Below are 57,671 nucleotides of genomic sequence, written 5' to 3'. Positions count from 1 at the left end.
ACTTATGGCTTGGTTCATTAGTGCGACTTGGGTGCCAAATCATACACATATCGAGGTCTTCCAACTCAAATGGTAAAGGCAGTGTTTTAACCGCGTACTTTTCAGAAAAACAACGCACTGATGAAATAGGTAACACCCCGATATAATCAGACCCTTCAATAACAGGTAGCATCTCGACAACACCCGCAGCACGATAGACTATTCTACGTTTTTCTAGGTCACTGTAGTGTTCAGAGCTCAATAAGCTTTTACGTGCATGCCAACGAGATACAACCACATGCTCAAGTGCTAAAAACTGTTCCATATCAATCGTATCGCCAATCATAGGGTGGTCTTTGCGGCACACCACCACCAACTCTTCTCGAGAAATCACCTCATGCTTAAGCATGGTTCTTCCTTTTGGCGTCATATCGACAATAACATCGTGTCTTTGGAGCCTTAAATCAGACTCGTAGTCTTCCGTAAATAAAGGATGAACCTCTAGTGCGATACCAGGAGCAACTTGGCTGATTAACTGCATAACTCTTGGCATCATTTCGTAGCTCGCCGCCGAGACGCAGGCAATTGAAAACACGCGGCCTGAAGTTTTAGGGTCGAAGTCTCTTGATGCGGATAAGGTAGAAGTAAAGTTTTTAAGCGCAGCGGCCATTGCAGGATAGATATCAATAGCAAATGTGGTCGGCTCTACGCCAGAAGTGGTTCGGTGAAACAGTGGCTCATCATAGATATCTCTCAACCTTGCAAGCGCTTTACTCACAGCCGGTTGGCTTATATCCATGCGATTAGCAGCTCTTGATAAGTTCTGCTCTTCATAAATAGCGACAAATATAGGAATTAGATTTAGCTCGGTACTTTTCATACAGTTCCATATTAAAGAGGCAGGTTCCCTATAGTAGAGAACCTGCCGATTATGTTCGATGCGAATGACTAAAGTTTGCTACTTAGTTCTATCTTTTAAGTCTGGCAAGGCTTTCGGGATTTTCAAGCGGTCGAAAATTGAACGTGAATTACTCGAGTTTGATGTGTCAGCGGGTAAGTTACGTAAGCCTTTCCATAAACGAGTAAATACGTTTTTGTCTTCGCGCCCTTGTTGAAGGGCTTCGCTATCCTCTAGCCAACGCTTTTGTCCATTCACTTTACCAAGTTGCACTTTATCCAGTTCTAATTGAGAGGTTTCGTTTCGTAATTGACGATAAATAAAGGTTCTTAATTCAGCCCAATTACCTTGCTTAAGTAAACGACGTAATACCAGCCAACTCGGTGTTGGACGGTTTGTGTAATAACGTTTAACAGCAACAACTAACGCAATGCAGACTAACAGAGCCAAACCAGCAGAAATAAACACTGACATGTAAGCCTTGATAAAGGATCGGAGCGTGTGTTTTGCTTCAAACACCTCACCTTTTACGACAACACTTTCAAGACGTTGATTCTTGCTGTTCCACCACTGGAATGAGAAGTCTGGCAAGGTAAATTCGCCACCTTGTTGAATCACATAAACCGTTTCTTCAACTCGGCTAGAACGATAATCACCACGTTCTTGTGTATCGTCTAAACGATTTGGCTGTGGGTAAGCTTGATATTGCTGAGTCGATTCATTGTTTAACACATCTGGCAGTAACACAGACAAGCTGTCTTTGGCTTCGATCGTCACGGTGCGAGTAACCGCATCGCCAACTTTCAAGTTTTCATTCGAACGTTGCCATTGCTGTTCAACATCCACATCTGTTGCAGAAAACCAAGGCGATTCATCACTTAATAAACCTGAAGGTAGTGAGGCTTCAAACTTGATCGGCTGTGTATAAAGCGTACCACCAACGTTTGATCCATCAGGGGCTGACACTTGAACGCGAACAGGTACCGTCGGAATCACGAATTCGCCTGAAGTCATCGGATAAAGCGTCACTTCCCAGCGTTGGCGTGACCATGTTGTGCCACCCACTCGCTCAGTGTAGTTGGTCGCAAGTTGATTTCGCTGCTTGGCAATCACATTTGGGATTTCGATACTACCAATTCGAGTACCACCCGTTAGCCAGCGTGGTGTCGCTACCTCAATGGTCAGAATCACTTGTTCATTAACGCTTATTTTTGCAGGCGTAATCTTATCGCCTGACTTGGGTTTCTCACCTATCCAAGCGATAAGTTCAACATCACCACTTTTTTGTAAATCGAAGATGTCAGCAGCAGAAGCAAATGCAGAAAAAGCAGTGCTAAACAGCAAAACCATCGACACAAGCAAGGTCTTGGTTAAGTTCAACGACTTTGCCCCCCCTACCTTTACTTGAACCAATTCAAGAGCTAAATCATATCGACTCATTGTGTTTGCTCCTGTTTTGGCATCTGTTGCTGTTTTTTCGTCTGCTCAATGGAAGGTACAGGCGCTCGCAGTTGAATTTGGAACTTAGACTTCAAGAAGAACTTAGGATCCGCTTCTACGCGCTTCAACCACTTGTCGGCGAGCTCTTGGCTCCCCAAAATTTCATTGGCATTAAGCGTTTCTTTAAGCATCAATTCCGCGACCGTTTCCTCTTCAGCGCCATCACCCGTTCTCGGTTGATCGTCTTCGAGTTCTAAAGATTCTTCTGGGCCATCTGTCGTTCCAGACTGGCTTTCACTGGTTCGGTTTACCTCTTCGACGATCCCACTAAGCACAACAAGGTTATTTTCCACATCCGCTCTTAATTTTGGAGATAGGTCTGGCTTTTCACTCAGTGTTTTCAACAAGTCTCTCGCGGCAAGGTACTCACGTTGGCGAGCTAGTGCGCTCGCTGCATTATATAAACCAAGGTCAGTTTTGGCTTGTAGGAAGGCACTGTGAGCTAACTTAAAATCACGCGCATAGTAATAAGCAGCGCCCTTTCGCATTGGATCCTTAAAATGCTTAGCTGCTTCAAGGTATTCCTTTTGATTCAATAAGCGTTGTCCTTGTTGATCAGGCGTTAGCCATAAATCCCACCACCATTGGACTGTTTTATCCCAAACCGTCAGGGACTCTTCAACCACTGGCTTGTCAGCGGTTAAACTGACCGTTTTAGCCACAAGGTGCGGAGAATACACACTACCCGTAATCAAAACGCCAACCATACACCATTGAACCAACCACCCTTTTCTAAACCACAGTAGCATGATGATAGCCATTGGGATTAGTAGGCCGTATCCCATGTCTTTCCAAGGCATAGCAGATTCACCATTGAGCTGCATGTTTCTTTCAACAGCCTGATTTAGTTGTCGAATATCCGAGTCGTCAACGGTTACCTCAATCACTCGACCACCTGTCTTATTCGCTAAATTGCGTAACGAATCGAGGTCGACTGGGTTATCGCTCACCACATTGCTATTCCCTGCCGCGAGAATGAGCAGCTGATAAGGGTTGTCGTTAAAGAAGGCTTCGAACGCCCTGATAGTGCTTGGATTTACACCATCTGAGACCAACAACACTGACGAGCCTAATTCACCAGACAATTGTTGATTGATGAGTGGCAGTGCCTCTTCTGCTGACTTACCGGATACTGGCATGATGTCAGGGGTGATGGCTGCCAGAAAAGGTTCGAATACTTTACTGTCTTGGGTCACAGGCATCGCAACGTGAGCACTGCCTGCATACACTACCAAACCAGTATTGCCGCCCTTACGCGCAGCAAGCAAGTCTCTAATTTTCTGTTTAGATCGTTCCAAACGACTCGGAGGTAAATCTTTAGAAAGCATGGATTCACTGTTATCAAGCACAACTAACATTGAGGCTTTGTCTTCACCAAAAGGAGAAGCTTCACGCTGCCATGTTGGGCCTGAGCAGATAATAATGGCGATTGTCACAATCACCATTAAAAGCTTTAGTGGTAACTGTTTGCGCCAACCGGTTTCACCAATGGTCAATGCATCACGCAAATGTGCAGGCAGAATGTCTTTCCACGTTGGTTTGGTCTCTTCTCTCCAGCGAATCCACAACAGGAAAAACATCGGAATAAAAGCCAACAACCACAACGGTCGGATAAAGTGAAACTGAGTTAAGAACTGTTGCAAAATGAGAGAATCAGGCATTGTTCTCTCCTTTCAAACTTTTCACTGAAGAAGCCAAAAGCGATCGACGGCGGATTGTTGCTAAACTAAACGCAGTCAAATACATCACAACAACAATGGCCATCAAGTAATGGTGCAGCCCCTGTTTAGGACGGTAAGTCGTGCTCTCATACAACTGAGGTTCTAATTCACCAATTTGGGTGTAGGCTTTGGTCAGTTCATCGCGGTTAAGCGCTTCAAAGGCTTCGCCTCCAGATTCTTGAGCCACACGCTTGATGGTTTCCATATCCAGAGCAACCTCTCCTACGGTTTGCGGATCGCCCATCGCAATAACATGAATTCGAACGCCTTTAGCCTTCGCAACCTTGGCTGCATCGATAGGTTCTACAAAACTTCCTGTGTCATTGCCATCGGTTAGTACAATCACGACTTTCTCTTTTTCGTTGGCATTAATGCTTGAATCTTGATCGGCAGCGCTTTGCTTTTCACTCTGTTCAAACACCTTAATCGCAAGACCAATGGCATCGCCTAAGTGCGTACTTTGCCCTGCCATCGCCACGTCTGTTTGATTGAGTAGCTCAAGCCACACATCTTGGTCGGCTGTGAATGGCGTCTGCACAAACGCAGCGTCACCGAACAGAATCAAACCTAACCGATCACCTTTTCTGGTTTTCGCAAAATCGGCCAATACCTCTTTGGTTGCGTTCAAACGAGAGAACTTTTCACCTTGCTTAGACATAAAGTCTTGTTCCGCCATTGAGCCAGACAAATCGACCACTACCATCACATCGCGACCTAATTGTTCGCGAACTTGTGGCTGACCTAAGATGGTTGGTTTCGCTAACGCGCACACGACCAATACCCAAGTAATAATCAATGTGGTGCGTTGCCACCAGCTTGGTGTTAACTGGCTGGCACCTTCTGACGGCGCTTCACCTATTGCTTCTACTAGCTCACTGAAAAATGGCACTTTAATGGCCATTTGCTTGGTTCGATAAGCAGGCACTGCAAAGTAGACCAAGAACGGCAGAGGTAACGCGATAAACCACAGCGGGTGCACAAACTCGAAGCTGGCAGATAAACTATCAAACATTATCTTGCCCCTCTGTTGTCGCTTGTACATTCGGTTTTGTTTGTACATCTGGTTTATGAAGTTTTAGCCACATCATCGCAGTTTGAATCACCTCTAAACGCTGTTCAAAGCTCAAACGAACCTTAGGGTCAATTAAGCTCTGCATCCACAGCCCCGAAACTTCATCGGTAAAGAAAGCATTACTGGTTGCACTCTTGCCAGCATTAACAGGCAGATAAGCATTCAAGCGGTTGACATACGCTTGACCAAACAACTTAGCATTGCGGCTATCTAGATAACGAAGCACCACTTTGAGTACCTTGAAGGTGCGTTTGGTTGAGTTTTTGTCCCTAGCATCCAATACCATGAGCTCTTTAAGTGCTTCTTTACGATAGCGATTATTCCACCACCTTAAGCCTACGCGATAAGCCAAATAGAAAGCGGCTAATAACAATGCAACGCCGAGGATCTTCCAACCGATTGTTTGAGGAACCCAGCTCACGCTTCCGGGAATTGCGACATCGTGCAATTCACGAAGGATATAAGTACTTGGAGGCGTATGTTCAACGGTCATTTAGCGCCCTCCTACTAGCTTTTGAAGCTGTGAAATATGAGCACCCGACGTGTCTAATTCGATATAAGGAAGGTTTTTCATCGCCATTAATTTAGCAAGAGATTGTTTTTGAAGTGCCGCTTTTTGAGCAAGGCTCTCGCTCGCAAGGCTAACCTTAGATTGGCTATCCAGATTAAGTTGAAAACGACCATCACCGACTACCCAGTTTGCGCTTGCAAGATCTTGAGGCAGTGACTGTTCCAGAGGATCGGTCACCATAATGGCAAGAATGTCATTGTGTTGCTGTAGCTGCTGGAGTCGATCAAGGTGTTGTTCTTGGCAATCACGCCAATCACTAATAAAGATTAAGGTCGACTGTTTTAACCTCATGCGCTTAATTAACTCGATCCATTGAGTAAACCCGACTCCCTCATTGTCACTCACATTTACACCCAAGCTCTGATTAGCTTTAGCAAGATGTTTGAGTTGGGATAGTAAGTCAGACTGAGAACGTTGCGCTTTAGTGTGAAATAGCTTTTGGTGTGAGGCTAAAACGAAGCCCACTCGGTCGCCATCTTTGAGCACACGCCAACCACACAATGCCGCAACTTCAGCTGCGACGACTGACTTCATAGTGTCTTGAGAGGCAAAGAACATTGAGCTGCGCTGATCGACACAGATCATCACATTACGGTCTTTCTCTTCAGTGTAGCTGCGAACATGAGGCTTACCCGTTCGCATCGTGACTTTCCAATCAAGATTACGAATATCATCACCGAGTTGGTAGTGTCGCAACTCCTCAAAATTCAACCCACGACCACGGAACAAAGAGTTATGCCTGCCCGAAAGCACGCTGCCCGCTTTTAAATGAGGTAATAGGGAAAATGATTCAGCTTGAGCCTGAATTCTCACTAACCGCGAGTAGTCACAATACAACCGTGGATCAAGGCCTTGCGATTTGGGAGCTTGTGTTGGCTTCGCCATGACGCCCCCTAGTTATCCGATCTCAACATTATCAAGCAGTTCTTCAACCACTCTTTGATGGTCAACGCCGTCAGCCAATGCATCGTAAGACAACGAGAATCGGTGCCCCAACACAGTTGGAAGCATTGCACGCACATCGTCCAACGTGACGTGGTCACGTCCTTGTAGCCATGCATAAGCCCGAGCACACTTATCCAAAGCGATAGAAGCACGAGGACTTGAACCAATCTCGATCCATTTTGATAGGTTAGATTCTGGGTAACGTTCTGGCTTACGAGTTGCCATCACCAAGGTAACAATGTAGTTTTCGACTAAATCAGAAACCGCTATTTCAGGAAGTTGACGGCGCGCCTCAAGCACCAATTCAGGTTCAATATGCTGCGGCGTAACTAGTTCTGAACTGGTTTCGCTGCCCAACTCTTCGCTACGTACCAGTCGAATGATGTCGCGCTCAGCTTCATCTTCTGGATAGTCGACCGTTACTTTCATGATGAAACGGTCCATTTGTGCTTCAGGTAATGGATAAGTGCCCTCTTGCTCAACTGGGTTTTGAGTTGCTAGCACCATGAATAGATCTGGCAGGATATGAGTTTGACCACCCACTGTAATCGTGCCTTCCGCCATCGCTTCAAGTAGAGCCGCTTGTACCTTCGCAGGAGCACGGTTCACTTCATCGGCTAAAACAATACTGTTGAAAATAGGACCCGGTTGGAAGTGCAATTGAGGCTTTCCATCAAGCTCTTGATACACTTCTGTACCTGTTACATCTGATGGCAGCAGGTCAGGCGTAAACTGAATTCGACCAAAACTGGTGTTCAGTAGGTTCGCTAGCGATTTCACTGAGCGAGTTTTCGCCGTACCGGGAAGCCCCTCAAGAAGCACATGGCCATTAGTCAATAACCCTATCACCAGAGCCCGAACGACGTGACTCTGACCGATAACACTTTTCTCTGTCTGTTCAATCAGTTGGTTTATTGCTTGTTGCGCATGGTTCATAGGTCTTCCCTTTATTCAATCTGGCTGCGTACATCCTACTCACAAGCCCTATAACTATTGGTTATAAACGCAATAAGTGGTTATAGCGTGATGCGTTACATCCACCTTAGCCAAGCTAACCTCAACGCTTTATTTGAGCCTGGCCTTCAACTGGTTAATTGCCTCCGGCGGTGCCACTTTGCTCAATGAGGTAATACATTGCTCAAATGCCTTTGGCACACCCGGTATATGGCTGTTTCGCGCCAACACTTCACACTGTGCGTACAAATGTTGAGGGTTTCGGCTAAATTGGTAGGCCTTGTGTAATGACTGGCTCGCCGCAAGCACATCCGATTTTTCCAATGCTAAGCCATACACATACCAATATTGCGGGTCGGTTTGTGCCGTTTCTGCCGCTTGTTTTAGATAACGCGTTGCTTGGTCGTAGTCTTTCACTCGCAGCAATGACAGCCCTGCACTGTATGGCAATACACTCGATTTTGGCTGAGCTTGAATGCCTTGCTTCAAGGTCGCTAGTGCTTTAGGTTCATCACCCAAAGTCCGATACAGATCAGCCAAGTTGGCGTAGCTGTTCTCGAAATATGGCTCGATTTCGATAGCGCCTAAATAGTACTCAATGGCTTGTTCATGCTTCCCTAAATCTCGGTAAACATTCCCCAGATTGGTTCTTCCAAAACCTCTGTCACCATTAAATCGCTGTATCTCAATGTACTCTTCCAATGCAGGCTTGATTTGATCTTTCTGCAGCGGATTCATTTCTCCCCAATAACGGACTAACGCGCCAGCTGTTTCTGAACGAATCGACAATACAGGGTCTTTCAATAGTGGCTCTAGAATCTGCCAACGGTCGGTAAACGGGAAACCAGATGAGCCTTGTACAACACCTAGACGGATCATCTCATCGTCGTGTTTCACTGCCCTTGCTAATGAAATAAGAGTGTTCTTGCCAGTGTTGCCACCTAAACGTTCTAGGCTTGATGCTCGAATAATATTACTTAAGCTAGAATCCTGAGCCGAATACGCCAGTGCATCTTCCGCACCTCTGTGCCCTATTGAGTCCGCGTAAAAAGCCACAGCGAAATGCTGTTGATTTCGATATTTAGAATCAGGGAACCATTGACCGATTTGTTTATCGGCCCACTGATCTGTTTGATCTTCGTGGCAACTTGTACACACGTTCGGCGTTTTAATGTGTTGGCTGATATCAGGTCGTGGGATGTGCCAACTGTGGTCACGCCTTGGGTCGACCTCCATGTAAGTCGTTTCTGGCATGTGGCAAGTCGTACATTGTGAAGCTTCGGTATTCGCTTCGTGGAATGTGTGCTTTTCTGGTGTGTATTCAGAGGCAATATGGCACTGGTTACACACGGCTTCCTCTGCAATTTTTAGTTCTGCAGTATGGGGATCGTGGCAGTTAGTACACGTGACGCCTTTCTCAGCCATCACGGATTGTAAGAAAGAACCGTAAACGTAATCCTCATCGTAGATTTGACCATCGTTATGGTAGAGCTCAGGGGTAATCAGGCTTAGACGATATTTATCAAAGAATGAACCGCTAACGTGGTCACCTGTTTCATTCAACTGAGTGCGTCGGCTGTGGCACTGAGCACAGGTTTGAACTTGATTGGTATGGATTATGTCTTTTGGTTGAAGGGTTGAGTTGCCCTCTTGGTAAATCCACTCTTTCACAGACTTCGACAAGTCACGATCAAAACCGTAATGCGTCGATACTGGAGCATCTTTTTCACCGTCCACTTTCGCTATCTTGTTATTTGCTAGTTGGGCTTGCTCAACGTGCTCACTCGCAGGGCCATGACAAGCCTCACAACCGACATTAATCTCAGACCATGTGGTGTTGTAAGTATTACTTGCGCTGTCATAGTTCTTTTCTAGGTTCGTTGAATGGCAGTCTGCACACATGAAATTCCAATTCTGGCCACTGTTGGTCCAGTAAAACTCATCTGTGTTGATGGTATCAGGATAAAGGTGAAACCAACGTTGGCCGCCTTCACCCTCATTGCGAGAATCCCAAGCGAAAGGAATCAACTGTACGCGGCCGTCTTCAAACTCAACCATGTATTGCTGTAGTGGCTCAAAGGCAAAGGTATAACTGATTTTGTAATCTTTGAATTGCCCGTCTGGTCCTTCGATATTGACCCAAAACTCATCACCCTTACGAAAAAAACGGTTGGGCTTACCGTCATGAGTGACCGTTTGATCGTTGAAATCACCCAATACCGATTCATCAGAGGCGTGCTTCATCGCCATATCATGATGAGAACCTTGCCACGCTTCCACTTCTTCGCTGTGGCAGTCAATACAAGCTTCAGAGCCGACATATGTAGCTTGGGAGCTAGCTGGCGACACCTGTTCATTGGCATACACATTGAAACTGAACAGCGACAACATAGGTAGAGACAACATTGCGGATAATACTGCAACTCGTTGGTGTTTCAATCCGTTCACTAACGAGCACAACCATGCAGACATAACATTCCTTGTTTTTATACATCCTTATGCTTAATAAGGTAGACGTAAAAACAATGAATTTACAATTATTTAGTGGCTGTGAACACGATAGTTGTGATTCATATTCACGACAAGTATTTGGTCATCGATATGCGCATAAAAAAAGAGCTCCTAGGAGCTCTTTCGTGTTACCAGTTTCATCAAACTATCAGTTTCAATAAACCAAAGCTTACTTGTTGTGGTTCTCTTGAAGTTTTTCCATAACCTGATCCAAGCTAAAGCTTGCTGCTTTTTGACGTGGTGGATATTCAGCAAACGTTTCTAAGAATTTGCCAACGTACGCTTGAGCAGGAACAAACATATAAGCATGGTCTAACAACCAGTCGTAGTATGTGTTTGATGTAATATCTGCGTTTTCGTATGGGTCCATACGCAGGTTAAACAACTTAGGAAGACGTAACGTCACAAACGGTTCTGACCAAATCTGCATGGTGCCCGTTGCACGTTGCTCCATGAACACCGCCTTCCATTGGTTGTAACGAAGCGCCGCTAAATCACCATCATCGGTAAAGTAGAAGACCTCATGACGACGACCTTTTTCTTCTTCACCGGTTAAGTAAGGAAGGAAGTTGTAACCATCTAGGTGAACCTTAAATGTTTTATCACCCGCTGTATGACCTTTCAGCAATTTATCTTTGATTTGATCATCACCAGCGGCAGCAACGAAGGTTGGCATCCAATCCATATGGTGCATAATTTCATTAGAGATACTGCCCGGCTCAATCTTACCTGGCCAACGAACCATTGCTGGTACGCGGTAAGCGCCTTCCCAGTTGGTGTTTTTCTCACCACGGAATGGCGTTGTACCCGCATCTGGCCAAGAGTTCATGTGTGGACCATTATCCGTAGAATAGAAAACGATCGTATTGTCTTTGATGCCTAAATCATCCACTTGTTTTAATAGCTGGCCAACATGTCTATCGTGCTCAACCATACCATCGGCATAGTTACTAATGCCGGTGACACCTTTACTGTCTGGCTGAACATGAGTTCTAAAGTGCATGCGTGTTGCGTTCCACCAAACGAAGAATGGCTTGTCTGCTTTCACTGCACGATCCATAAAATCAAGTGCGGCATCGAGCGTTTCTTCATCAACCGTTTCCATACGCTTACGCGTTAAAGGACCGGTATCTTCAATCTTGCCATCAGCGAATGATTTAATAACACCACGCGGGCCGAATTTCTTACGAAACTCAGGATCCGTCGGGTAGTCTTCATTCTCTGGTTCTTCCTCAGCATTCAGGTGGTAAAGGTTGCCAAAAAATTCGTCAAACCCGTGTGCTGTTGGTAGAAATTCGTCTTTGTCGCCAAGGTGGTTTTTGCCAAATTGGCCAGTCATGTAGCCCATTGGCTTTAGAAGTTCTGCAATGGTTGCATCTTCTGCTTGAAGCCCAATGTCTGCTCCCGGTAGTCCTACTTTACTCAAACCTGTTCTCAATACACTTTGACCCGTAATGAAGGTAGAGCGGCCTGCGGTACACGATTGCTCTGCATAGTAATCGGTGAACATCATGCCTTCTTTGGCGATGCTATCAATATTTGGAGTTTGGTACCCCATTAAGCCAAAGGTGTATGCACTGACATTAGATTGACCAATGTCATCACCCCAAATGACGAGAATGTTCGGTTTTTCTGCTGCGAATGTGGTGGTGGAAGCCGCCATCATCGCTGTGCCCAAAATCGCTAATCGACGTTTGACGCCATATTTCGCTGTCATAGAAACCTCTTCGTTAGTTATTTGCATCCTGCCATACAACGTATAGTTCATTTTTTGCACTATCGCGAGATTCACTAAACTATTAATCTTTTTGTCATTTTTCCAATAAGCAGCACGCTCAACTCAACGATAAAATTTACGCGAATAAACTTGATAATGATCACACATAAAACTTAAGGGTAAATTCTAATTCTGAATTAAAAACATCTAAAATCAGCAAGTTGTACCCCCTCCATAACAATTGGTTATAACCACTATAAAAAGACACAACCGATTTTTGAGATTAATGTTTGCCCAACGATGTGTTGTTCTAACGCATTAATCTTTAAAGTAAATCGGAGTCCTTATGGGTACTAAAATTAATAAACTAGCATTAGGTGTTGGCTTATTAGCAGCTTCTTCAGCAGCAACAGCGGCAGAAAAACCAAACATTCTTGCTATCTGGGGTGATGACATTGGTGTATTCAACATCAGTGCATACAACAACGGTATGATGGGTTACGAAACACCTAACATCGACCGTATTGCTAACGAAGGCGCACTATTTACTGACCACTACGGTCAACAATCGTGTACAGCTGGTCGTGCTGCATTCCTAACAGGTCAAGAACCTTTCCGTACTGGTCTATTGACTATCGGTATGCCGGGTTCTGACCACGGTATCCCTGATTGGGCTCCAACGATCGCAGACCTTCTTAAAGAACAAGGCTACATGACCGCTCAGTTCGGTAAGAACCACATGGGCGACCAAGACAAGCACCTTCCAACGAACCACGGTTTTGACCAGTTCTTCGGTAACCTTTACCACTTGAACGCAGAAGAAGAGCCTGAGACATACTACTACCCTAAAGACCCTGAGTTCCGTAAGAACTTTGGCCCTCGCGGTGTAATCAAGTCGACTTCTGACGGCAAGATTGAAGATACTGGCCCTATGACGCGTAAGCGTATGGAGCACGCGGATGAAGAGTTCCTAGAAGAATCTCTAGCCTTCATGGAAAAAGCGGTTAAAGCTGACAAGCCATTCTTCATCTGGCACAACACCACTCGTATGCACGTGTGGACTCGTCTACAAGAAAAATACCAAGGTAAATCTGGTATCAGCATCTACGCTGACGGCATGTTAGAGCACGATGACCAAGTTGGTGTGCTGCTAGATAAGCTTGATGAGCTGAAAATTGCAGACAACACCATCGTAATCTACTCAACGGATAACGGTGCAGAAACAGTATCTTGGCCTGATGGCGGTGCAACTTACTTCCACGGTGAGAAAGGTACAACTTACGAAGGTGGTATGCGTGTTCCTCAGCTAGTTCGCTGGCCTGGTACGATTAAACCGGGAACTAAGATCAACGACATCATGGGCCACCAAGACTGGATCCCTACACTGCTAGCAGCGGCTGGTGATGACAAAGTCGTTGAGAAACTAGCGTCTGAGAAAGGTGCAACGTACAACGGTAAAAACTGGCGTGTACACCTAGACGGTTACAACTTCCTACCTTACTTCCAAGGTAAAGAAGAGAAAGGCCCTCGTGACAGCATGCTTTACTTCTCTGCGAATGCTGAGCTAAACGCTGTACGTTGGAATGACTTTAAGATCTCATTCGCTGTAATGGACGGTAACATCGTTGATGCGGTACGTTTCCAACCAAACTGGCCTCAAGTTGTTCACCTACGTGCTGACCCATTCGAAAAAGCACCACACGAATCTGGCATGTACCTACGTTGGATGGCAGACAACATGTGGCTATTCGTACCAGTTGGCGGCAAAGTACAAGAGTTCATGAACACGCTACCTGACTACCCAATGCAGCAAAGCCAAGTGTTGAACCCTGGTAACTTCAACCAGAATGCTTACATGCTTCAAGGTAAACTTAAGCAACTCGAAGCGGCAGCAGCGCAAGCTAAATAAATCGCTTTAAGTACAACCGAGTAAGCTAAATTCAAAGCCGTGTCAGCCTCTTTACGCTGTCACGGTTTTCTCTTTTCTGACAGAAAACCCCTATAAGCCTCTGAATTTCTATAGCTCTTCCACACCTCTTTTCCCTTCATTTCTATACGACCTCCTTGCAACAAGTAAAATATGAAACTAGATTTACATCAAAGACGTAATTTTTACATGGATTAAACAAGATCAAATTCAGACGGATTCTGAATCATGTTAAGGGGCTAAAATTAGATGGAACTAGTACTATGAGAACACCCTATTTGGCTGCGATAGTGATCACTGTTATTTCTATTTCTGTCATCGCCGTAATTTACAGCTCATCTCCGCCAACAACCACAACTCCGATTGAAATTACTTCGAATCAACATTCCCATAATGATTCACCTAAAGCATCCTCGTCGTCTACTCAAGCGTCACAAATTAATAGCTACAGTGTCTCCTCCAATCAGCCTATCTTTGCGATCCCAAACGAAGCCGATATTGACGTAAACTTAGCCAAAATTGGTTGGGCGCTATTTAAAGATCCGAACCTTTCTTCGAATAAACAAATCAGCTGTGAGACATGCCATAGCCTGCACTCGAATGGCGCAGAAAGCATCCCAGTTTCTATTGGAGTGAACGGCGCTGGAATGCGCAATTCGCTGACCGTTTTCAATGCTATTTTCAATTACCGATTTTTTTGGGATGGACGAGTCAACAACCTTTCCGATCAAATAGATGGACCCGTTCACAACGTCCTTGAAATGGACTCAAACTGGGATCTAATAACAAATTATGTATCGCAGTCCAACCACTACACAAACCTATTCAAAAAATTCGATTTACCTATTACCACCCATTCTATTAAGTCGTCTTTGATCGAATTTATGCATGGCCTTACCACGCCCAATTCCCCTTTTGACCAATATTTGCAAGGTGATAGTGCAGCTCTTTCCGATTCAGCATTGCGTGGATGGGAAACATTCCAAAAAGAAGGCTGCATCCGTTGTCATCAAGGAACCAATATTGGTGGGGGAATGGTCATGAGATTTGGTTACTTTGGAATTGGTAAGACCGGTAGTGAACGTAGTGATGATCTAGGGAGATATATGTTTACCTCTTCGCCCCAAGACAAGCATTTGTTTCGTGTAGCGAGCTTAAGAAACGTCGCTATCACAGCTCCCTACTTTCATGATGGACGTACAGACACATTAGAAGAAGCCATTAAAATCATGGGCGAGAGTCAACTGGGTAAAACATTTAAAAGGGAAACGATTAACGATATTAAGGCTTTTTTAGAATCACTGACAGGCGACCGTCCGCAAATGCTTCTGGAGTTTGAAAATGAATAAAATCAAACTGACATTTTTAGCCTTTACGTTATCGTTTATCGCACTCATAAGCTTCACTGTTCTGTCTTATATTGAACATGAACGCGTGGCATCTTATGGGAAGTTAGCCCGTGAATTGGGGCATGAAGTGTTAAACATGAGGGATCAAATAACGAATAGCGCAATCACTGGTATTTCGAACCCTTATCAACTCTCAGCCAATTTAGTGCATCTAGAAAAAGAGCTTCAAAAACTGAGGAGTAGTTATCAGGAGAAAAGCATACATTCCCCATGGTTCAACAAATTACCTACACGACAGATACTAGAGCGATTTTATGACTCTTCTATGACCAATATTGATACTTTAGATCACTTGGTTGGCCAAAGTGTGGCACGCCAATTCATCCTTCAATCACTCACACAAAAATTGACGGATAACAACACTTCCAAATCAATGTTTAAAGTTCAGAGCGAACTGCTCGCTAATGTTTTGCAAACAGAGCCTTCCCTTGCTAATCAAGAAGAAAACGCAAAACATGAAGGCTCTACAAGCCCAACGAACGCAATAGGTCGCTTAAATAGCCACCCAGATTTTATTCAACTCATAGAAACCTTTACAGACCTAAACATCCAACAACAGTTGTTACTGTCCAATATTTTATCCGATAACAGTATGCAATATGTCGAGGAAGCTGAACACGGATTTACCGATCTACAAAACTCATTAAAAAGCCTAATCATAAAACTGATTTTTGCGCTTACAGCCTTTATCTTCACCTTCTCTTTTGCCATGTTCATAATGAGAATTTTTGAGTTAAAACGTAATACTCTTGCTTACCAAGAAGCCGCTAGCACCGCACAGCATGCTAACGAAGCGAAATCTCTTTTTCTCGCAACAATGAGCCATGAATTAAGAACACCTATGAATGGGGTTTTGGGTCTTGCACAAATAATCAAAAGCGACTCTCAAGAATCCGAGACTCGCAAACAAGCTCAGGTAATCATCGATTCAGGGCAACACTTAGTCACCATTCTTGATGACATCTTAGATTTTTCTAAAGTTGAGCAAGGCAAGCTAGAGCTTGAGTTCGCCCCTTTCTCGGTTTGCGATGTCGTGACACACCTAGATAAGACACTCACTCCACTCGCTGAAAATAAGGGCTTGTCACTAATCATCAATGACAATATCCCTTCAAACATCCAGTTAATTGGCGATTCTGCACGTACCCGCCAGATCCTATTTAATTTGGCAGGTAATGCGGTCAAATTTACGGAGTCAGGCAAAGTCGAAATCCAGTTTGATCTATCCAACACGACCCCGCCTACCGTCAATATCCGAGTGTCAGATACAGGGATAGGCATCGACGAAAGTAAAATAGACCATATATTTACGGCATTTGAACAGGCAGAGCTGTCAACAACGCGTAAATTTGGAGGGACTGGCCTGGGGCTTTCGATCGTTAAGCAACTGGTTAAACTGATGGGGGGCGATATTAACGTTTCTAGCCAGTTGAACGTTGGAACTCATTTCAACATCACTTTGCCTTTAAAACTTCAAAAGCTTGCACCGCAAATAACCAAAGTAACAGAGCCAGAAAATACGACCATTCACGATAACTTCTCTGTATTGCTTGTTGAAGATAACAAGGTCAACGCAATGGTGATAAAGAAGTTTTGCGAGTCTCTCAACTTGACTGTAGATAACGCTTTTGACGGGTTACAAGCTCTCGACAAACTGTCTGAAAATCAATATGACCTCATCATTATGGACAACCATATGCCGAACATGAGTGGTATCGAAGCAATACGGAAAATCCGAAATGAACTCAAACTTTCGACGGTTATTTTTGCTTGCACCGCTGATGTCTTTAAAGAAGCTCATGATGACTTCTTGAGTTCAGGCGCAAATTTCGTGTTAACCAAGCCACTACAAAAAAACAGCCTTAAGAATGCAATTATAGAGTTCCATAAGCAGTTTGAAGTCAATAGAACACACTTAGACATAGACGGCACAAACATGGGTAAAACACAAAACGAAGGCAACGTCACAATACTTACCCGATGCCCAAAAAATCAGTTACCAATGACCGAAGAAGAACTAACACGAAACCCGTTACTTGTTGACCAGAACCTAGACCTCGATGAAAAGCTCGATTATCTAGAGTCCATTGTTTCTGACTTAGAGCACCAAATTGATGCCCTAATTGACATGTTTTCCAACTCTCAAACCGACGAACTCAACCATACTTTGCTGGCAGTTAAAGGCGTTGCTGCCGAGCTTCAAATGAATGAGGTTCTTGAACTTGCAAGCTCAGCAGAAATCACAACACGTAACAACACCTTGCCCGAAGCAGAGCTATTACAACAACTTATTAATAGGCTTATGGTCAACAGCCATCAAGCAACTCGCCTTATACATAAACTCAACCAACAACGTAAAACAGGATAAAGCACAACTGTTGGGCGGTTGTTTATTGTTCAAACCGACCAATAGATGTGTGTAGGCCGCAAAGCCAAAAGGCTTAGAGTTAAGTTTTGCGTTAAGTTTCGGTGAATTTTTTCAATTCGAGACGAGCTAGCTTGAAATACTTTGTTCTGCATGAGATTGTAATTTAACTTCCCATAAACAACTGTATGATTATGAAAACATTACAATCCATTGCACTGCTTTCCACAATTATCGTAGCACCGCACGTGCTAGCTGACGTGACAATTGAAGTTCCCTCTAGCGTCGATATCTTAGCGGTTAATGAAGCGAAACCTGACCTAGACGGCAGCTTATTTTCTTCTCATAAAACGCTAACCGTTCCAGATGGTCAAAACCAGATCGTATTCCAATACCAACTTGCTTTTGATAAAGGTAACGACCGAGAATTTGTCGACAGTGACGCTATTATTGCAACCTTTAGTGCAACTGATACCGCATTGACGTTCGATATGCCAAAGTTCCGCAATACCGCTGACGCGAAAAAAGGCCTTGATAACCTAGATTGGAAATTGGTTGATGAAAACCAAGAAGCAATCAGTGTTAAACAAGACAAGCTTGTAAAAGACGGTATGCAGATTGGTCGCAAATTCCCTCAAGAAGCAAAAGAGTACAACAAGAAAGGCGGCGTTGCTGCGCTAACTATGGCTACAGCAGCAGGCGCTACAGCGGCAGTTGTTCAACCGGTAACGCTACCAGCTAAAATTGATGGTAATGCTGCTAACACGGCCGAAGAGATGCTTTACTTCTGGTACGACAAAGCAGATGCTGAAACTAAGCAAAAATTCAAAGAGTTCGTGAACAAATAGTCCGTATTTGTTGACCGCCTTAATAAAAAAGCTGGCATCCAATGGCCAGCTTTTTTGTATCAGCTTCAGTGAAGCTACCTTTCCGTATTCACCTTGTTGGCGTACGTTTGCACTAAGCACTCTCAGCAGAAAACACTTCTCCGTCGATTTTGGTTGGCCAGCCCATCAACTCATATTCAGCAGCAAGTAAGTATGCGCAGCGGCTTGATATTCTCGTTTTGATCCACTCACCTATTCCACATACTTTGTATTCCAATACGGCCATTTTCATAACAACACCATTTACTCAAAATTGAATTTATAAATATTGAGTAGAAGTTATCGATCCAAAGACCTTATGTATGTTCCCAAAAGAACACAAGCCTGCAGTTTACCTATAAAGTTGTAGGCTTTTTTTCAATCACTTAGCGCAGAGCATACGCTACTGGGGTTTTATCTCCGCAACTGGATCACGCATCATTAGATTCATTGGCGAAATGCGTTCGTACAGCCCTTCAACATCTGAAATAAATACTTTACCCCTTTGAATCTTGACTAAACCGTCCTGTTCTATCCCTTTCAACACTTCATTCAACCGTGAGCGAGAAATACCGGTAATCGTACTCAACTGAGTCTGTGACACGTTAACACTCACGGTTGCTCCTGCTATGTTATTTTGACGAGCAGCGAGCTCTAAAAGTACATAAATCGTTTTTTGTTCCTTCTCATGAATAGACGATAAGAAAGCTTGCATCCAAATAGATTGGGCTTTTGCGCCACTGTGAAGTAACCACTTAAATACCAAGCACTTTTTTTCAGCGAGTTCTAACACCTTATCAGAAGGGAACAGTACCATTGTGATAGGCTCTACCTCTTCAGCTATGGCAAACAGGTTATAGTCGACATGAACCGACAGCGCACCGATCCAGTCACCTTTACCCACTACACCACCTGACAGGCTTTTCAAATTCTCAGTTGAAAAACAGATACCAGCCGAGCCGGTAAGAATATAAAAAACACCCGGTAGGTTTTGAAACCTCTGCGTAATCTCTAAGCTATTAATGCCCGTTTTAAAGACAGCAATTTCGAGTAGGCTGTCTATAAAGTTTTGTGGCAATTCACATGGCCACTGTATTTGTTTAGCGATTGTTGGGTCTAACAACAGTTATACGCTCCTTCTCAAAATCCAGCACGAGATGTGACAGATACTTTTAAAATATAGTCTACTAAAGAGTCATACTAGAAAGTTTTTATACAGATAAATACAAGTAATCTAGTAGGTTAACTAATATCTTTCTCACGCCTTGGTTAATTCGTGTATTCCGTATTCGTCTGTATTTAAGCTTATGAAGCATCGCGCTACTCTAGGCACGTTTATCAGCGACCTAATACTTTTGCTGGTGTTGGCTGAATAGACATGAGCAGTTTTACTAACACTTTGATCAAAAAAATACGGGGGTGTTTCATGTCGGCCAATGGATGATGTGCCATGTTTTGTTGATATCTTTGCCAAATAACATCCAGTTCATCAAACGTTTTTCCATCTTGCACCAGTACTTTAAATTTAAAATGCTTAAGCAAAATTAGGTAAACAGCCTGTTCGTATAACGTTATGTCTTTCAGGTATATCGCCTGAGTTAATGTCACCCACCTATTATTTCGATGAGTTTGTGCATATCGATACAAGATCGTTACTACCAAAACCAGAGCTGCAATAAAGGCAGCAACTGAGCCCAATAACACTTTGTGCTGATCCATAAAGGAAGCGAACGTATGCGACACTTGCCAACTTCGTTCTGGTAAGACAAGCGTTCTTTGCTGTTGAGACACAGAATCCCACCAAAACACTCTGACTGCAGGAAGCGTAACTCGACCCGACTGATTGACTATATAGGTCACTCTTTCGATTCGTTGGGCATGGCGTACTCCTCTTTGCTCATTATCCCTGTACTGAGTCGACTCGCGATAAACCAAAAATTGACTCACTAATCTATCTGGGATTGCAGTGACTTCTGGCAAAAGTGCACTAATGGTGTCATGTGCAGATAACGTAATTTCACGAGTTATCGAGTCGCCTACACTAAGCTGCTCTGCCAAGTCCTGCGAACTCTCATTTGGAGAGATAAGCGTCCACTTTTCTTTCAGGTTAGCTTCTGTTCCTGTTAACCATATCTGATCAGACATCATATTCGCAGAAGGCGTATGTACATCAAACGACAAAGCTTTCGTCTTTACCACTCCATCAATATCATTGCTGCCCTGTTTTACGCCAATCTCAAGCGTAACGGGGGGGACTTGATACACTCCACTCTGTAATGGGTAAAGCACAATCTCCCACAGCTGCTTGGAATACACTTTCCCATCAATTCGCTCTGTGGAATTGACCGCAAAAGAACTCATCGGCAGCACCACCGCATTATCAACTTCGACACGGTGTACCTTGGTACCTTTGGTGAACCATGTATCAGTCATCACTTCAATATTAAGAGTGACCTGCTCATGCACTGCAATATCCGAGCTCGCATGGCTCAACCATACGTTAAGCCTCACACTGCTTTGCTCATAGAGTAAAGCTAGCTTTTGATTGTGAATATGAGGCTGGCTATAAGCAAAATGAGTGATTACACCCATAACCAAACACAAAAGCTGAAATAGCCTACTTAGCTTCATCTTTCCACTCCGCTTGGTTTGCCAACCCTTGTTGATGCTGTAATGCGAACTTGGTTGCGATAAAGCTCGATAGGTCACTCTGGACTCGCTTCATCCATTTGTCGTTGGCTTGTGGATCATTTAAGATTTGTTCAGCAGATAAAGCTTCTTGAATCACTTGAGCTTGTTCCACTTGCTGCTTCACGCCATCTGAGCGTTCCGGCTTATCACCATTTTCTCTACTCACCTGACGTTCATTGCTTTTCGACTGTTCCTTAGTAAAGCTATCAATATAAGCAATCACATCTTCAACAATCTTTAAGTTATGCTGTGCTTCTTGATTGTCAGAGTATTGCTCCAAGATCTCTCGATACAAAGACCTTGCCGCGACAAACTCTTTTTGGTTGGCCAATGAAGCCGCTGCACCTAATTGGCTCAGTAAAGTGTCACTACGCATGTAAAATTGTTGTGCCACTTCGTATTCGCCTGCTTGGTAATAAGCCGTTGCTTTCCAGTACTCATTTTCAAACACTTGAGCTGCTTTTTGATAATCTTGCTCTCGATAATACAGAGCACCTTGCTGATCTTTAGTCATCCAAATATCGACCAAGGAAAACTCTACTGCGTATAGATTAGGGCTGTATGTGGCACTATAAAACAGGACCCCTACAACGCACCATTGAACCAACCAACCTTTTCTAAACCACAATAAATACGGGACCAACACCACCCACACCAAAGGGTAACTCGCATCAAACCAAGGCTCAGCTTGGTCTGCTGAAAGTTCAGAAAAAGACGTTATTTTCCCACTCAGATTTTGTATATCTTGGTCATCTTGAGTAAAAGCAACGAAATCGCCACCCACCGAGTTGGCTAGTTTTGACAGAGCTTCAGCCTCCATCGGTAACGAAGATCGAACATCTTGGTTGCCAATACCATAAATCAGTAGTTGATGGCCGTTCTCCTCGAAATAACCTTGATACTCACCGTAAGCCAGTTGATTGATGGCATCGGTCGCCAGTAATACCGTTGCATGGTCAGTTTCAGAGTTCAGCTTGTTGAGGACAGGTAAGGTATATTCCGCAAACTTCCCATCTCTTGGCATAACTCCAGGTTGAATAGCTGCCAATAAGGGCTTAAACACCGCCACGTCTTGAGTTAAAGGCATTGCTAAATGGGCGCTACCTGAGTAGACGACTAAAGCCGTTCTACCTTTGCCTTGCTGGTCGACAAGCTCCGCTATTTTTTGTTTTGCTCTGAACAACCGGTTAGGTGCAACATCCTTTTGTAACATCGACTCAGAGACATCAAGTACAATCACTAAAGGCGTGGTGTCTTCTGCAAAAGGCGAAGACTGACGATACCAACTTGGCCCGGAAACAATCACTATCACGACCAAGCAGATAACACTGAGTAATATGAGCGGAAGGTGCTTAACACGTGATGACTCCCCAGCACGCAGAGCATCAGACAAGTGCTTGGGGAAATACGTTACCCACGAATGTTGTTTCTTACTTCGACGCCAGTTCATTATTAACACCGCAACAAGAGGGATGATTAACAACAGCCATTCAGGGCGGATAAAATGAAAATTTCCCATCATAACGCCCTCACCTTCTGAGTCTCTGATGTCCTACGAAATCTCAAAATGGATCGAACGACCATAAACAGCAAGTGATAGATGAAGGCGATAAGTAAAGGCACATAGTGAAGACTTTGTTTCGGCTGGTAACGGTAGCTTTCAAACACACTAGGCTCGAGTTCATTGATGGTGTCGTAAACGTTATTCAGCTCTGAAGGTGAAATAGCTAAAAAGCTCCTGCCACCGGTTAATTTAGCGACGGTATCAATCGTTTCCATATCAATCGCTTGCTCTCCGGGAGTGTTCGGACTGCCCATCGCCACAAGATGAATTTTAATGTTGTGCGCAGCTGCGACTTTAGCGGCATCAATTGGTGGTACTAAACTGTCTGTGTCATTGCCATCAGTTAGCACAATCATCAAGTGATCTCGACTAGGGTGTTCGCGCGTAAGGCGTTCGTGAGCAGAGTTTTCGGGAGCAAGCTGAACAGCTTGAGCGTTCTGCTCCTGTGAAAGAAATGTCTTAATGCCAAGACCAATCGCATCGCCCAAATGGGTACTTTGTCCGGCCATTGCTGGCTCGGTTTCATTCAGCAAGGATAACCACGCTGTGTGATCGACTGTAAATGGTGACTGTAGAAAAGCAGAATCGCCGAATACAATGAGACCAAGCCGGTCGCCCTTACGCTTTTGACTGAACGTGTCCAACACCTGTTTTGAGGCTGCCAAGCGAGTCACTTGATTCCCAACAGCATTAGAAAAATCATCTGTTGCCATAGAACCCGACAGATCCAGAACAATCATCACATCACGCCCAGCTAGCAATCTGGTCTCCTCTGGCCCGAGCCAAACAGGCTTCGCTGCTGCCGAAACGACTAAAAGCCAACCTAGAATCAAAGACGAACGTTGCCAAATCCCCGCTCTTATTTGGTTTGACCCTTTTTCTGCACTCAGCCCTAAACTCGATACTAGTGCGTCAAAAAAAGGGACTTTCAGGGCAATTTGAGGCGTTTTATGGCCAGGTACAAAACAGTAGATAACAATCGGCAGGGGCAATAAGGCAAAAGCCCAAAGATACTCAAACTCGATCATCGCAATCCCTCACATGGTTTTTTACCCATGCAATCGCACTAGATCGAATCTGATCTAATTCACTTTTGCTCCAACCGTAGTCTGATGATGGCTTATAGATATCTTGCTGCCATTGCAACAAAAGCACTCTGTCAAAAATGGGTTGCGGTGAAGAGATTGTAAGGAACTCACTCCACTCATTACCACTGAGCATCGCAACCTTACTGCCTGGGAACGAGTAGCAAGCCACCTGTTTAAGCACACTGTTTATTCTGCGCAACTCCTGTTGCAAACACTGTTCATCCATGGCGTCTTGTTTAGTTCTGCTGATCGCTGTTATCGCCACACGACGATATTTGTTCGCTTTATGGATATGAAAAAGGTAGTACAACTTCCAGCTCCCCCACACCAATATGAGGGTAATGATGACTTTCCAACCTACGGTTGTTGGCAACCAACTTACATCAATACTAGTGGCTGGATCGATTAAACCTTTGAGTAAAACGCGATTATCGGACACGATAGTCCCCACTCATTTTTTGAATAAAATCAGTGATGTGGTTGCCAGACGTATCTAACCTAACCACATCAACACCACCAGCACTTAATAACTGGTGGATGTCTTGGTAGCCTTGCTGGGTTACTTGGTTGTATCGACGAAGTTTCTCGTTCAATGAGGTATCAGCCAAGAGCTGCCAATCACCATCACTTAGGTGAATCGGTTGCGAAAATTGAAGTTCAAGTTCCATTGGGTCGTTCACAGCGATACCCATCAAGTCATTGTGCTGCTTTAACCATTTGATACGTTGAACATCTTGCTCTGTAGCATCATTGAAATCGCTGATCATCACGATAAAACAGCCTTTTAGCTTCTGCTGCGTTAGCTTAGACAAAGCGTCTGATAACCCTGAACCAATAAGTTTCTTACGTTTATGTTCTGTTCGACACAAGTCTTGATTCGCGAGTGCCAGAGACTGTAGGATTCGAGCGACGTGTGCGGAATGACGCTGTGGCTTGTGCCAGTACAGCTGATCATTTGAAAAAATAAGGGCTCCAACGCGATCACTATCTTTTAATATTTTCCAAGCACAGCAAGCTGCAACTTGAGCCGCAACCACAGACTTCATGGTATCAACTGATGAAAAGAACATGCTATTACGTTGATCAACGAGCAACACCACGGGCAGATCTTTCTCCTCACTTTGAACCCTTACATGGGGTTCAAGCATTCTTTGTGTGACATTCCAATCTATACTGCGAATATCATCCCCCATTTGATAATGACGAAACTCTTCAAAGTTAAGCCCGCGACCACGATAACGAGATAAGTGGTTACCCGCTTGTCGAGAACGGCTTCTAGTGATGGGTGGCAAGGAGAAACCTGTCGACTTCAATTTCGTCGCCATCAAAGATTCAAACGAGCTAACAACTCTTACGTCATCAGGCACATTCATAACAACGTTCCTTAGGAAAGAGGCACATTGAGCAATAACTCATCAACGATCTGTTCTGCGCTCACCGAGTGAGACAAAGCATCAAAGCTTGGGGTGATACGGTGGCCTAACACCGAAACGACGACAGTTCTCACATCATCTGGAGTCACATAATCACGCCCCGCTAACCAAGCATGAGCACGGCTACATTTGTCTAATGCAATCGATGCACGAGGGCTTACACCAACATCAATCCACTTATCTAAGTTTGAATCTGGGTACAAATGTGGGAAGCGAGTTGCCATGACAAGATCCACAATATATTGCTTAATGGGCTGTGATGTATGAATTTGCTTTACCGCCTCTTTGCCTTCTGCGATGTGTTCAACACAACCTTCAAATGCCGCAGCTAACAATTCATTTTGTTCTTGTTGCAATCTACCAGTATCCATAGCCTCATTCACATCTGCTAGCTCTTCCTGACGCACCAAATCAATGATCAACATTTCAGACTCTCTGTCTGGATAGTCAACATTCACTTTCATCATGAAGCGGTCCATCTGCGCCTCTGGTAACGGATAGGTCCCCTCTTGTTCAACAGGGTTTTGCGTTGCTATCACTAAAAAAGGTTCCGGCAACTTCATTGTTTCACCCGCAACCGTCACAGTGCCTTCCGCCATCGCTTCTAGCAGGGCGGCTTGAACTTTTGCTGGTGCTCGGTTTATTTCATCGGCCAATACCATAGAACTAAAAATAGGGCCCGGCTGAAACGTCAACTTAGACTGTTCTTGATGATAGATCTGCGTGCCAGTGACATCTGAAGGAAGTAGATCAGGCGTAAATTGCACACGACTGAAGGCCATGTTGAATTGTTCTGCCAATATTTTCGCAGCGCGAGTTTTTGCCGTTCCAGGAAGCCCTTCCAATAAAATATGCCCGCCCGACAATAACGCGATCATCATTGATTGTGTAACATGAGCTTGGCCGATAATGGACTGGTTTGTCTGTTCAATTAACTGACGAATGGCTGCACGAGTATCTGTAGACATAGCGTTACCTTGTTAGACTACCTAAATAGGCTGTAATACCTGAATAGTGGTATCAGCGTTTATTTAATTTGGCAGATAGAGTTTTTTTAGTTTGGATACAACATCTTGAGGTACGACAGATTCAAGCTCAGTAAGGCAGGAGGTCGCGTCTTTTCCCGCAACTAATAATGTGTCGCACAAAGCGTATAGATAGGCTGGTTGAGCATGATTCTGATAGATAGCTTGGTAAACAGTAATCGCTGTCTCAACATCGTTTTCTCTTGCCAAGGTCGCGTAAGTGTATCCATAGGAACCGTTAGCCGGGGCCAAATCATATGCATTTCTCAGGTGACGTAACGCATTCACTCTTTCGTGAGTTCGTAAATAAGAGAGCCCCAAGCTATAGTGCAATGCCGCTGATTCAGGAAACTCAATTAGCGCCTGAGTTAAAACGTATTGAGCTTGATTATCGTCATCCATGCTTTTCAAGTACTCAGAGTAAGCAATAGCGACTCTAGGCTCTTTGTTATTTTCAAAGCGGTCTGAGTAGATCAACTCAGCCTGGTTAAATTTGCTTTGTAACGTGTAAATCCAAGCTCGCTCTAAGTCACCATCAAGATCGTTTGATAGTAAGGTTAAGTGTCTATCAACCGCTTGACCTAAGTGGTCGAGGTATTCCCCTGACAACTGCGGCGAAAGAACGATCAGCGTACGGACTGCTTGCGCGTTTACATCACGATCCTCATCATCTAGCAATGGAGATACGACATCCCACTTTGCTTTGCCCTGCCACTGTAGTGCGGCTTGTATTGCCGCCAATCGCATTTCCGGATGTTCAGAGCGTGAAGCTCTTGCAACGGCAATGATCGAGTTCGGGCCGTAATACATCCCTAAGTTTTCCGTCGCAGCTGTGCGCTGAACTAAGGGCAAACCATCATTTTGCGAGTACTCAGCAAGCAGCTGCTCGCGTTGCTCAGCCAGAGTTTCCACTGGACTAACGCTTTCAACCCCTATTGATTGGGCACTCGATGCCTGTGAGAAATGAGAGTAAAGGGTAAGCGACGTACCAACAACAATGAACAACGCTACTGACCAATTGGCTAACCGAAGTTTCATGATGAATAACGCTCAGTCTGAAGTTGTTGAGATAACTCTTCAGCTCTCACCATGAGCGCATGCATAAAGTAGATCTCGTCTGTCTTTGCGAAGCTATGAAGTACCAGCCACTCGTTCAATGCATCGAGTGTTTGAACATGCTCAACCTTTTCTTGTGCGCTGCTCAAATAACCCAACGTTTTTAAAGCAGAAACCAGTTCTTGATGATTAGACAATGGCATCTCCAAAGTAAGAAATTGGGGATCATTCGTCATCAAAAGTACATCGTGGTTCGCTTTCGCGACCTCGTAATTGGTACGTTTAGTGTTGTATTTTTCACCACACTGAGGATTATTAGGACGCTTTTGGCAAAGGTTAAAGAGAGAAGCAAATTCGGTATATCGTTCGCTTTTGGTATGAAAAGCCATATCAATCACCGCTTGTATCGATGCTTGATTAAATAAAGTATCTGTCGGCGATACCGCTTTAGTCTGAGCGGTAACCGTTTGGCTGAGCAGTGTCGCAATAAGCAGCACAACAGTTTTTAGTTTCATCAGATAATGCCTCTATTTAAACTTAATCTTCATTGCATCACTGTTGATGCCTTTGTTTACTGGGTAACCCATAGTGGCCACAACCATTGAGATATAGGGGTCAATATGAGAGAAGAAGCGTTTCCAACCTGCACATAGGTAGTTCAACCCTGTTTCACCATCCAGCGTTTTAATGAAGCGATTTTTTGGACATTCACCGAAACAGGCGAATTGATAGGTACACTCTCTACATTGCTTTGGAAGTGAAGACTCTTTTGCACGTCCAAACTCTTCTTGGCCTATAGAAAACTGCATATCTTCAAGCTTGGCATCATTGATATTGCCAAGTTTGTAATCAGGGTAAACGTAGTGGTCACAAGCGAATACATCACCATTGTGCTCAATAGCTAGACCTTTTCCACACATAGGAGCAAGTGTACAAAGAGGGTTTACACGACCCATCCAAGTTTCAACGCAAGATTCGAAATACGGTACATTCACTTTGCCAATATCGTTCTCTAACCATTCGTCAAAAATGGTGCAAAGAAACTCGCCCCATTGATGGTCAGATACGCACCAAGACTCAACGACTGAGTTAGGGTGGCTTGGCTCGGTTTCAGGCATGCCTTGAAATATAATTTCTTCATCGGCCCACTTTTGAGGAGCCGTACCTCGGAACGATTTCGGTTCAACGATTGGGATAAACTGCATCTGAGGTGAACCAATCTCGTCGCGTAGAAAGCGATAAACTTCCAGTGGATTTGAGCCTGTGAGATTATTTACACAAGTTAATGTCGCAAAATTCACCTTGTGTTTATGCAGAATGTCGATGCCTTTCATGGTTTGCTTGAATGTGCCGCGACCAGCTCGGTTGGTACGGTACGCATTGTGGATCATCTCAGGGCCATCAATACTTAAACCAACCATGAAGTTATTTTTACTTAAGAACTTGCCCCATTCATCATTCAACAATGTGCCGTTTGTCTGAAGGTTGTTCTCAATTCTGACGCCTTTCGGGCAATATTTCTTTTGAAGGCGTACGACATCACGGAAGAAATTCACGCCAAGTAACGTTGGTTCGCCACCTTGCCAATGGAATACAATCTCAGGGAAGTTTTGCTGTTCGATATAGGTTCTGATGTAGGTATCGAGCATTTCTTCGCTCATTTGAGTCGCACAGCCACGCTCATGGCCAAGTAACTCTTCTTTGCTTAGATAGTAACAATATGTGCAATCAATATTACATGCCGAGCCAATAGGCTTAGTCATGATATTCATACGTTTCGCGGGCGCTGCTTTTGGCAACATAACTGTGTTGTGTTGAGCTGATTGGGTCATTGTTATTCCTCTTCTCGTCCACTCACATTCACTGTGCGATTACTTCCCTAAGATGGAAGCCTATAACGGTTATCTATGGCCATTATTCAACAGCACTTGTCAGCCGTAATCAGTAGTATTACGGATTCTGTTCATTGTTAATAAAAACCAAAGATCTCCTGAAATCAAAAAAAGAGCGGTCACTAGGACCGCTCTTTTTAGGGGTTTATCAACTTTTCAGCGGGGGCTGATTTGACTCACCTATCAACTAAAAAATATGACTTTATTGATCAATATTATTAGCTAGTCACTCAATATTATTGGTATTGAGCGCGCTGCCAGATTTGCATCTTATCGGCGATTTTGTCGATAGAGAAAGAGCCTGGAACTTGGCGTGGTGGGAATTCTTGGAATGTTTTCAAGAACTGAAATGTGTAAGCCGCACCCAAGTACATGTATGGAAGGTGCTCTACACGCCATTGTTGGTAGCCTACGCCATCTTTATGCGCATTCTCATACGGGTCTTGGCGTAAGTTAAAGATGTAAGGGAAACGCAGCTCTTCGAACTGGCACTGCCACGTTTCAACACCATGACACTCGTTCACAGTGAACATCACTTTCCAGTCGCCCATACGAACGGCTGAAATATGACCATCATCAGCTGCATAAACGAAGCCCTTACGAGGCCACTCAACAGAGTTGTCTGCTGTTGTGTTATTACCATTCTTAAGAGCCGGCATTAAATCAAAGCCATCTAGATGAACTTTGTACTCTTTACCATTAAGTTTTTTGCCTTTTTTCAGGTCAGCAACAATGTTTTTCTCACCAGCTGCACCCAGGAATGTTGGAGCCCAGTCATTGTGCGCTGCAATTTCGTTTGCAACAGAGCCCGCAGGGATTTTATTCGGCCAGCGCATCATTGCTGGTACACGGAAACCACCTTCCCACGTTGAGTTCTTCTCACCGTAGTAACGAGATGTTGCGCCATCGGGCCAAGACCATTTCTCTGCACCGTTATCAGTGGTGTACGAAACGATTGTGTTGTCTGCAATTTTAAGTTCATCTAGTTTATCAAGCAGTTGACCGACCATGTTATCGTGTTCAACTAGACCGTCCCCATAAAGGCCACCACGTTTTGACAAGCCTTTAGACTCTTCTTTCAAGTGGGTCCAAACGTGCATGCGCGTTGAGTTAAACCATACGAAGAATGGTTTTTTCTCTTTATGAGCGCGGTCGATAAAGTCTAATGCACCTTCTAGAAACTCTTCATCCACAGTTTCCATACGTTTAATCGTTAGAGCACCTGTATCTTCGATACGACCATCTGCGTATGAATGAATAACGCCACGCGGGCCAAAACGCTTCTTAAATCCGGGCGCTTGTGGGTAATCTGGGTGCTCTGGTTCTTCTTCTGCATTCAGGTGGTAAAGACTCCCCATGAACTCATCAAAACCATTAGCCGTTGGTAAGTGCTCATCTCGGTCACCAAGGTGATTTTTACCAAATTGGCCTGTCATGTAACCCTTGGCCTTAAGCATCGTTGCGATTGTAGGATCTTCTTGGCGCATACCTTCAGCAGCGCCTGGCATGCCTACTTTTGTCAAACCCGTACGCATTGGGTGCTGGCCTGTGATAAATGCACTACGCCCCGCTGTACAAGAGTTTTCGCCGTAGAAGTCAGTAAACAACACGCCTTCGTTTGCAATACGATCAATATTCGGAGTCCAGTGACCTGCTTGACCACGTGTATATGCCGAAATATTGTCGATACCAATATCATCACCCCAGATAGCTAGGATGTTAGGGCGGCTCGTATCCGTCGTCGCATAACTTGCCATTGCAGTTGATGCAAGCGCGGCGCCCATCGCAAGTTGTAGGAAGGTTTTCTTTTTGAACATAGCTCAAGACCTTTTGTAATTTTAAAAGTAATTTCTTTCCGTGAGCTATTATTTAAGAAACATGAAATTGGGTAATCAGTAGTATTACTGATTTAAATGATAGTGGTATATCAAACGTTGGCGATAATTTTCGGTTATATAATGAAACGTTTGACGAGTAGCCCTAAAAAACGCTAGTTTGTTTAGTATTATTACTGTTGAGGCTGATTATTTTTGATGACAAATACCACTAAAATATCTTTTGAAGACCTAGTGACGGAACAATCCGACGCATTAATTGGCTCGCCTCCCAAAGATTTTGACATGACTTGGCAAAGAATCGCGCACTCTGTATTAGATTGGTTTGACATTGATAGAGTCACGCTTTTCCCCAACTCAATGATCATGCTAAACGACGGAAAGACCGTTACTATCGCTCGTGAGGGGGTTCCAGAACTCAACGCACAGAGCTTTATTAGTGGCAATTATTTAGATTATTTAAAACAACTAAGAACCAAAAAACGTTGGCTGACATTTAGCGAACAAGAGATGAGTGACCACAAGATATCCGTCCTCAGAACACTGTATACGGAAGGTGGGCGTTGGCATGGCATCATCCCTCTGAAACTGTTTGGTCAAGATTGGGGGGCGCTATCCTTTTCCAGATTTAACAATGAGTTATCGCCACTATCAGATCAAGACATGAAACGTCTTAAGCTTATTTGCGATATCTGGCTTTGTTACTGGCAGCACTCAACAATGGCTCGAAACCTAAAACAAGACCAAGCGACTAATGCAAATGAAGGTGAGAAGCTTCTTCTATTATCACCTAAGCAGTGCTCTGTATTAACACTGCTCGCTCAAGGGTTTACCGCAAAACAGTGTGCAGAAAAGCTATTCTTAAGCCCCCGAACCATCGAATCTCATAAATATCGTATGATCGACATATTAGAGCTTGAGAACAATACAGAACTCATTCAGTTCGCACTTCGTAATGGCCTAGGAATCGAACAATAACCTTCCTAACTATACTAACACTTCCAACATTCTACTAAGTAGGACGCCTGTTACTTCCAAATAATAGGCGTTATTTCCGTAATACTACTGATTACAAAAGCAAGCTCATAAATTAATTTAAAGTATCAGTAAACCTATTATCTCAATATGTTTCTAATGACTATCAGCCCTTCATTTGATAAAAGTGCAAACGTCGCTGCATATAATAAGGTTTGCTTCCCAATTACTTTCTTGGAGCTTATCTATGTTAATCAAAAATATTCTTGTTACTGGAGCCTCATCAGGTATTGGCAAAGATCTGGTCATTGCGCTACTCAAGCAAGGTCACACCGTTTACTGCGGTGCTAGACGCGTTGAGAACATGCACGATTTGAGAATATTGGGAGCACACGTTTTAGAGATCGATGTCCGTGATGAAGAGCAGGTAAATGCTGCTGTAACCCAAATGATCTCAGAAGTAGGCAATATTGATATTGTTTATTCTAATGCTGGTTACCCAATCGCAGGCCCTGTTGAAGAAACACCGATAGAAAAGGTCCATGCTCAATTTGATACAAACGTTTATGGCGCAGCTCGCCTTGCTCGCGCAGTATTGCCACATATGCGAGAAAGAAATCAAGGTCGTATCATTTTTACTACTTCTATCGCAGCGCGTGTTTCCACCAGCATGAACTCTTGGTATTCAGCATCGAAACATGCACTAAACGGTATGGCTAAAGGGCTATCTCAAGAAGTTGCAGACTTTAATATCCAGATTTCGACTATCGAGCCAGGTTGTGTTCAAACAGAGCTTGATACGATTCAACTACAAGATATGAAAGAGACCAATCAAATTGCAGAATATAAAGAGGTCGTCAACAAGTCTCATAAATTTTTAGACGGTGCCTATAGAAAAGGGGCAACACCCGAATCCACTGTAAACCACATGCTCAAAGCTGGATTTGATACTAAGCCTAAGCTGAGTTATCAAACGACGTTAGATGCAAAGCTCATGACTATTGTACAAAAAGTCATCGGCGAAAAGGCTCTAGGCTCTCTATTTTCTAAGCTAATAAAACGCACATCAGTGTAGTTTAAAATCGTGTTGGTAGCTCATTGAAGGTATTCGAGCTGCCAACTCCCCCCACCCTCTACATGCCCCCCTTTCCCTAATAACTAGCAGCGTTTATCCCCTACTAAAAAGCGTCGCCATGGCAGAGTCAAAGAAGGCTGATACCGTAATTCTACGGTTTAGCTTCGCACTTTCGCCCCCTACACTGCGCGGCGGTTTGAAGTTATGTGGCATTAGGAACATCACATTGCTCTCATTATCGTCAAAAAAGCACAATCTAATTCAATCATTTATTCAGAACACTTTCGGAGATGTTGTGGCAAGTAACCTTTCACACTCAAGAGATACATGGGGCTCAAAGCTTGGCTTTGTTATGGCAGCAGCAGGTTCTACTGTTGGTCTTGGAAACATATGGAAATTCCCTTATACGGCAGGTGAGAGTGGCGGCGGTGCCTTCGTTCTGATCTACTTAGCCTTTGTTATCGTCATCGGCTTTAGCGTTATGCTGACCGAGTTTGCTATCGGTCGACACACTCAAAAATCAGCGGTCGGTGCATTCAAAACGACCGACCGACGTTGGACATTTACCGGCGTGATCAGTGTGGTAAGTGGTCTATTAATCATGGGGTTCTACCCTGTTGTCGGAGGTTGGTCTATCGCCTACATCTACAAAGTAGCGACGGGCCTTCTCAGCGCGCCAGAATTAATCAGCGATAGCTTTGGAAGCTTTATTTCAACGCCAGTAGAACCACTAATGTGGATGAGCGTTTACCTCATGTTGAATGTGCTTATCGTAATGAAGGGCATTTCAGGTGGTATTGAAAAAGCAGGCAAAATCCTAATGCCAATGCTGTTCATGATCTTGGTGATCGTATCGATCAAAGGATTATCGCTACCAGGTTCAAGTGCCGGCCTTACGTTCCTATTCAGCCCTGACTTTTCAAAGGTAGACAGTAACGTTGTGCTTGCAGCACTGGGCCAAGCTTTCTTCTCACTAAGCCTAGCAACAGGTTGTATGATCACCTACGGTAGCTACTTAAAGAAGAAAGAGAACCTAGTACAAACAACCGCGATGGTAGTAGCAATGGATAGCGGTGTAGCGCTGCTAGCAGGTGTCGCCATGTTCCCTGCAATGTTCGCGTTTGGTATGGAACCCGCTGCAGGTCCTGGATTAGTATTCGTTGTTGTACCTCAGCTATTTGCTGAGATGGGTGGTGTAATTGGCCTACTGTTCGCCCTACTCTTCTTCGTTGGCCTAAGTGTCGCAGCATTAACGTCTTCAGTTTCTTTGCTAGAAGTCGCCGTTTCGTACCTAATCGATGAAAAGCAGATGACTCGTTTTAAGGCTGTGTTGGTATCAAGCATTACAATGATCAGTATGTGTGTACTTTCTTCATTGTCTCTTGGAGGCATTGGTCCGAAATTATTCGATACCGGTGTATTCGATATCTTCGACCTGCTTACCGACAAAATCTTCCTAGCGGTTTGTGGCATGTTCATCTGTATTTTTGCGGGTTGGAGATTAAACAAGAAAGACCTAGAAAACGAAATTACCAACAACGGCCAAGTTTCGTTCCCTCTATTCAACTTGTGGTACGCACTTGTTAAATACGTTATCCCTTTTGCTATCGCAATCGTTGCATTCATGGGCGTAAAAGCAGGCTTTGATAGCGGCAAAGGCGAGGTCATGCTGATGGGTATCGCATTTATCGCGTTCACGGCATTGATTTCCAAACGATTCTAAAGCTAATCACAGCTCACACGTGCATTGATATAAGCCTGTCATTGATATGTCAGGCTTATTTTTGTCGTCTAAGTCACTTCAAATTTTCAACTAAATAAGCTCTAGATCATTTTTTCCTCGACTAGCAATTACGAGCCGTATTTTTACTGATTCACACACTTTATTAGCTCCGTACCATTCCTCTATTCGTTCACTAACACAAAGTGAATTCACTCTAGCTCAAATTTTTAACACCCATTTTAGGAAGCTTTATGAGTTTAATTAGCATGCCTTTTGTCGATACTGCGTTCGACACAGGCTTACATGTGGTCGCAGGACTGGTACTTGTCGGTACGGTTTTAGGTGCGTTGTATGCATTTTGGAAGTTCCATGAGCTCCCTATCCACCACGCAGACAAGAAGAAACATGGTCAGATGGGCTTAGTCACTATCCTCACCTGGATTGGCTTTATTTGGCACTGGGTTTGGGTGCTAGCCGTGATTATCGCGTTTGTCGATACCGAAAAAAGCATCCGCCGCATTCGTCATATTTGGCATGACACCGCACCAACTCAAACGACAGAAGCAGGAGAATAACAATGTTAGAAGGTTTAGCGGTTTGGGCACTGTTTATCTATTTACTTCGTCTAGTTGGAATACCTTGGACCAAACCATTTAAAGTGTTTGCTTATGGCGGTGGGTCTATCTGGCTTGTCTTCGTATGGGTTGGATTGATCACATGGGCACCAATGGATCTTTCTGGGGGCTCTGTTGTGCAATCACCACACATTCAATTGCGCCCTGGTTCAACTAGAGTGACGGGGAATATCGAAGCGCTTCACATCTCACCAAACAGTGAAATTAAAAAGGGCCAGTTGATATACGAACTCGACGATGACTCATACGTTATCGCCGTCAACAAAGCTAAAGCGCAACTTGCGATTGCTGAGATGGCTCACAAATCCGCGGTACAAGATATCGCCATAGCAAAGACAAACTACCAAGCTTCACTTGAAGATATTGAAATCATCAACAACCAGATAGCAGCAGCAAAACAAGACTTAACCTTAAAGCAGCGCACGCTGAAGCGCTATGTCGACCAAAATGCCAAAGTAAAAAGTACCATTACTGAAAGCGTGCTTGATCAACAACGAACAGCCGTTGAAGTTGCGAAAAACCAACTCACAATTATCGAGTCGCAATATCAAAAATCGGAGATTACTGCGAATAAAAACCTCAACTTAATTGAAAAATCACAGATTTCCGAGATTAGTAAGCAGGCCGATCTTCAAAATAAAAAGGCAGCCTTAGCCCAATCTGAATGGGATCTATCGCAAACAAAAATCTACGCACCGAGTAATGGCTATGTCACTAACTTTATGGCTCGTGAAGGACAATTTGTTGGTGCCATGCCTCGATTGAAAATGTACAGCGATGAGAAATTTGTTTTGATGCGAATTAACCATCAGGCATTTAGAAACATCAAAGTTGGACAAGAAGCTGAGTTTGCTACCGCCATATACCCGGGGAAAGTATTTAATGCTCGTGTAGAAGGCATAGTTGAAGCGACTGGCGAATCTCAAGGTTCGTTGCTTGCTCGTGAAACGAATGTGCGTGCAACAACAGGTAAGAACGTGATGAACAAGCACCACTTTGTTCGTTTACGCATATCAGAACCAGATGGCTATGACATCCCCGTTGGTGCAGTTGGGCTTGCTTGGGTTAATGCAGAAAAACCAATCCCATTCTTGAATTTCTTGAATGTCATTCGCGGCATCATCATCCGAATGAAAGCTCAAATTTACTTCCTGTATAGCATGTAAGATTATGGATACATTTCACAAAATTTGCGATTTCGTAGATATTACGCATAGAAAAAAGAGCCAACTAATTCTACTGACCGTGTTCATTTATCTAGTAATGCGTTGCGCTTACTAGTCTCCTATCACTACTTATTCATATTGGAAACTCAGCTACATCAAGGATGATGTGTCTCCCCTATAGGCTGCTGAGTTTCCATCCTTCTTGAAATCCGACTACGCGAGCTAGCTTTAGGCTAATACTCGTATCTAATTCATATTATGTCGCGAATTTTGAACATCTGAAATTTATGCAATACGGAAAAAATACTGAATATCTCCAACCACTCCTTCCCTACACTATCTGCAGTTTATTAATCCATGCCCTCAAGGCTAACCTGCAGGAAAAAAAATGAAAAAAACTGCTCTCGCTTTACTTATCTTTTCAAATTTAGCCAATGCCAGCGGTCTATTACTCCAAGAAGCTGTCACTGCTAATGCTGGTACTGCAGGGGCTGGTGACGGTGTCTATACTGAAACGGCGACTGCTGGCTACACCAACCCCGCAACCATGAGCCACATGGGCGAACAAAAAACAACCATCAACACGATGGCACTGTATCTCCAAATGGACTATACCGATGCATCTAAAGATAGCAGCCTCCTAAATACCCCAGATGGCGATGCAAGTGCAGAGACTTTGATGCCATCGATTGGGATCTTCCATGTACGTCAAGTAACTGAAAGTGCACACGTCGGAATCAATTTTGGTGCGATTGGCGGCTCTTCTATTGAGTATGGTAATGACTGGGACGGCGCTAACCATTTGGATAAAGCGTTCATGTCGGCACTGCAGCTAAACCCAAATATCAGCTACCAACTAGATGGCAACTGGTCGATCGCAGCTGGTGTGCAAATAAACTACGGTTTAATTGAAGTTAGTACGACTGGCTTTGAGTCGGATATGGGTACCGATTGGGCGTTTGGGTACAATGCAGGAGCAATGTACAAAGCCGAGCAATGGGCTTTAGGTCTTAGTTACCGTTCGAAATTGATTCATGATTTTGATGACATCTCAGCCTCTCTGGTCAATGGTAGCAATGCGATTGTGGGTACTGAACTTGTTGTCCCAGCAATAACTGACATCAGCGCAAGCTACGACGTTAATGCTCAAGTAACTCTATTATCGTCCATTCAATTCCACCAATGGAGCGAATTCTCAGAGACTCCCGTCTACAACGACACACTAAATTCAGCCCCAGCTCTTCCACAAGCAATAGATCGTGACTGGGAAGATGTGTGGAAATTCGCAGTGGGCGTCGATTATCAACTTAACTCTGCCTGGGATCTTAAAGCTGGATTCTCTTACGAGACTTCCCCGCAGGATGACCCAACGAAGCAATGGGTCGACTTGCCTGTAGGTGAACAATACCGTTATTCAGTGGGGGCGAGTACATATTGGAACTCAACTCGTGTCGATATTTTCTATGAATACGCAGACTTTGGCACGATGGAAATTGACCGTTCCAGCAAGCCATATACTCAGATTCAAGGTGAATTTGAAGGAAGCATCCACTTCGTTGGTGCAAACTTCACTTTCTAATGTTGAACTTAAACGCTGAACTCTCAAGTTCAGCGTTTTGTTATCGATATTAGAAGCGGTAATCAATACCAACCGAGGCGGTCACTTCTTCTGAAGTTTCATCAATGCCGCGCTCATTTTGAACAGAAATTACGTCGTATTTAAATTCGAACATGATGTTGAAATCTTTGTCTTGAACCTTAGTTTTAATACCTTGCAGCCACATCAAATTAGCCACCTGCATTTCAGCACCACCGTAGGATGAGCCAAGATTAATATTGAATACAGAAAAGTGAGTATCGTTCCAAGGGTGTAATGCGTACATGTTAACAGAGCCCAAGTGCGCTTCTTCATTACCCTCTAAAGGTGCGCCTAGTCCGTTCAATGTTGAATAAGCATCACCACCATCGACATAGGTATAGTTCAATGAAGGGAAAAACAAAGTTCCATCTTCGCTGCCTAACGGTAGCATGTAACCCGTGGTATACATGTTAGCGGCGTCTTTCAATTGATAAACGTCAACATAGACACCACCAAAAGAATCAAAGTGAGCGGCTCTCAATCGTGCATTCTTAGACTGAGTGTAGTATTCAGCAAAACCAACGGTTTGAGAGATATCACTCGTGAGTCCTGAAGCACCTCCACCAGCTAGGAGTTTTAATTCACCTTCATCGTCAGAAAATACTGCGGCTCTTAAACTACTATTTCGAGGGTCAGCGTCATGATACTCATGAGTGTTTTGCTCCGCGATAACTGAAGTTGAAGCTAACACTAAAGCTGTACTTATTAGAGAAAGAGAAGCTATTTTAATATTTTTCATAATATATACCGAGACTGATACTTAAGAAGATGTCGTCACTATATTTATATGAAGTTCTCTTAGCTACTTATACAATAAATTAGCATTACTTATTCGATCGATTTTTTATTAAGCTAATAGAAACAAGTGAGTGTTTATATGTACAAAAAGTATAATGAACAAGTAAACCTAAACTACCTACGAGTCTTTGATGCTATTTATATTCACCGAAGCACAAAGTTAGCAGCTTCTGCTTTGGGTATTAGTCAGTCTGCGGTCAGCCAAACATTAGCTAAACTGCGCGATTATACAGGCGATAAGTTATTTTATTCAGCGAATGGTCAGCTACAGTCGACCCATAGAGCGGATGCTATTGGCTTAGGCTTAAATGAGCAACTCGATGCGCTCGACAATCGAATTTTTTCGGACATCTTTGAAGACCCAAGCAAATTCGATGGTGAACTCACAATCGCAGTTTCAAGCGTATTCCTTGAAGCGATTGCAACAGAGTTAACCAGCTCCGTTGTGTTTAACTCGTTCCCAAAAGCGAGATTGAACATTACGACTTGGACAGATAGAACATTCACCGACCTCCAAAATGGTGATGTGCATATCGGGTTGAACTTCGGCCCAATCGACACACCGAAGTCTATACGCTCTGTTGCTCTAACCTCAAGTGAACCCATTGTTATCATGCGAAAAGGCCACCCATGGTCAGATGAAAACTACAAATTAGAAAGCTTCACTAAATACGTAACTGGCGGGATTCTTGTTCCAGGACTCACTGACTTTAACGCGATACTTGAGCGTCGTTCTCCAGCGACTTTTAACTTTAAGTATCGTTCTGCCAGCATGTCTGTTTTAACATGCCTAGCGGAGCATTCAGACATTTTAGCCATTACAGAAACACTTTCTGCATCTATGTGTCCTAATACAATTGATTGCATCCAACCAACTTGGTTAAACGAGCTAGCGCCAGATCAAATGAGCCACTCGATTTACTACTTAGAACGAAACCACAATCACCCTTTATACAGATTCTGTATCAATATTGTACGAACTTCTCTACAAGAGAAATTAGACACATTAAAAATTAGAACCAAGATAAACAAATAGTCTTTGAGTATATTTACTGATTACAGAAACCAAATACAATGATAAAGAGCCCTCATCCTACTTTTAAAATCGATATTTATAAAAGTAGAATTTCAACCTTTAAATAGAGTTAATTGCAGTATTTTTTCTGATCATTATTTATATTAATACGATTAAGATAACACTCATAGGTATAACTAAATTTAGTCTCTCACTAATAAAGAGTATAAATTCGATGAAACGTGTAATCGTAACCCTCTCTATCGCTACTTTACTTTCAGGCTGCCAAGCCACTCAACGACAAAATGCAACTACTGGTGAAACCGAAACTAACTCCGCAACTAAAGGTGCTTTAGTGGGTATGTTAGCAGGTGCAGCAATTGGTGCTGCGACAGGCAACAGTTCTGACGCGTTGCGCGGTGCTGCTATTGGTGGTGTTGTCGGCGGCGGTGCTGGTTATTACATGGATAAGCAGGAACAAGCATTACGTGAGCAACTGGTAAGTTCAGGTGTACAAGTTAAACGCATCAATGAAAAGGAGCTTCAGTTGGTAATGGAGAATGGCATTGGTTTTGAGTCTGGGTCATACAACTTATCATCCAATATCTACCAAACGTTAAACAGCGTGGCTCTTGTTCTGGATGAATACCCTGATACGCGCTTGGATATTAAGGGATATACAGATAACTCAGGTAATGATTCAAGTAATCAAACACTCTCTGAACAACGTGCTGAATCTGTTGGTCGTTACCTTATTAATCAGAAGGTTGCCTCAGGCCGAGTGGTCACTCGAGGTTATGGTGAGCGTTACCCGGTTTGCGATAACAGCACAAAAGAAGGCAGAGCCTGTAATCGCCGTGTTGAAATCAATATTTTGGCTTTGAACTGATCGTCTGACTAAAGGTAACTTGATATGTTTTTTAACCGCTTCCTCAAACCTTTCTTAGTCATTGGTGGCTTGGTCACCATGTATGCTGGTATTTACGCAATCAACCCAGAAACTGCCTTACATGACATGAACAACCTACCCTATGATTCTAACTACGTGTTCTTATTCAGGCACTGGGGAATCATGGTTGGCTTAATGGGCTTTTTTATTGCAGCTTCAGCATACGTACGTCGTTGGAGAGAGTCGATTATCCTCTACTCATTCCTAGAAAAACTATTTATGGTGTACCTGTTCGTTTCTAACTTCCTTAACCCAGAAACGGCACACTTAAATGCAAGCTTCATCCCATTTGCAATAACGGATATCACCATCTGTACCTATACCATCGGCTATTGGTACGAAAACCATAAGCTTAGAAAGACAGTAAGTGCCTAGGACAAAAGCAAAAGCTATATTGCCATTGGTAGCGGTTTCATTTACATCGCTCGCAGACATAACAGTGATCCAAAGCAGCATAGTTTGTAACAAGGAGAGTGGGATCTTAGCGATAAAGGCGATGAAAGAGCGCAATGATATGCACGAATTACCAGATAGTTGTCGCCTGCTAAAATTTGAACTTAAGGGCAATATCGCTAGTGTAAACCACAGGCTATACGTTAAGGTCAAAACTCTATCGGGTGAAGAGTTTTTTACCTTAACTAAGTCAATTACGCACTGAATATATAAGCCGCTAGTCTCACCGGGCGGCTTAAAGTTTTTAACACATTATCGACTTACACGTCGTTAATTAGTTGCCAGATATTCAGGCTTTATTCTAGACATCAACAACATATCAATGTACTTGCCGTTTTTGAAGGTACTCAATCGCTTAGTGCCCTCTAACTGAAAGCCTACGCGTTCGTACAACGCAATCGCAGCGTGGTTATCGGCATGAACCTCTAACTCTAGGCGGACGAGGTTTAGCCAATTGTCCGCCTGATTGATGGCTTCTTGCATCAAAGCTTTGCCAACCCCTTGCCCGTGAACATCCGGATGAATGGCAATACCAAGGCCTGCGCAGTGCCGGTCCCTTACCTTAGTCGTCATAAACAAGGTAATGTGGCCTACGACTTTCTCGGACGATTCAGCAACTAAAGTAAAATGGCCTGAATGACCAAATAGCCGATCCACTTGGTCAGAACTGAGATATGGTTTTTGTGACGTGTTTTCTGAAACCGAAGGACGACGATAAATATCGAATAAATCTTGGCTATCCGTTGCTTCTAAATGTCTAATTTGTATATCCAAATCGCTTCCTTAATAAGTTCCAATGTGTCGTCTGAATTTCATATTACGGATAGCAGCAAGCACCTACAACCTCAAAAGGTGTAAGTGCCCGAAATAATAAACTTAACATGTAACTACACAGCTATGGTGATGGCTCTGCATTAAAATTTATAGTCGATGCCGACACTTGCTAATACCTGCTCAGAGTTATAAAAATCGATATTGGAATCAATGGTCCTTAGACCAAGTAATGTAATAAATGACCAATCTTTGTAACCCAATAACCCACCAAATTCATACGCTAAAAAGGCACCGTACTCGTTCTCTTCACGAGTTTTTCCATAGATTGGATTGGCTTCATCGTACTGACGATCATTCGCATCTAACGTAACAACAAAACCGTGACGGCCAATTCGCTTAGCGTAGTTCAACTCAATACCGTAGCTATCAAAACTGAGCGCTCGTCCTTCCGCGTCTGAATTAAAATACACCATGGAAGGAACCAACAGGCCAGCGTGGTTTGGCAATATGAAGCGATACCCAGCTTTCGCATACACATAGGTTCTTTCCCTATCTAAGAGCGCTGCATCTTCTGGAGGTAAGCTTTGACTCCCTGAAAACTCGTCATCAACATCAGACTCACCAATAGCGAAGTCAGTTTGGAAAGCGGTGCCTCCGATGTTTGTCAGTTGTAGACGTCCCACGTTACCCTTTACATCGGTTTCGTTTCGATTCACACCAACAGCGTAAGGATCCGACCAAGCCTTGCCGGAGATGAGTGTCGGTAACACGGAAACATCTAATATGGTACCGCCAGAGAGTTGATGTCGATAACCAATCTCAAAGGCAATGGTACCGGTCGCAATATCTTCTCGGGTGGTACCGGCATAAACTTGGTGAGTAAGGGATTCACCAAAGGTGTATTTAACGGTTCCGAGAAAACCAAGTAAACCTTGATTCTCACTGTCACCTTCCATCGTATTGGTTGCTTGATTTGAGTCTTGTTCGGTACTCAAATTACTGCTGTCAGAATAGAACCCAGCCAAAACACTAAAGTTACCACTAAAGCCCTCACTAGGAGCTAATCCACTGTACGCCGGCATAGAAATGGCCGCGGAAAGTACTACAGGTAAAACAGACCTCATATTCACATCCATTTATTGAATAATCACCCATTAAATATATGTACAAATTTTAAGTTACAACAAGTATCCAACCTTTCTACATCTCTACTTTATTGAGTATCAGGTACACAACAAAGCCTCCAGCGCGACGAAGATTTGATCTATCGTGCTTGGATTTTCGTAACAAGCATCGGAAATACCGGAAAAAATGAAAGGAACCCAATATGTTTATGAATTTGTATAGAAGCCTGTCACTGTTCGTCGCAACACTTCTTTTATCAACGGCTGTCCATGCTGATCATCTTGGTATGAAAAAAGACATCGTGGACGTGGCAGTAGAAAACGGCTCTTTCACAACGTTAGTGGCGACAGTAAAAGCGGCAGGATTAGTGGATACACTGAAAGGAGAAGGCCCTTATACTGTTTTTGCACCAACAGATGAAGCGTTTGCCGCTCTACCGGAAGGCACGGTAGACATGTTATTGAAGCCGGAAAATAAAGACAAACTGGTCGCAGTACTCACCTATCATGTGGTGCCAGGAAAAGTAATGGCTGAAGATGTGGTCAAACTAGACAGCGCAGTCACCGTACAGGGTGAGCCAGTCACAATTAGTACTGATCATGGTGCTGTGATGGTCAATAAAGCTCATGTCGTAACGGCAGACGTTAAGGCGAGCAACGGTGTGATACATGTCATTGACGCTGTACTGTTACCTAAGTAACAGACAACACAGTGGACGTAAAACATATTTAAGAGGTGTGACAATGTCACGCCTCTTGTCTATGCGAACAATAGATTTTGGCTTATTACTTTAGATATTAAGTGGATATTGGGTCATACAAACAGTCGGCCGAATATCAGGAACGCGGCCATAGACACCACTTTGGTAAACACCACCACCCAAATACAATCACCAATACTCGAATGCGTTGCCTTTCCAAGTAGGAATACGAACAGTATCAGTCCTAAAACCCAGCCTACTGTCGGTATCATAGAGACTAAAGATACGATAATCGCGATCGTTAGAAGAGACTTAAAATCCGCCACCACAAACGACATTTTAGATGCAATGTACATACAACATGCCGTGACTAGCGCATCCATAACAAATGCTAAAGCTTCGATTCCCACTTACTACCCTCACTCTTTTCAATCGAACCGAATAGTACATTGAAATTAAATAGGAAATCTTAAGGCAATAGTAAAAACATCATCAATATCTGTCCCACAATTGAGATTTAGAGGAGATTTTTGACAATCATTTTCGAGACTTATTCTTTGGCATTCTCATATTTATGGCCGAATAAACAAAGAAATGAATTGATGACAAAAGAAAAGAATGAAATAACGACAACAAAGAGCGGAAACACCCCAGAGACACCGGTTTGTAGGGCTAACACCCCAATTGCAAAAGAAAACATCGACACTAAGGTATATATTTTTAATCTACTCATATGACTCATGAACAACACTCCTTGTATTGATTCAGTCTTTAAGATTAGGACAAATTGGCTAGCACACAATTTGGACTCATCGACAATATCAATAGATCAGCAAAATTTACCCTTAAAAAGGTTTAATAATCCTTTTAGGCCTATCCCTCTTCACAATCTTCACTCTTAACGTAAGCCTACTGGTCGACAACCTTTTCCATCACGAAATTCGTTAGCGTTACTCCACGCATATCGACTTGCTGCTTATTCACTACTTTAAAGCCCATACGCTCATAGAAAGGCCTCGCTGTGATACTTACCTCTGAGAAGTATCTTGATACCCCACGAGTTTGCCCAATCGTGAACACATGCTCCATCAACGCTCGGCCAACACCTCGTCCCTGATATTCATGATGGCAAAAAAAATGGTCGACCAAACCACTTGGCTGTAGGTCAGTATAGCCAACGACATGACCATCTAACTCAGCGACAAAGGGCTTTAACCCGTCCATACGCTTTTGCCATAACGCAAAGTCAAAACCACTTGGTGCCCAAGCCTCAACTTGCTCTTGAGAATAATCTTGTATGTTCACATTGCGAACTGTGTAGAAAAAGATCTCCCAAAGCGCTTTAGCATCACTTTCTTGATAATTTCGAATTCTAACCACACTCTCTTCCTTTGGTCGCTTTTAGATTCTAACTATTGGATATAATCACGTATCAGTTAATACAGAGCTGTATTGGGACACTCACTGTTCCTGTTAAAGGATACGTGTCACTGATGGGTACTTTTCTGAAGCAAACTCATGATAAATATCCGCTAAATAACGCGCTAATTCTTCCTCTGCTAAATCAGAAGGTATGATCACATCATAAACTCGAGCTCGTATCGATGTTTCCGACTCTCGATAAAGTAGCCATTCTTCGTTTTGCCTCTGTACCGACATTCTCTGATGAAAAACCTGAAATTTTAGCCACATAAGCTCTTACTCCCTATCCGAAAATTAACGGTAAAACACCGCTAACCATATCGTGACAGAGTCTTTGTCCGTACCTAACACCTTGTGCTTTTCACCGGCGGGAATATTGAGGTAGTCCCCTTTAGACAAAGTAACAATGCGACCATCAGCAAATTCGATAACGCCTTGCCCCTCGAGCACCAGAACCCATTCATGCTCCTCTTGATCGTACCAACCCTCCTCAGGAGAACTGTGTCCATGTGAAAGTATCCTCTCTATCCGAATATTGTCATTCGCTATCAAGTCATTGAATATTTCATTGGGCATTGATGGAGGGATATCCGCGTAAATATTTGACATAAGCTCTCCTAATTTGTACTGAAACATGGGGATGATTGGCAGTGCGTATACTAAGCCGTGACATTCTTTCTGAAGTAAAAGCGATAGTAGCCAAGCAAGTTACTACCAATAAATAAGGCTTCCATAACAACCGCTGTTGGAGAGCCAACTAAGTAATTATGAACAAGCCAAAAACTGGTGCCGATGATCATTAGCTCTCGAAGTCTACGGTCATCCTTGTTAAAAGCAGCAAATGTTTGGAACATTGATGCACAGCAACTCAATACGCTGGTTAACCCTGAGAAAGTAAAGGCTGTCGCAATGACAGACAGTGAACAAAACAGATATTTGAATTTAGATGATGTAGAAAACACACTCGTTAAATAACGAATAGTCGCAATAATCATCAAGCATGCTGCAGTCCACTGTTCTAGCAGAATAAAGTGACTTGAAATCAGTACACCTGCGAAAAATAGGCAGGTTACGATCTTCTTCCTCTCCTTAAATTGGAAAGACATAAGGTCAAAGCAAATCGCAATGGCGACTAAAACTTGAGACAAATAAAAAGCTGACACTGTGATTCCTTTTACAATATTCGGACGGGTTAAATTCAACCTCTCGACATGAAACCGCAGTTCACATCAACAACCTAGCCCCCACCTTTCTAAACTACAAGTCCATTAAATTTTTAGCAGACCGCTAATCACTGTTTTGGCTGAGCCCACTAACTTTATTCGACCATTAGCTAATAGTTCAGTCGACACATAGCCCCCGCGGCGAGAAGCTTGGTATGCACGAAAACACGATTTGTCGAGTTTATCAGCCCAATATTGCGTTAAAGCGCAATGTGCCGAGCCAGTAACAGGATCCTCATTGTTCCCGACCCAAGGGGCAAAATAACGAGAAACAAAATCAAGATCTGCACTTGATGATAGAGACGTCACTAGCACACCTCTGCCTGCCATTGTTTTTAAAGCATCAAAATTCGGTGACAGCTCCAAGAGCACTTGCTCATTAGCTACCTCGATAAACTGCTTAGTATCAAATTCCATGAATGACACTACTTGGTCTTGCGCTATGCCCAAATGCTCTAAGAGAGCTAAGTCAGGTTCTGCACTCAATAACTGAGTGCCCGGGAAATCAAGCTCGATAGTTGATTCACAAACTGTGGCAGTTAACTCCCCAGACAAAGTATTAAAAACGACTTTGTTGCCAACCTTGGCTAACCCCTGCTCTTTCATCACATGCACAGTAGCCAGTGTGCCGTGACCACACAACTTTACTTCCACTTCTGGCGTAAACCACTTCAGCGTCATGGTATCCAGCGCGAGGAAAGCCGTCTCAGGTACCGCCATCTCTTCAGCAATAGATAACATCAACGACTCATCTAGTAACTCTTGAGAAATGCAGACACCTGCAGGGTTGCCTTTGAAAGCTTGGGTAGTGAACGAATCCACTTGGTATATTTCTAAATCCACAATGATTCCTACCTCGAGTACGGGTTAAATATTGCTGACTACAATAAGCACAAATACATCGTGCGACAAGTATTTAGCGGCAACATTATTAATGCTTATTTAAGAAGTCGGGAATGATAAACAAAGAGTGATGAAAAGAGTTATCAGGTTCAACAGAAGGTTGAATATAAGGCTAAAACAACCTTTGAGACTTGGCTAACTCTGATAGGAAAATTAACAAGCACACGTTCGTGGCAAATAAGCGTCGTATCGTGCCACAAACGTGAGTTTAATGAATAATTAGACGCGACTAAATCTATTGACGAACCAGAGCAGATTTCACAATGGTTAGCCCCAGTAAGCCTAGCATTACCCCTGTCACCTTATCAATGTAATAGGCTGCACGCGTAAATTCTCGTCGAACTTTAGGTGCCGATAAAAGGAAGATGATCGCTGCATCCCAGATAAACACAACCATTGTCATCCAAATTCCCAACCCCAATTTAAACATAAAACCGACATCATTGTTTAGAACAACAGTGAATAGGCTCAAATAGAACAACAGGTTTTTAGGATTTAGAATTCCCGATAGAAAACCAGTCACGAATTCTTTTGCGAAAGTAGTTTGACTGGAAATATCTGTATCTGACACATCAATGCTACTGTAATTACACTTTTTTGCTCTTATGGCTTGAACAGCTAAGTACACAAGAAACAAACCGCCAATTATTTTTAACGCGATCATGACTGAAACCGAAGCCGCCAAGATAGAACCGACTCCAATGAGACACAAACCAATATAAACCGCGTTCGCACTGGCGATACCTAATGCAACACCCAACGCTTTTTTACCTTTATTTCGAACCGCACTTTTTACCACGATGACAAAATCAGGCCCTGGACTTAACAGTGCCAAGAAATGAGCAATTGCCACAGTAATGAAAATACCGAGTAAACCTGCATCCATAAACCAACCTCCTTGTTGCTTAATTAATGCCTGATTATTGCATAAATATAAGAAAACATGCGCAAGTAGTTGAGCAATAGTGTGCTTATTCCAAAGTAATCAGAGAGACTACTCATTTTCATCCGTCCAATTCAGGAAAATATGAATTCAATTGGGAAATTGGAGCCATTCAATGAGTACTTTTTATATTTTGATAGCTAAAGCTAGGTATTTCCCTGATTTAACTTGTGATCCTGTGCCCAACACTCATTTTTCGTTTTCATTGGTTTGCAGAAAGTTGGTATTTGTATGCAATGCATGGGGTTGAAGTAAAATTAGAGGCCTAAATTTGAACTATGTCTCAAAATTTAGGCTACGATTTAGTTAGTCACGGTACGAAAGGAATCGGTCAGTGAAGACATTCTATGTTTCAGTTGTTGCGTCATCATGCTTTTTAACTGGCACAACGTTTGGCCAACAGAATGATATTTACCTCTACAATTGGGATGAGTTTTTATCTGACAGTGTCATTACCCAGTTAAGTGATACCTACGGCATCTCACTAAAGCAACAATTCTTCTCGGATGAATCAATCAGAGATGAAGTTCTGTTAAGCGAACGTCGAGGCGCTTTTGAGCTGGTCATTGTCGAAAGCGTAAAACTTAAGGCATTAGCCAAACAAAATCTGTTCCATAACCTTAGTGACTTACAACAATCCATTGAAAGCAATTTTGATCCCAGATGGGCAGATGGATGTGGTGAGTATGGCATTCCTTACGCTTGGGGAACATCCGGTATCCTATACCGTAGTGATAAAGTCTCCACCCCAGAGTCTTGGATGGCGATTCTTGAACCCAACTCAAAAGTAAGTGGCCGTATAAGTATGTACTATGACCCCACCGACTTGGTGAGCACTGCATTATTGGTCAATCGATTTGATCCATTTACCAATAACGAACAAGAACTTCGTGTTGCGTATAAAACGCTACAATTGCAAAAACCACACCTTGAAAGCAACGAGTATGTCATCGACCACATCCACCAGCTGGAGCGTCTAGCCAATATCGACCTCGCCTACGGATATTCAGGTGACAGCTATGTACTTAATGATGCTGAACCTGAAGCATCTTGGGCCTACACAGTGCCTCAAGAAGGAACAACCTTATGGTTAGAATGTATGGCTGCAATTAACAACGGAGAGCTATCTCCACAGGCAACTACGATTCTCTCCTTTTTATCGCAACCCGAAATCGCCGCTCAAAATGCAATGGATTCATGGTTTGCAACGCCAAGTTCAAAAGCAAAAGCACTGACTTCTCAGGAGTATCAAAACGATCCCGAGCTTTTCCCAAGTAAAGCAGTATTAGATCGCAGCTACCTTTATCAGCCGTTAGAACCAAGTAGTATTCAAATTCGCAATCGTATTGTCGACAGTTTGAGATAACGCATGCCAGTATTGAAGAAGCTCTATTTCGTACTTTTACCAACGCTACTGTTTGTCTTTCTGATCGCGGGAATAGTGTCGTACAACTTCGCTTCAAACCATGCGAAGCATATGTACCTAGACAAAGTGCAGTCTGATGTGAACACCGCTTTAGTTGCTGCGGAATACGAGCAACTCGGCTTATCCTTACTGGTCAAAGATATTGGGTCTTCATTACAATTCCTTCGCTACATTCAAAACCCTGGTGACTACACGACTCTGTCGCTATTGGAAAAAAGAGTACTTCGCGTATTAAGCCAAAATCACGTTAATCAATTTGGGCAACGTAATGTTTATATCGTGGATCCTAAGTTCAAATTAACACTTTCCACTCTTAGAGCCGATCCTTTCGAGGGATTAAAAATCCCTGATAAGGTTTACGAAAGAGTCTTCGACATATACACCTCGTTAATCAGCAAGAATGAACTCTCCTATGAAGGCTTCTCTTATATCTCGATCAGTGGTGAGCTCAGATATTCTTATGTTGCGGCAATAGACCCATACCTACTTCCTCAAGACAAACGCGCAAGTAACAGTTTAAATCGCTACATCTTGATTGCTGACGGGCCTCTGATGCAACTCTCTAGCTTACTTATCAAATACAATGATGATGACAATATTCAGTTATTAATTGAACCATCCTCAGATGCTGCCAACATTGAAAGTACTCAATTCGTTATCAAATCAATTGAGCAAACCCAAGATAATATTAATGTCCAGATGAATAGCCGTCATCTCATCGCGCAGGTAAATATTCGAGAACAAAAGTTCAACCATGAGAAAGCCATCATCGCCAAACAAACCTTGTTAGGTGGCTTTGGTACTCTCTTTACGATCATGTTGATCGTGCATTTAGTGGTGCGTTACCAACTCGTACGTCCGCTTAAAGACTTGCTACAAGAGATATCTATTGGGGGACTCAAGCTTAGATATTTCAAGCGTTCATCAGGGCAAAGTGAAGTTGATGGTTTAAAGAACGCTTACATCGACTCATTAACAGAATTGAAGTTTGAAGCCGAATTCGACCAACTCACCAAGTTAGCCAATCGACGCTCATTCATCCGACACCTTGATGTACGTCTAAAGAGTTCAATGAACTCAAACTGCTATGTAGTTTGCTGGGACATTATCGACTTTCGTAAAATCAACGATCTCTACGGAGCAAAAGTTGGTGATAATGTACTGATAAGTTTAGCTAAAGCTCTGAAAGAGACACTGCAAAACCAACAATCATCTTTGGGCTTTAGTTGCAGTGATTATTCATTAGCGAGGCTGGGAGGAAACCAGTTTATCGCTATTTTAGAGACGGATAAGCATCAACTGATAAACGAAGAAATAGAGAACATCAACAATACACTGACGGGTACGACATTCTTAGACTACTACGGGTTCCGGTTATCACTCGCAACAGGCGTTTTGCGGCTCGACACACCCAAATTCGAAAATATTTGGCACCGATGCATCGATGAAATGTTGGTTAATGCGAAGGCCCATAGTGATGGTGAAAGTCGTATTGTTTACGGTGAAGAGTTGTTACATACATTGGAACGCCATGATGTAGTAGAGAAAAGGCTGCTAGAGTGCTGCGAAAGTGACAACTTTGAACTTCGCTTTATGCCCATTTTTAATGCAACGACGCTTCAGATAGACGGCGCAGAGTGCCTGATTCGTTGCCCAGCCTTATTTGATATCGATGCAGGACCAGAAGAATTTATCCCTGTTGCTGAGAAAAGTAACCTTATCGCCAGACTCGACATGTGGGTCATTGGAACCGCAATAAAAAACTATAAAGAGCTCTCAGAGCTTCACAAATATAAGGGGACTCTGTCTATTAATATATCGGCAATGGAGCTCTACAACCGCAATTTTGCCGACAACATCCGTAAAGTACTTGAACGTTATCAAGTGTCACCTGGCAACATTATTATAGAAATAACCGAAACCAGTTATGTGAAAAGCACCAAGCTCACAGTACAAACTATTGAGAGCCTCAGAAGCTTAGGTTTAAAGGTCTCCCTCGACGACTTCGGTACGGGCTACACCGCGTTTAATCAACTACTTCACTACCCTGTAGATGAGCTAAAAATCGATAAAAGTTTTATCGATAATATTGTAGATGACAAAGCCGACCGTAAGATGGTCGAATCTATGGTTAACTTAGGCCACTCTTGTGACACGTTAGTCGTCGGAGAAGGGGTTGAGTCCATAGAACAGTATCATTACCTCAGACAAGCTAACTGTGATCTAATACAGGGTTACTTCTTCAGTCAACCACTCACTTATCTAGAATTCATCGAGTTTTTTCGAAACCATAACCCGCAAGCAATTTTAAACCCACAATCTGTTACCAGCTCGAGAGCTAACGAGCGAATCGTTGCACTGACCCAAAAGCAATAAACTCAAAGCCTTTTTTACTGTTCAAGCACAGAAACCCACTATAGCTAGAACTAGCTTCAGCAGTGCAGGAGTTCTCGTTGGCTACACATTGAATAAGGAGGTAAACAAAGGATGGTAAAAAGCGATGATAGTAAAGCGGGATAATAGTTCAACGTAACGCAAATAATGCCTAACGCTTAAGCATAGCGTTTATGAAGAAGGCTAGCTCTGCATCGTCGTTAATAGCTCCATCATATCTTTAGAGCTGATATTCTTCTTATGCCTTACTACAGCGTCAATCATCAATTCTAAATTGCCCGCCGAAATATAATCCTTGAGCACACCGTTAAATTTTTCCTGTATTTCATCACTCGTATACAGCTGTTCGGGAATAAAGAATAAGAATTGGCTGCCACTGCTACGAAACGAGATAGTACTTTCCGGAACCTTTGCCGTCAGCGACTTAGCGGCTGAACTCACCACCAAATCTCCATATTCAAGCCCATACTTTTGGTTAATCTCGTTGAGGTTTCTAATTCGTACAAAGTAGAGGTCGAAATTACCGTTTGTTGGATAGCTGTTCTTAACGAATTGCATGAGCGAGACTCGATTGCGAAAGCCAGTAATAAAATCGGTCGAATGAAGTTTTCGTTTGATCGAAAAATCGAGATAGAAAATGATGCCTGTCATCAACAAAATCAAGACAAGAAAGGCGCTGCTGATTTGGTGAATAACAACAAATTTTCCTACTATGGACGTGTTCTCTTCAATAACCGGGCTTTGTAATCGAAACTTGTCGTTAATGAACTCGACCAAGGTGGTGTAACAGATGTCGACTTTCTTCTGCAGCGATTCTTTGGGTAATTGACCTTGGCTGACCAATTTGATTGACGATTCTAGCGACTTAAATTTTTCAAACTCAGCGGTAAAGTAAGGCTTAAAGTTTGCTGACCGAATAAAATTAGACGATTCAGTGCTGTTTATCAGAATATCAAAGCGACTCCATGTAATGTCATAAGCCAACCAAAGCTCATCATAATCAATCGTCTTTGCGTGGCTAACCATCAAGAAGTTTGCATACTCTTTAACGAGTTGAAAAACAAACCATGTGGCCTCATTTTGGCGGTTGGAGAAGCTCTTGTTGATGTCATTAATCCGAGTAACACTGTAGATATTGACGGATAGAACAACCACGGCCAAAGATAAAACAACGACTTTGATTGCAGCCATAGACAACAGCTTCTTCATAATTAACCTCTACAGATGAATATCACGAATCTGCCAAATCATTTTGGCATGGAAATCAGGTGTATCGGTCTCAGGGTTCGCAGAGAGTGGATAAATTAACCAATAAGGGCCCTTTTCTCTCACAGACATAAACTCACCATTCTTTTTTATCGCAATGATGGGTTCATACGTATCAAAATCTTCTTTGGGCACGGCAATTTTGTAGTCATTCAATGCCACGAAAGTGACTTTCGGTGATATGGGTAGATCCATGTTTTCAAGCACAGTTTGTAACGTCACACCACTATAAACGGTTAGACCCTCGACCCAAGGCAATGTGGTGGTGATTTCTGTTTGAGGAAGTGATAAGAGCTGATCTCTACTCAATCCATGCTTTTGTCCAGAGTGGTCGAACACAGTTAATTCAGAGGCTGCAAAAATCGAAAACGACCAAAGCCAGATCATAAACAGGAATACAGTTCTCATTCTAAACTCCATTTAAAAAGGTCACTAAATTGAGTCTAGTCTAAATTAACCATTTAACTCGTATCCTGACCGCTGGTTTTCAACCGGATCGCTTTATTTCGTGAATTCCTGCTCCGAATCCGGGTATCAAGCTCTCTATCTTTTATTTAGTTCTTCGAACACCACAATCGCTCAGTACTCCTGCACGCCTGAAACCTACCTCTAGACCATCTAGCGGTAAAAGCACGCATTTTGAGCCGTGGAAGTAATCCAATAAGTCCTATGAATACGTATCAAACAATAAAATTAACAATAAACATGAGTAAGTAAGTAGCGAGAATGCCTGTTGCTGCATAACCTTTAACCGAACGTAAGCAACTTTATGAGCCCTTTTATTTGCTATCAGTCGTTTCTATGTCACTAGCAGATATCGTTTATTGCTCTTGAAAAGCTTACTCACTTCATAATCAAGGGAATCGAGAATGAGTTTGAATATAAAAAAATTTAACCCCGTGGCGACACTTTCTGCCCTAGTAATGACGTTGGTCATGTTTCCTGTTTCTGCAGAAGTTAATCAAGAACAATTCGAATTAGGTAAGCAAAAAGCCAAAGTGTGCATGACCTGTCACGGCGCTGATGGCATCTCAACACAAGATCCCTACCCGAACCTTCGCGGTCAAAAAGTGGGATACCTGATCTCTTCACTGAAAGATTATCAGACAAGAGAAAGAACCAGTGGCTTAGCTATTCTCATGCAACAACAAGCCGACACACTCTCAGACCAAGATATCCGTGATATTTCCTATTTCTATTCAATGCTTGGTAACGATGCAGGCTCGATCAGCAATTCGAACGAAGTCAATGATTCAAAACTTTAGGCAAGGAGCCTTGTTATGGAACAAGTGACAACGCAATACAGCATTAAGGTCGTGAAGTACTTCATCGTCGCATCCTTAGTGTGGGCGATTGTAGGTATGATCATCGGAGTGATTCTCGCCGCACAATTATATTGGCCAGTCTTAAACTTTGATTCCCAATACTTCCAATTTGGACGACTACGTCCGCTACATACATCAGGAGTGATTTACGGCTTCGTCGTGAATATTTTGATGGGGACGTCTTTGTACATAGCCCAACGAACAGGCCATTGTGATCTGTTCAATAAGAGCCTTTCATGGATGGTATTCTGGGGCTGGCAATTCATCCTTTTATTTGCTGTCATTTCCTTACCCGCGGGCCACACCAGCTCAAAAGAGTATGCGGAGCTTGAATGGCCAATCGACTTAATGATTGTATTGGTTTGGGTGCTTTATGCGGTGTTGTTCTTTGGCACCCTTGCTAAGCGTAAAGTCAGCCATATCTTCGTCGCTAACTGGTTCTTCGCGGCATTCATTATCGTTGTTGCCATGATTTTCATTGTGAATAATCTAGCGATGCCAGTATCGGCGATGAAGTCCTACTCTGTATTTGCAGGGGCTCAAGATGCGATAGTTCAGTGGTGGTGGGGGCATAATGCCGTTGGTTTCTTACTGACTGCTGGTGTGATTGGCATGAACTACTATTTCATACCCAAAGCCGCAGACCGACCTATCTATTCGTACCGTTTGTCTGTGATCCATTTCTGGGGCTTAGTCGGTTTTTACACTTGGGCTGGAACGCACCATTTAGTTTACTCTTCGGTTCCTATATGGATTCAAAACATCGGCATCGTGATGTCATTGATCTTGTGGCTCCCCTCGTGGGCAGGTGCGTTTAATAGCGCAATGACCCTACTGCAAAACAAAGAAAAGCTGAAGTCCGACTACATTCTTTTATTCTTTTTCTCAGCGATTCTTTACTACTGCTTGGCGACATTCGAAGGTCCCCTACTTGCTATTCGCTGGTTCAACATGGTGGCACACAACACCGAATGGATCATCGGTCACGTACATTCCGCAGCACTAGGATGGGTTGGGATGTCAGGGATAGCGGTTTTTTACTATTTCATTCCACGCCTATGGGGCCAAACTGACCTTTGGTCACGAAGACTGATCAAATGGCACTTCTGGCTCGCTCATGCTGGCGTCGCTCTTTATGCGATCGCACTTTGGGTTGCAGGCATCGGTGAGGGTTATATGTGGCTCGCTCAAAATGAAAATGGCGAACTGATTTACAGTTTTGTAGAGGCTATGAACTTTAAAGCACCTTGGTTGTTCTTACGATTCTTCGGTGGCGCGCTATTTGTACTTGGACTGTTCTTAATGGCGTTCAATTTGTACAAGACGGTTGGTATGCCAGTAGTACAACAAGCTAAACACACCGCTAATGAGGGGGCTTAAATGATGAGTAAAGACTTTACGCATTCAATCGTCATTTTAATTTTGACCACCGTTGTCGTCGCCTCCTTCTCTTTGTTGGTATGGGTAGTGCCAAGCATTGTCCGTGGAGGTGATATTGCCAAAAACAGTTTAGCGATGCCACTCACTCCTATTGAGTTGGCAGGGCGAGACATCTACATCAGCGAAGGCTGCCATGTGTGTCACACGCAAATGGTTCGCCCTTTAGAACCAGAAGTTAAACGTAATGGACGCCCGAATAAGGAAGCGGACGATATCTACGAGTTTCCTAACTTGTGGGGTTCCAAACGTACAGGGCCAGACCTCACTAACTTAGGTAGAAAGTATTCTGACCAGTGGCATGTTATCCACCTAATTGATCCTCGAAAAGTCGTACCTACCTCTATCATGCCCTCTTATCCGTGGCTGTTTGAGCAAACTCTTACAGGCGATAACATCAGCGCCAAAATGGAAGTTTTACGTACCTTAGGCGTGCCTTATAGCGATCAAGAAATTGGCGACGCTAGACTGCAAGTAAGAGGCAAAACCAAAGGTGAAGCTCTGATTCGCTATTTACAAAGCCTTGGTAAAGATACGTCACAGGAGGTATCACAATGAGCACATTTTGGAATCTATGGGCGGTACTATTAACCTTAATATTCTTTGTTCTGATGGTGTCTGTTGTCGTTAAGTACTGGCGTACCAATCACAAGGCCGATCACGATCACACCATTGGCACCTTTGATGGTATTGAAGAGAAAGATGCGCCTCCACCTAAAATACTTTTTATCAGTTATGCAGTAGCATTTCTGCTATCTGCTGGCTATTTAGTGCTTTACCCCGGGCTTGGAGAATGGAGAGGATTAGTCGATTGGGAGCAAAGCGACGATAAACTGAGTTCGCCGACCACCAGCCTTAATGAACAATTCTCTCAAACCAGTGAAACCACTTTGGACGGTTTAGCTTCAGTTCCAGAGATCGTGAACAGCGGTAGAATCCTGTTCCAAACTCACTGTGCGGCCTGTCACCGAGATAACGCTCAGGGACAAAAGCACTTTCCTAACCTGATAGACCAAGAGTGGCTCTATGGCGGAAGCGATGAAGCTGTTATTCATTCGATCGCCAAAGGTCGGAACGGTGCTATGCCGGGTTGGAGTGAAATCATGCGTCCAGATGAGGTGGCGAAAGTTTCCTACTATCTAGCGTCTCTCAACCAACGTCATACCAATGTGCCCGAGGTTAAAGTCGAGCTCGGTAAAACTTTGTTTGTCAAATACTGTTCGTCTTGCCATGCCGATGGTGCTGTCGCTAACCCTGTAATTGGAGTCCCAGATCTTTCTGATGAT

General features: G+C 43.4%; 54 protein-coding genes (2 of these 54 cut by a window edge). 20 read left to right on the top strand and 34 right to left on the bottom strand.

Annotation, left to right across the window (positions count from 1 at the left end):
* The 9 genes from OCV56_RS16655 to OCV56_RS16615 form a co-directional block, all read right to left on the bottom strand.
* Nucleotides 1-859, bottom strand: partial view of a LysR family transcriptional regulator gene (locus tag OCV56_RS16655; protein ID WP_086713838.1) — the 5' portion only. 47 nt of this gene lie to the left of the window's left edge; 859 of the gene's 906 nt are visible here — the first part of the coding sequence; its start codon is at nucleotides 857-859; the stop codon falls past the left edge of the window.
* Nucleotides 860-937: 78 nt separating this feature from the next.
* Entirely contained in the window at nucleotides 938-2,317 is a 1,380-nt protein-coding gene (locus tag OCV56_RS16650) for a BatD family protein (protein WP_086713837.1), read from the bottom strand.
* Nucleotides 2,314-4,038, bottom strand: coding sequence for a vWA domain-containing protein (locus OCV56_RS16645; RefSeq protein ID WP_086713836.1), 1,725 nt, complete (start codon nucleotides 4,036-4,038; stop codon nucleotides 2,314-2,316). The genes OCV56_RS16650 and OCV56_RS16645 overlap by 4 nt, the downstream gene beginning before the upstream one ends.
* Nucleotides 4,031-5,110 (bottom strand): vWA domain-containing protein, encoded by a 1,080-nt coding sequence (locus tag OCV56_RS16640; protein WP_086713835.1) that lies wholly within the window; start codon nucleotides 5,108-5,110, stop codon nucleotides 4,031-4,033. Before OCV56_RS16640 ends, OCV56_RS16645 begins: the two co-directional genes overlap by 8 nt.
* Nucleotides 5,103-5,663, bottom strand: a complete 561-nt coding sequence (locus tag OCV56_RS16635) for a DUF4381 domain-containing protein (protein WP_086713834.1) — start codon at nucleotides 5,661-5,663, stop codon at nucleotides 5,103-5,105. The genes OCV56_RS16640 and OCV56_RS16635 overlap by 8 nt, the downstream gene beginning before the upstream one ends.
* On the bottom strand, nucleotides 5,664-6,626 hold the full coding sequence (locus OCV56_RS16630) for a DUF58 domain-containing protein (RefSeq protein ID WP_086713833.1): 963 nt from the start codon (nucleotides 6,624-6,626) through the stop codon (nucleotides 5,664-5,666).
* Nucleotides 6,627-6,638: 12 nt separating this feature from the next.
* Entirely contained in the window at nucleotides 6,639-7,622 is a 984-nt protein-coding gene (locus OCV56_RS16625) for an AAA family ATPase (protein ID WP_086713832.1), read from the bottom strand.
* 129 nt (nucleotides 7,623-7,751) lie between these two features.
* A complete protein-coding gene (locus OCV56_RS16620) occupies nucleotides 7,752-10,112 on the bottom strand; it encodes a tetratricopeptide repeat protein (protein ID WP_086713831.1) in 2,361 nt (786 codons plus the stop codon).
* Between the two features lie 208 nt (nucleotides 10,113-10,320).
* Complete coding sequence (locus OCV56_RS16615; protein WP_086713830.1) at nucleotides 10,321-11,868, bottom strand: arylsulfatase; 1,548 nt, start codon at nucleotides 11,866-11,868, stop codon at nucleotides 10,321-10,323.
* Between the two features lie 346 nt (nucleotides 11,869-12,214).
* Between OCV56_RS16615 and OCV56_RS16610 the strand changes: the two genes are divergently transcribed.
* The 4 genes from OCV56_RS16610 to OCV56_RS16595 all read left to right on the top strand — a co-directional run bounded on the left by OCV56_RS16610 (nucleotide 12,215) and on the right by OCV56_RS16595 (nucleotide 18,417).
* Complete coding sequence (locus tag OCV56_RS16610) at nucleotides 12,215-13,777, top strand: arylsulfatase (RefSeq protein ID WP_086713829.1); 1,563 nt, start codon at nucleotides 12,215-12,217, stop codon at nucleotides 13,775-13,777.
* 281 nt (nucleotides 13,778-14,058) lie between these two features.
* Nucleotides 14,059-15,144 (top strand): cytochrome-c peroxidase, encoded by a 1,086-nt coding sequence (locus tag OCV56_RS16605; RefSeq protein WP_086713828.1) that lies wholly within the window; start codon nucleotides 14,059-14,061, stop codon nucleotides 15,142-15,144.
* Nucleotides 15,137-17,572: an ATP-binding protein gene (locus OCV56_RS16600; RefSeq protein WP_086713827.1), complete on the top strand. Its 2,436-nt coding sequence runs from the start codon at nucleotides 15,137-15,139 to the stop codon at nucleotides 17,570-17,572. The genes OCV56_RS16605 and OCV56_RS16600 overlap by 8 nt, the downstream gene beginning before the upstream one ends.
* A 191-nt stretch (nucleotides 17,573-17,763) precedes the next feature.
* Nucleotides 17,764-18,417 carry a DUF2057 family protein gene (locus OCV56_RS16595; RefSeq protein ID WP_086713974.1) on the top strand — a complete coding sequence of 218 codons (654 nt, stop codon included), beginning with the start codon at nucleotides 17,764-17,766 and terminating at the stop codon, nucleotides 18,415-18,417.
* 112 nt (nucleotides 18,418-18,529) lie between these two features.
* On the opposite strand, the gene OCV56_RS16590 is transcribed toward OCV56_RS16595, so the two are convergent.
* The 12 genes from OCV56_RS16590 to OCV56_RS16535 all read right to left on the bottom strand — a co-directional run bounded on the left by OCV56_RS16590 (nucleotide 18,530) and on the right by OCV56_RS16535 (nucleotide 31,001).
* Nucleotides 18,530-18,688: a hypothetical protein gene (locus OCV56_RS16590; RefSeq protein WP_167373178.1), complete on the bottom strand. Its 159-nt coding sequence runs from the start codon at nucleotides 18,686-18,688 to the stop codon at nucleotides 18,530-18,532.
* Between the two features lie 150 nt (nucleotides 18,689-18,838).
* Nucleotides 18,839-19,558 carry a Crp/Fnr family transcriptional regulator gene (locus OCV56_RS16585; protein ID WP_086713826.1) on the bottom strand — a complete coding sequence of 240 codons (720 nt, stop codon included), beginning with the start codon at nucleotides 19,556-19,558 and terminating at the stop codon, nucleotides 18,839-18,841.
* Nucleotides 19,559-19,773: 215 nt separating this feature from the next.
* Entirely contained in the window at nucleotides 19,774-21,066 is a 1,293-nt protein-coding gene (locus OCV56_RS16580) for a BatD family protein (protein WP_086713825.1), read from the bottom strand.
* On the bottom strand, nucleotides 21,053-22,648 hold the full coding sequence (locus OCV56_RS16575; RefSeq protein WP_228761179.1) for a vWA domain-containing protein: 1,596 nt from the start codon (nucleotides 22,646-22,648) through the stop codon (nucleotides 21,053-21,055). The genes OCV56_RS16580 and OCV56_RS16575 overlap by 14 nt, the downstream gene beginning before the upstream one ends.
* Complete coding sequence (locus OCV56_RS16570; RefSeq protein WP_086713824.1) at nucleotides 22,645-23,718, bottom strand: VWA domain-containing protein; 1,074 nt, start codon at nucleotides 23,716-23,718, stop codon at nucleotides 22,645-22,647. The genes OCV56_RS16575 and OCV56_RS16570 overlap by 4 nt, the downstream gene beginning before the upstream one ends.
* Nucleotides 23,705-24,217: a DUF4381 domain-containing protein gene (locus OCV56_RS16565; protein WP_086713823.1), complete on the bottom strand. Its 513-nt coding sequence runs from the start codon at nucleotides 24,215-24,217 to the stop codon at nucleotides 23,705-23,707. The genes OCV56_RS16570 and OCV56_RS16565 overlap by 14 nt, the downstream gene beginning before the upstream one ends.
* Nucleotides 24,207-25,151 (bottom strand): DUF58 domain-containing protein, encoded by a 945-nt coding sequence (locus OCV56_RS16560; RefSeq protein ID WP_086713822.1) that lies wholly within the window; start codon nucleotides 25,149-25,151, stop codon nucleotides 24,207-24,209. The genes OCV56_RS16565 and OCV56_RS16560 overlap by 11 nt, the downstream gene beginning before the upstream one ends.
* Before the next feature lie 11 nt (nucleotides 25,152-25,162).
* Complete coding sequence (locus OCV56_RS16555) at nucleotides 25,163-26,179, bottom strand: AAA family ATPase (RefSeq protein ID WP_086713821.1); 1,017 nt, start codon at nucleotides 26,177-26,179, stop codon at nucleotides 25,163-25,165.
* A gap of 63 nt (nucleotides 26,180-26,242) precedes the next feature.
* Nucleotides 26,243-27,274 (bottom strand): tetratricopeptide repeat protein, encoded by a 1,032-nt coding sequence (locus OCV56_RS16550; RefSeq protein ID WP_086713820.1) that lies wholly within the window; start codon nucleotides 27,272-27,274, stop codon nucleotides 26,243-26,245.
* A complete protein-coding gene (locus tag OCV56_RS16545) occupies nucleotides 27,271-27,807 on the bottom strand; it encodes a hypothetical protein (RefSeq protein WP_086713819.1) in 537 nt (178 codons plus the stop codon). The genes OCV56_RS16550 and OCV56_RS16545 overlap by 4 nt, the downstream gene beginning before the upstream one ends.
* Nucleotides 27,808-27,819: 12 nt before the next feature.
* On the bottom strand, nucleotides 27,820-29,130 hold the full coding sequence (locus OCV56_RS16540; protein ID WP_390903690.1) for an anaerobic sulfatase maturase: 1,311 nt from the start codon (nucleotides 29,128-29,130) through the stop codon (nucleotides 27,820-27,822).
* A 290-nt stretch (nucleotides 29,131-29,420) separates the two neighbouring features.
* On the bottom strand, nucleotides 29,421-31,001 hold the full coding sequence (locus OCV56_RS16535; protein ID WP_086713817.1) for an arylsulfatase: 1,581 nt from the start codon (nucleotides 30,999-31,001) through the stop codon (nucleotides 29,421-29,423).
* Between the two features lie 216 nt (nucleotides 31,002-31,217).
* Here OCV56_RS16535 and OCV56_RS16530 point away from each other — a divergent pair, with 216 nt between their 5' ends.
* The 6 genes from OCV56_RS16530 to OCV56_RS16505 all read left to right on the top strand — a co-directional run bounded on the left by OCV56_RS16530 (nucleotide 31,218) and on the right by OCV56_RS16505 (nucleotide 38,172).
* Entirely contained in the window at nucleotides 31,218-31,997 is a 780-nt protein-coding gene (locus tag OCV56_RS16530) for a response regulator transcription factor (RefSeq protein ID WP_086713816.1), read from the top strand.
* Between the two features lie 244 nt (nucleotides 31,998-32,241).
* A complete protein-coding gene (locus OCV56_RS16525; RefSeq protein ID WP_086713815.1) occupies nucleotides 32,242-33,069 on the top strand; it encodes an SDR family oxidoreductase in 828 nt (275 codons plus the stop codon).
* Nucleotides 33,070-33,364: 295 nt separating this feature from the next.
* Nucleotides 33,365-34,792, top strand: a complete 1,428-nt coding sequence (locus OCV56_RS16520) for a sodium-dependent transporter (protein WP_086713972.1) — start codon at nucleotides 33,365-33,367, stop codon at nucleotides 34,790-34,792.
* A gap of 251 nt (nucleotides 34,793-35,043) precedes the next feature.
* Nucleotides 35,044-35,367: an MFS transporter gene (locus tag OCV56_RS16515; protein WP_086713814.1), complete on the top strand. Its 324-nt coding sequence runs from the start codon at nucleotides 35,044-35,046 to the stop codon at nucleotides 35,365-35,367.
* A gap of 2 nt (nucleotides 35,368-35,369) precedes the next feature.
* Nucleotides 35,370-36,593 carry an HlyD family secretion protein gene (locus OCV56_RS16510; RefSeq protein WP_086713813.1) on the top strand — a complete coding sequence of 408 codons (1,224 nt, stop codon included), beginning with the start codon at nucleotides 35,370-35,372 and terminating at the stop codon, nucleotides 36,591-36,593.
* 388 nt (nucleotides 36,594-36,981) lie between these two features.
* Entirely contained in the window at nucleotides 36,982-38,172 is a 1,191-nt protein-coding gene (locus tag OCV56_RS16505) for an OmpP1/FadL family transporter (protein ID WP_086713812.1), read from the top strand.
* Between the two features lie 49 nt (nucleotides 38,173-38,221).
* Here OCV56_RS16505 and OCV56_RS16500 read toward each other — a convergent pair whose 3' ends face one another.
* A complete protein-coding gene (locus OCV56_RS16500; protein WP_086713811.1) occupies nucleotides 38,222-38,971 on the bottom strand; it encodes a hypothetical protein in 750 nt (249 codons plus the stop codon).
* 138 nt (nucleotides 38,972-39,109) lie between these two features.
* Between OCV56_RS16500 and OCV56_RS16495 the strand changes: the two genes are divergently transcribed.
* The 3 genes from OCV56_RS16495 (at nucleotide 39,110) to OCV56_RS16485 (ending at nucleotide 41,369) form a co-directional block, all read left to right on the top strand.
* Nucleotides 39,110-40,066, top strand: coding sequence for a LysR family transcriptional regulator (locus OCV56_RS16495; RefSeq protein ID WP_086713810.1), 957 nt, complete (start codon nucleotides 39,110-39,112; stop codon nucleotides 40,064-40,066).
* Nucleotides 40,067-40,280: 214 nt separating this feature from the next.
* Complete coding sequence (locus OCV56_RS16490; RefSeq protein WP_086713809.1) at nucleotides 40,281-40,934, top strand: OmpA family protein; 654 nt, start codon at nucleotides 40,281-40,283, stop codon at nucleotides 40,932-40,934.
* 24 nt (nucleotides 40,935-40,958) lie between these two features.
* On the top strand, nucleotides 40,959-41,369 hold the full coding sequence (locus OCV56_RS16485) for a hypothetical protein (RefSeq protein ID WP_086713808.1): 411 nt from the start codon (nucleotides 40,959-40,961) through the stop codon (nucleotides 41,367-41,369).
* Between the two features lie 348 nt (nucleotides 41,370-41,717).
* On the opposite strand, the gene OCV56_RS16480 is transcribed toward OCV56_RS16485, so the two are convergent.
* Together OCV56_RS16480 and OCV56_RS16475 are read right to left on the bottom strand one after the other, a co-directional pair.
* Nucleotides 41,718-42,221, bottom strand: coding sequence for a GNAT family N-acetyltransferase (locus OCV56_RS16480; protein WP_086713806.1), 504 nt, complete (start codon nucleotides 42,219-42,221; stop codon nucleotides 41,718-41,720).
* Nucleotides 42,222-42,361: 140 nt separating this feature from the next.
* Nucleotides 42,362-43,345: a DUF2860 family protein gene (locus OCV56_RS16475; RefSeq protein ID WP_086713805.1), complete on the bottom strand. Its 984-nt coding sequence runs from the start codon at nucleotides 43,343-43,345 to the stop codon at nucleotides 42,362-42,364.
* A 203-nt stretch (nucleotides 43,346-43,548) separates the two neighbouring features.
* Here OCV56_RS16475 and OCV56_RS16470 point away from each other — a divergent pair, with 203 nt between their 5' ends.
* The gene (locus tag OCV56_RS16470; protein WP_086713804.1) at nucleotides 43,549-44,046 is read left to right on the top strand and encodes a fasciclin domain-containing protein; all 498 of its coding nucleotides are present in this window, start codon (nucleotides 43,549-43,551) and stop codon (nucleotides 44,044-44,046) included.
* 113 nt (nucleotides 44,047-44,159) lie between these two features.
* Here the strand turns inward: OCV56_RS16470 and OCV56_RS16465 are convergent, their stop codons facing one another.
* The 8 genes from OCV56_RS16465 to OCV56_RS16430 all read right to left on the bottom strand — a co-directional run bounded on the left by OCV56_RS16465 (nucleotide 44,160) and on the right by OCV56_RS16430 (nucleotide 48,480).
* Complete coding sequence (locus OCV56_RS16465; RefSeq protein ID WP_086713803.1) at nucleotides 44,160-44,456, bottom strand: hypothetical protein; 297 nt, start codon at nucleotides 44,454-44,456, stop codon at nucleotides 44,160-44,162.
* A gap of 140 nt (nucleotides 44,457-44,596) precedes the next feature.
* Nucleotides 44,597-44,788, bottom strand: coding sequence for a hypothetical protein (locus OCV56_RS16460; protein ID WP_086713802.1), 192 nt, complete (start codon nucleotides 44,786-44,788; stop codon nucleotides 44,597-44,599).
* A gap of 167 nt (nucleotides 44,789-44,955) precedes the next feature.
* Nucleotides 44,956-45,426, bottom strand: a complete 471-nt coding sequence (locus OCV56_RS16455) for a GNAT family N-acetyltransferase (RefSeq protein WP_086713801.1) — start codon at nucleotides 45,424-45,426, stop codon at nucleotides 44,956-44,958.
* A gap of 93 nt (nucleotides 45,427-45,519) precedes the next feature.
* On the bottom strand, nucleotides 45,520-45,738 hold the full coding sequence (locus OCV56_RS16450) for a DUF7661 family protein (protein WP_061031062.1): 219 nt from the start codon (nucleotides 45,736-45,738) through the stop codon (nucleotides 45,520-45,522).
* Between the two features lie 24 nt (nucleotides 45,739-45,762).
* Nucleotides 45,763-46,077 carry a cupin domain-containing protein gene (locus OCV56_RS16445; protein ID WP_086713800.1) on the bottom strand — a complete coding sequence of 105 codons (315 nt, stop codon included), beginning with the start codon at nucleotides 46,075-46,077 and terminating at the stop codon, nucleotides 45,763-45,765.
* A 50-nt stretch (nucleotides 46,078-46,127) separates the two neighbouring features.
* On the bottom strand, nucleotides 46,128-46,631 hold the full coding sequence (locus OCV56_RS16440; protein WP_086713799.1) for a YgjV family protein: 504 nt from the start codon (nucleotides 46,629-46,631) through the stop codon (nucleotides 46,128-46,130).
* Nucleotides 46,632-46,736: 105 nt separating this feature from the next.
* A complete protein-coding gene (locus OCV56_RS16435) occupies nucleotides 46,737-47,534 on the bottom strand; it encodes a PhzF family phenazine biosynthesis protein (RefSeq protein WP_086713798.1) in 798 nt (265 codons plus the stop codon).
* Between the two features lie 295 nt (nucleotides 47,535-47,829).
* Complete coding sequence (locus OCV56_RS16430) at nucleotides 47,830-48,480, bottom strand: LysE family transporter (protein ID WP_086713797.1); 651 nt, start codon at nucleotides 48,478-48,480, stop codon at nucleotides 47,830-47,832.
* A 391-nt stretch (nucleotides 48,481-48,871) separates the two neighbouring features.
* Between OCV56_RS16430 and OCV56_RS16425 the strand changes: the two genes are divergently transcribed.
* Both OCV56_RS16425 and OCV56_RS16420 read left to right on the top strand, forming a co-directional pair.
* On the top strand, nucleotides 48,872-49,903 hold the full coding sequence (locus tag OCV56_RS16425) for a polyamine ABC transporter substrate-binding protein (protein WP_086713796.1): 1,032 nt from the start codon (nucleotides 48,872-48,874) through the stop codon (nucleotides 49,901-49,903).
* Nucleotides 49,904-49,906: 3 nt separating this feature from the next.
* Nucleotides 49,907-52,339, top strand: coding sequence for a putative bifunctional diguanylate cyclase/phosphodiesterase (locus OCV56_RS16420; protein WP_086713795.1), 2,433 nt, complete (start codon nucleotides 49,907-49,909; stop codon nucleotides 52,337-52,339).
* 201 nt (nucleotides 52,340-52,540) lie between these two features.
* On the opposite strand, the gene OCV56_RS16415 is transcribed toward OCV56_RS16420, so the two are convergent.
* Complete coding sequence (locus tag OCV56_RS16415; protein WP_086713794.1) at nucleotides 52,541-53,566, bottom strand: GGDEF domain-containing protein; 1,026 nt, start codon at nucleotides 53,564-53,566, stop codon at nucleotides 52,541-52,543.
* A 9-nt stretch (nucleotides 53,567-53,575) separates the two neighbouring features.
* A complete protein-coding gene (locus tag OCV56_RS16410) occupies nucleotides 53,576-54,031 on the bottom strand; it encodes a hypothetical protein (RefSeq protein WP_086713793.1) in 456 nt (151 codons plus the stop codon).
* Nucleotides 54,032-54,492: 461 nt separating this feature from the next.
* Here OCV56_RS16410 and OCV56_RS16405 point away from each other — a divergent pair, with 461 nt between their 5' ends.
* The 4 genes in view from OCV56_RS16405 to OCV56_RS16390 are tightly spaced (at most 15 nt apart) and all read left to right on the top strand, a layout consistent with a single transcriptional unit that may run on beyond the window.
* A complete protein-coding gene (locus OCV56_RS16405; RefSeq protein WP_086713792.1) occupies nucleotides 54,493-54,888 on the top strand; it encodes a c-type cytochrome in 396 nt (131 codons plus the stop codon).
* Between the two features lie 15 nt (nucleotides 54,889-54,903).
* Nucleotides 54,904-56,328: a cytochrome-c oxidase, cbb3-type subunit I gene (ccoN, locus tag OCV56_RS16400; protein WP_086713791.1), complete on the top strand. Its 1,425-nt coding sequence runs from the start codon at nucleotides 54,904-54,906 to the stop codon at nucleotides 56,326-56,328.
* Nucleotides 56,329-56,943, top strand: a complete 615-nt coding sequence (locus OCV56_RS16395) for a cbb3-type cytochrome c oxidase subunit II (protein WP_086713790.1) — start codon at nucleotides 56,329-56,331, stop codon at nucleotides 56,941-56,943.
* Nucleotides 56,940-57,671, top strand: the start of a protein-coding gene (locus tag OCV56_RS16390) for a c-type cytochrome (RefSeq protein WP_086713789.1). The gene runs 1,425 nt beyond the window's last position; the window shows 732 of its 2,157 coding nt (coding positions 1-732); the start codon lies at nucleotides 56,940-56,942; the stop codon falls past the right edge of the window. Before OCV56_RS16395 ends, OCV56_RS16390 begins: the two co-directional genes overlap by 4 nt.

This window comes from Vibrio gigantis, assembly GCF_024347515.1.
Classification (GTDB): Bacteria; Pseudomonadota; Gammaproteobacteria; order Enterobacterales; family Vibrionaceae; genus Vibrio; species Vibrio gigantis.
This window is presented reverse-complemented; position numbering and strand designations above follow the sequence as displayed.

What these genes read in the sequence shown, in the direction of transcription:
- OCV56_RS16410 (WP_086713793.1), bottom strand. Translation starts at nt 54,031, where the DNA reads ATGAGAACTGTATTCCTGTTTATGATCTGGCTTTGGTCGTTTTCGATT.
- OCV56_RS16515 (WP_086713814.1), top strand. Translation starts at nt 35,044, where the DNA reads ATGAGTTTAATTAGCATGCCTTTTGTCGATACTGCGTTCGACACAGGC.
- OCV56_RS16590 (WP_167373178.1), bottom strand. Translation starts at nt 18,688, where the DNA reads ATGAAAATGGCCGTATTGGAATACAAAGTATGTGGAATAGGTGAGTGG.
- OCV56_RS16615 (WP_086713830.1), bottom strand. Translation starts at nt 11,868, where the DNA reads ATGACAGCGAAATATGGCGTCAAACGTCGATTAGCGATTTTGGGCACA.
- OCV56_RS16600 (WP_086713827.1), top strand. Translation starts at nt 15,137, where the DNA reads ATGAATAAAATCAAACTGACATTTTTAGCCTTTACGTTATCGTTTATC.
- OCV56_RS16575 (WP_228761179.1), bottom strand. Translation starts at nt 22,648, where the DNA reads ATGATGGGAAATTTTCATTTTATCCGCCCTGAATGGCTGTTGTTAATC.
- OCV56_RS16595 (WP_086713974.1), top strand. Translation starts at nt 17,764, where the DNA reads ATGAAAACATTACAATCCATTGCACTGCTTTCCACAATTATCGTAGCA.
- OCV56_RS16490 (WP_086713809.1), top strand. Translation starts at nt 40,281, where the DNA reads ATGAAACGTGTAATCGTAACCCTCTCTATCGCTACTTTACTTTCAGGC.
- OCV56_RS16635 (WP_086713834.1), bottom strand. Translation starts at nt 5,663, where the DNA reads ATGACCGTTGAACATACGCCTCCAAGTACTTATATCCTTCGTGAATTG.
- OCV56_RS16460 (WP_086713802.1), bottom strand. Translation starts at nt 44,788, where the DNA reads ATGAGTCATATGAGTAGATTAAAAATATATACCTTAGTGTCGATGTTT.
- OCV56_RS16570 (WP_086713824.1), bottom strand. Translation starts at nt 23,718, where the DNA reads ATGATCGAGTTTGAGTATCTTTGGGCTTTTGCCTTATTGCCCCTGCCG.
- OCV56_RS16560 (WP_086713822.1), bottom strand. Translation starts at nt 25,151, where the DNA reads ATGAATGTGCCTGATGACGTAAGAGTTGTTAGCTCGTTTGAATCTTTG.
- OCV56_RS16550 (WP_086713820.1), bottom strand. Translation starts at nt 27,274, where the DNA reads ATGAAACTTCGGTTAGCCAATTGGTCAGTAGCGTTGTTCATTGTTGTT.
- OCV56_RS16530 (WP_086713816.1), top strand. Translation starts at nt 31,218, where the DNA reads ATGACAAATACCACTAAAATATCTTTTGAAGACCTAGTGACGGAACAA.
- OCV56_RS16650 (WP_086713837.1), bottom strand. Translation starts at nt 2,317, where the DNA reads ATGAGTCGATATGATTTAGCTCTTGAATTGGTTCAAGTAAAGGTAGGG.
- ccoN (WP_086713791.1), top strand. Translation starts at nt 54,904, where the DNA reads ATGGAACAAGTGACAACGCAATACAGCATTAAGGTCGTGAAGTACTTC.
- OCV56_RS16475 (WP_086713805.1), bottom strand. Translation starts at nt 43,345, where the DNA reads ATGAGGTCTGTTTTACCTGTAGTACTTTCCGCGGCCATTTCTATGCCG.
- OCV56_RS16645 (WP_086713836.1), bottom strand. Translation starts at nt 4,038, where the DNA reads ATGCCTGATTCTCTCATTTTGCAACAGTTCTTAACTCAGTTTCACTTT.
- OCV56_RS16450 (WP_061031062.1), bottom strand. Translation starts at nt 45,738, where the DNA reads ATGTGGCTAAAATTTCAGGTTTTTCATCAGAGAATGTCGGTACAGAGG.
- OCV56_RS16495 (WP_086713810.1), top strand. Translation starts at nt 39,110, where the DNA reads ATGTACAAAAAGTATAATGAACAAGTAAACCTAAACTACCTACGAGTC.
- OCV56_RS16620 (WP_086713831.1), bottom strand. Translation starts at nt 10,112, where the DNA reads ATGTCTGCATGGTTGTGCTCGTTAGTGAACGGATTGAAACACCAACGA.
- OCV56_RS16525 (WP_086713815.1), top strand. Translation starts at nt 32,242, where the DNA reads ATGTTAATCAAAAATATTCTTGTTACTGGAGCCTCATCAGGTATTGGC.
- OCV56_RS16405 (WP_086713792.1), top strand. Translation starts at nt 54,493, where the DNA reads ATGAGTTTGAATATAAAAAAATTTAACCCCGTGGCGACACTTTCTGCC.
- OCV56_RS16500 (WP_086713811.1), bottom strand. Translation starts at nt 38,971, where the DNA reads ATGAAAAATATTAAAATAGCTTCTCTTTCTCTAATAAGTACAGCTTTA.
- OCV56_RS16545 (WP_086713819.1), bottom strand. Translation starts at nt 27,807, where the DNA reads ATGAAACTAAAAACTGTTGTGCTGCTTATTGCGACACTGCTCAGCCAA.
- OCV56_RS16470 (WP_086713804.1), top strand. Translation starts at nt 43,549, where the DNA reads ATGTTTATGAATTTGTATAGAAGCCTGTCACTGTTCGTCGCAACACTT.
- OCV56_RS16625 (WP_086713832.1), bottom strand. Translation starts at nt 7,622, where the DNA reads ATGAACCATGCGCAACAAGCAATAAACCAACTGATTGAACAGACAGAG.
- OCV56_RS16505 (WP_086713812.1), top strand. Translation starts at nt 36,982, where the DNA reads ATGAAAAAAACTGCTCTCGCTTTACTTATCTTTTCAAATTTAGCCAAT.
- OCV56_RS16430 (WP_086713797.1), bottom strand. Translation starts at nt 48,480, where the DNA reads ATGGATGCAGGTTTACTCGGTATTTTCATTACTGTGGCAATTGCTCAT.
- OCV56_RS16640 (WP_086713835.1), bottom strand. Translation starts at nt 5,110, where the DNA reads ATGTTTGATAGTTTATCTGCCAGCTTCGAGTTTGTGCACCCGCTGTGG.
- OCV56_RS16510 (WP_086713813.1), top strand. Translation starts at nt 35,370, where the DNA reads ATGTTAGAAGGTTTAGCGGTTTGGGCACTGTTTATCTATTTACTTCGT.
- OCV56_RS16485 (WP_086713808.1), top strand. Translation starts at nt 40,959, where the DNA reads ATGTTTTTTAACCGCTTCCTCAAACCTTTCTTAGTCATTGGTGGCTTG.
- OCV56_RS16630 (WP_086713833.1), bottom strand. Translation starts at nt 6,626, where the DNA reads ATGGCGAAGCCAACACAAGCTCCCAAATCGCAAGGCCTTGATCCACGG.
- OCV56_RS16555 (WP_086713821.1), bottom strand. Translation starts at nt 26,179, where the DNA reads ATGTCTACAGATACTCGTGCAGCCATTCGTCAGTTAATTGAACAGACA.
- OCV56_RS16535 (WP_086713817.1), bottom strand. Translation starts at nt 31,001, where the DNA reads ATGTTCAAAAAGAAAACCTTCCTACAACTTGCGATGGGCGCCGCGCTT.
- OCV56_RS16580 (WP_086713825.1), bottom strand. Translation starts at nt 21,066, where the DNA reads ATGAAGCTAAGTAGGCTATTTCAGCTTTTGTGTTTGGTTATGGGTGTA.
- OCV56_RS16395 (WP_086713790.1), top strand. Translation starts at nt 56,329, where the DNA reads ATGATGAGTAAAGACTTTACGCATTCAATCGTCATTTTAATTTTGACC.
- OCV56_RS16415 (WP_086713794.1), bottom strand. Translation starts at nt 53,566, where the DNA reads ATGAAGAAGCTGTTGTCTATGGCTGCAATCAAAGTCGTTGTTTTATCT.
- OCV56_RS16605 (WP_086713828.1), top strand. Translation starts at nt 14,059, where the DNA reads ATGAGAACACCCTATTTGGCTGCGATAGTGATCACTGTTATTTCTATT.
- OCV56_RS16610 (WP_086713829.1), top strand. Translation starts at nt 12,215, where the DNA reads ATGGGTACTAAAATTAATAAACTAGCATTAGGTGTTGGCTTATTAGCA.
- OCV56_RS16445 (WP_086713800.1), bottom strand. Translation starts at nt 46,077, where the DNA reads ATGTCAAATATTTACGCGGATATCCCTCCATCAATGCCCAATGAAATA.
- OCV56_RS16420 (WP_086713795.1), top strand. Translation starts at nt 49,907, where the DNA reads ATGCCAGTATTGAAGAAGCTCTATTTCGTACTTTTACCAACGCTACTG.